The organism is Croceibacterium salegens, assembly GCF_009827435.1.
Taxonomy (GTDB): Bacteria; Pseudomonadota; Alphaproteobacteria; order Sphingomonadales; family Sphingomonadaceae; genus Croceibacterium_B; species Croceibacterium_B salegens.
Window position 1 is genome coordinate 8,424 of record NZ_WTYM01000063.1, and the last position, 51,290, is coordinate 59,713.

The following is a 51,290-nucleotide window of genomic DNA, read 5'->3' on the forward strand; positions in this document are numbered from 1 at the left end:
CCGTTGTCATGGACGACGTGGACCGCGCGGCCCGTTCGGCGGATGGCAGCATCGATCCGAACATCGAGAGTCGTCGCGGCGTCTGAAGCCAAGACGCCATCCAGCATCGATGCGATCGCTTCGGAGTCGAGGCTGCCCCACTAGCCGGCGATGCTATCCAAGTCGACTTCACCAACGAGAGTGAACTCGTGGTTTGGCCAGACGGCGCAATTGATGAAATCCAATACCTGTTCAACGGCGAACCGGGCAAAGACAGAAGTTGGACCTTCAAGCACCGTTGATGACCGCAATTGGGTCGGTTAGCGGAATGGCAGGTTTTGAGCGGAAAGGCGTGGAAGCGGACCAATTGTCCTTATTGTCCCTCTTGTCCTCGGGGCAGCGCGTGCATAATACTCCTTGCCGCGCTGATCTGAAGTGGCGCGCGAGTGCGCCCAAACTGGCCGCAGATTGGCATTCCGAAGAGTGCTTTTTCAATCCACATGAAGGGACGTTTGGGGGAGCGTCTTTCTCGCATCGAGAAAAATCTCCATCATTTCAATATATTGCCTTGACTAGTTGGCTCCCCGAGTAGGATTCGAACCTACGGCCATTCGATTAACAGTCGAATGCTCTACCGCTGAGCTATCGGGGAGCAGCCCATAGGGCAGGGGTGCGCCTATATGAGCGCGATTCTGGATTGGCAAGCCCGTCCGGAGCAATTGTCGACGAAGCCCGGAATCAGGCGACGAATTGTTCGCTGACGATGCGCTCGTCGAGGCTGTGACCGGGGTCGAAGAGCAGCGTGAGCTCCTGCTCCCGCGCGATCTTCAGGCGCACTTCGGCGATATCGCGCACTTCCTTCTGGTCGGCCACCGCGGCGACTGGGCGCTTGTCGGGTTCGAGCACGCGGAACACCACGTCGGACTTGTCGGGCAGGATCGCCCCACGCCAGCGGCGCGGGCGGAACGGGCTGATCGGGGTCAGCGCCAGCAGGTTCGAGCCGAGCGGCAGGATCGGGCCGTTGGCGGAAAGGTTGTAGGCAGTCGACCCGGCGGGCGTCGCCAGCAGCACGCCGTCGCAGGCGAGTTCGGGGATGCGCGTCTTGCCGCTCACCTCGACCTCGATCTTTGCCGTCTGGCGAGTTTCGCGCAGCAGCGAGACTTCGTTGATCGCATTGTGCTCGTGCCGCGCGCCGTCCTGGGTGATCGCCGTCATGTGCAGCGGGGTGACCGAGAGGCGCCTAGCCTTGGCCAGCTTGTCGGCCAGGTTGGTGTTCTGGCGATAGCGATTCATCAGGAAGCCGACGGTGCCGAGGTTGATGCCGTAGGCCGGGACAACCCGTCCCTCGTCGAGCATCTGGTGGAGGATCTGCAGCATGAAGCCGTCGCCGCCGAGCACGACGACCGCATCGGCTTCGCCCAGCGGTGCCCAGTCGAACGTGTCGGCGAGATGTCGCGCCGCCTCCTGCGCCGGTTCGGCAGGCGAAGCGACCATCGCCAGGCGCGCAAATTCGTTCTTCTCGCCCATTGGCGGCCTGCTCCTTGCTTCCCGGTGGTGCTTACCTATGGGCGGGCGTCCCGATTTGCAACGCGCGCGCGAGCGAGGCAGACTTGGGCGGCGCAATCGGCAAGGACGGGAGGATGACAGCCCTGGCACAGATTTCCGATCGCCGCATGCGTGTCGACCGCCGCACGAAAGGCGGGCGTCACGTCGAAGAGATCGAGACCGCCCTCAAGGAGGGGCGCGTAGGGATACTCTTCCAACCGCAGTTCTCTTGTGCAGACGGCAGCCTTGTCGGGGCCGAGGCGCTGTCGCGCTGGCACCACCCGCAACTCGGCCAGATCGGCATCGATTCGCTGTTCGACAGCGCCATGCGTGCCGGGCAGGCGGCACGGCTGACGCGGCACATCGCCGAACGCGCGCTGGCCATGGCGGCGGGCTGGCCGGACAACCTGCGCCTGTCGCTCAACATCACGGCGATGGATCTCGCCGAAGAGGATTTCTCCGCAACGATCCTCGCGGCTGTGAAGAGTGCCGGCTTCGATCCGACCCGGCTCATGCTCGAAATCACCGAGCAGGCGCTTGTCTCGGACATCGACCTTGGCGCGCAGCGGCTCGCCGTGCTGGCCGATGCGGGAATCCGTATCGCGCTCGACGATTTCGGCGCGGGCTTCTGCAACTTCCGCTACCTCAAGCGCCTCCCGCTCCATGCCATCAAACTCGACCGCAGCATGATCGAGGGCGTGACCGAGGACCAGCGGGACCTCGCGGTGCTGCGCGGCATCGTCGCGCTCGCCGATGCCCTTGGCCTGTCGGTTACCGCGGAGGGTGTAGAGACCGAAGCGCAGCGCTTCATTGCAGCCCGCGAAGGATGCAGCGTGTGGCAGGGCTTTCTTGGTTCCGGACCCATGCCTTCAAGCGAGTTCGCGAGGTTGGCCGGCGCCTGAGCCGGCATCCGCGCATTACGCCGGACTGGGTCGCGCCGGTCCTTCTTCGAGCCGCGCCAGGCGTTCTTCCACGGTTCCGAGCAGGGCCTGCATGCTTTCCTTCTCGTGCGCGCGCTTGCGCGACGTCCTCAGCGCTTCGGCGAGAGGCTCGGTGACGAGGGCAAAGCTCTCGATCTCTTGCGAGTTGTAGCGGTTCTGGTCGCTTCGCGGCCCGGCCAGCAGCCATCCCACCGGCCCGTCCTCGTCTTCAAGCGGCAGCGCGATCGGGAAGCTCCCGTCGGTTTCGGGATGCTGGCCGGCTGCCGCCAGCGCGTCGGGATCGGCTATATCTCGCGAGGCCAGCACCACCTGTCCGCGCGGGGTGTCGACGAGGATGGCAGCCGAACCGCAGTGCGTCGCCGAGGCAATCGACGACAGGGCTCGCTGGCCGATCTCCTCGGGAGCTTCGGACGTGCGCCAGACCGCGAGCCGGTCGACCAGCTTGCGTGCCTGGTTGAGCTCGCGGTCCAGTCGCCGGGTGGCCCATTTCTGCGCCAGCGCCTGCGTCGGGGCAAAGATTCCGGCGGCGAGCAATGCCCCGGCGGCGGTGCCGAGCAGTTCGCTGTCGTCGCCGAATGCTTCCTCGACCAGCGTCTTCACCATATCCATTCCGAGCGCCCAGAGGACGCCGACGGCAAGCGTGATCGCCGCGGCAATTGCGGAGCGGCTGATGACGCGGTCGGCTTCCCACAAGCGGAAGCGGATAAGCGAAACCAGCAATCCTGCGGCGATGGCGATGTACCCAAAGTTGAACAACAGGACCAAGCCCATCCCGTAGAACGGGTAATTCGGATCGACCGGCGAAAGCAGCGGAAAGGTGATGTAGACCGTCGCGAGGAACGCGAGGCCGGTGGCGAAGCCGTAGGCCGCCCACTTGATCTGCTGCCGTTCGAGCCCGCCCTTGTATTGGCGGTAGCGATAGATTTGCGACAGCAGCAGCACGCCGGGCAGGACGTAGCCGATCACCGCTGACAGTAACTCGGGCACCTCGCGGATCGCCTGCGGTATCGCCAGCAGCGGGACCACAATGAGCAACCAGCGCATGAACTTCGGTACGAACCGGCCGTCCGGGAAGGTGGCGATGCCGAGAATCAGCATCGTCCAGGCAACTGCCGAAATCGCTTCGAGTGGACGGCCGAGGCCGCTGGCGACCCACAGTTGCAGCGGTGGATCGATCACTCCGGCGTAAAGCAGGAAGCTGAAGGAGAACAGCAGCGCCACCGGATCGCGCGGACGGCGCATGTACAAAAGGACGCCGCTGGCAATGAGCGTCAGGCAGGTCAGTAGCGACGTCGTGAGCCGCACGGCGAAGCGCGTGCCGCGGCTCACCGGCGAAGCCTTGTCGAGCGAGGCGCGGTAGGAATCGGATGTGGGTATCACGAGGTCCTGCCGCACGCCGTCGGGGCTCTCGACGCTAAGCGATACCGGCATGCCCACCGGGCGCCGCAAGCGTTCCGACAGCGTCCAGAAGCGCGTCTCGTGCGCGATGGGCTGGCCATCGATCGCGATGATGTAGGATTGCGGCGCCACTTCGGCGGAAAGCCCCTCGGCATCCGTCATCGACTGCACGGAGACTGTCCCGTCCTGTTCGAGCCGTGTCGTCAGGCCGGCGCGGGCGAAGGGCACGTCGTAGTAAAAGGCATCGCGAAATGCGAAGGCGGAACCGGCGATCGTCCAGAGTATGGCGAAGGTGAGGGCTAGGAACCAAACGGGGCGCAGCCATCTGTTCCAGCGGTCACTGACGGCTGGCAGGCGTCCAGGCAGGAATTGCGACCCCGCCTCCTTGGTCATGCCTCAAGTTATATTGCGATTATTCTCGACCGCATAATGTTTTATAGTTGCTGTTCCGCAGCCGCTGGCGATGCTTTCGATTCGGCGCGCGAGCGGTGAACCAGCATGCGATGGCCGGCCCCGGGCCGCCGCCGAATGCATTTCGTCGGGTTTAAGTTCCACTTCGCAGATTGGATTACACCCGTCGTCAAACTGAGCTTTGACTGGGAGCCGTAATAGGCTTGTCTGCCATAGGGACGCTGCAACTGGTGCTCACTTGGGGAGGTGCAGTCGAATGAAGGATACGATAGCCATCATCGGTTCTCCCGCCGGTGAGGCAATCTCCGACCCCGGTCCCTCGCTCGAACAAGGGGCCTTCATCATCCTTTGTCTCGGGTTCGCCAAGGATGGCGATCCGCAGAGTATTGCCGCTCTGAAGCAGGAATTCTGCGATTGCCCGCTGGTCTTCCGCTATGTCGAAGCCAGCGGGGCGTTCGATCTCGTGCTCGAGGTCGCTGCCATAAATGCCTCTTCGTACTATCGCTGGCTTCTCTCGATCACGAGGCCCTATCCCGGACTGATCGTGAAAGAGGAAACCTCGTTCAGCGACGAGCCGCTCCGCGACCTCTCGCCGGACGTGGTGGTGTGGGTGCCCGAAGGGCAGGGCAAAGTGGGACTGCGGCGAAACGCGATCGACCGCATCGTGGCCGAGGGCGATTACGTCCGCATCCATGCCGAAGGCGATAGCTGGCAGGTGCACGCCACGCTGCAATCCTATTCCGACCTCTTGGGCGAACACGGCTTTGCCCGGGTCCACCGTTCGAAGCTCGTTCGCGTCGGGGCGATCCGCCGACTCAAGCGGATAGAACGCCGCTGGTTCGTCGAACTGTGCGATGGAAGCCGTGAACGGGTCGCTCGCGACCGGGTCGCAGCCCTCAAGGCCGCCCTGGAGACCAATTCGCCGAACGAGGATTCCGCTTCATCGTTCCGATAGTCGTCGACGGAGCGACATCTGCCGCTCGGCGAAACAAACATGCGCCCAAATTCTATTGAGGTAACTTTCTATCCTGCAAGGCACACTGGAGGACTGAAAAGTGCTCAAGCGAAATTTCCTGACCGCCCTCGTGCCGGTCATTGCCGCGACGATATCCGCACCCACGCTGGCCGGTGAATCCCTCACCGTCGTCGAGAAAAGCAGGAAGGCCGAGGTTCGCGCCGTGGTCATGGTTCCGACGGCGGAATTCGATCTGCAGACCCGCGCCGGCGAGAAGGCCCTGATGAATCGCGTTCGCGATGCTGCGGATACCGCCTGCGACAGCGCCCTGGGCGTGGCGGCTCATCCCAACGACAAGTTCAACTGCTGGGCCGCAGCGATGCGCGATGCGACAGGACAAGTCGACGACCTCGTCGAGCGCACGCGTCTCGCAGCGGCCGGCAACGCGCCGATCCTGGCAAGCAATATCTCGGTGCGCATCGCGCGCTGACCTGAGTTCGGGCCTTTTTTTCACGGCCCGGTCCCGGCCGGTCCCCTCGCTTCGGGAGAGGGGACCGGCTTTTTCGTTCAGGCGGCCTGGGTGACCTTCTTGCCCGCGCGCTTGACGATCCCGCTCAAGCCCTTGGTCAACTGGAACAGGCCGTTGAGGCGGCTCTGCGGGTCGCCCCACGCGCGGTTGATGACAAGCTTCATGTCGGGGCGCAGCTTGGCAGTGCCCTGCAGCCGATCGACGTAAGCCAGCAGGCCCACGGGATCGGGGAAGTCGTCCTTGTAGAAGCTCACAAGCGTGCCGCGCGCGCCGACGTCGATCTTGGCGATGTTGGCGGCGATGGCCTGGTGCTTGATTTCGATGAGCTTCACGAGGTTGGCGGTAGCGGCCGGGAGCGGGCCGAAGCGGTCGATCATCTCGGCGGCGAGGCCTTCGAGTTCGCCCGGCTCGGCATCGTTGAGGCGGCGATAGAGCGCCATGCGCACGGCGAGGTCGGGGACGTAGTCCTCGGGGATCATGATCGGCGCATCGACGGTGATCTGCGGTGACAGGCCGCTGCGATCCTCGGCCAGCCCCATGTCGCCGGCCTTGGCGGCGAGAATCGCGTCCTCGAGCATCGACTGGTACAGCTCGAATCCGACCTCGCGGATATGGCCCGACTGCTCGTCGCCGAGCAGGTTGCCCGCCCCGCGAATGTCGAGGTCGTGGCTGGCGAGCTGGAAGCCCGCGCCGAGGCTGTCGAGGTCGCCGAGCACCTTGAGGCGCTTCTCCGCCACTTCGGAAAGCTGCCGGTCGGCAGGGGTGGTCAGGTAGGCGTAGGCGCGCAGCTTGGCCCGTCCGACACGTCCGCGCAGCTGGTAGAGCTGGGCGAGGCCGAAGCGCTCGGCGCGGTGGATGATGATGGTGTTGGCGCTGGGAAGGTCGAGCCCGCTCTCGACGATGGTGGTCGAAAGCAGCACTTCGTACTTCTTCTCGTAGAACGCGCTCATCCGCTGCTCGATCTCGCCCGCGCCCATCTGGCCGTGTGCGGAGATGAAGCGGATTTCGGGCACGTTCTCGTGCAGCCAGTCCTCGACTTTGGCCATGTCGGCGATGCGCGGGACGACAATGAAGCTCTGCCCGCCGCGGTGGTGTTCGCGCAGCAGGGCCTCGCGCATCACCATATCGTCCCATTCCATCACGTAGGTGCGAACCGCAAGGCGGTCCACGGGCGGGGTCTGGATGGTCGAGAGTTCGCGCAGGCCGCTCATCGCCATCTGCAAAGTACGCGGGATCGGCGTGGCGGTGAGTGTGAGGACGTGGACGTCGGCGCGAAGCTGCTTGAGCTTTTCCTTGTGGTTGACGCCGAAGCGCTGCTCCTCGTCGACGATGACGAGGCCGAGGCGCTTGAACTCGGTCGATTTGGACAGGATAGCGTGAGTGCCGATGACGACGTCCATCGTCCCGTCGGCCAGCGCCTCGCGCGTGGACTTCATCTCGGCGGCGGGGACGAGGCGGCTGAGGCGCCCGACGCGCAGCGGGAAGCCGCCGAAGCGCTCGGTGAAGTTCTGGTAGTGCTGGCGCGCGAGCAGGGTGGTCGGGGCAACGACCGCGACCTGCTGCCCGCTCATCGCCGCGACGAAGGCGGCGCGCAGGGCAACCTCGGTCTTGCCGAACCCGACGTCGCCGCAGACGAGGCGGTCCATCGGCCTGCCTTCGCCGAGATCCTTGAGCACGTCGTCGATGGCGCGGTCCTGGTCGTCGGTTTCCTCCCACGGGAAGCGGTCGACGAACTGGTTGTAGCTGGCCTCTTCGGGCTCGATGACAGTGGCCTTGCGCAAGGCGCGGGCGGCGGCGGTCCTGAGAAGCTCGGCGGCAATGGCGCGGATCCGCTCCTTGAGCCGGGCCTTGCGCTTCTGCCAGCCTTCGCCGCCGAGCCGGTCGAGCGGGACGGCCTCCTCGGACGAGCCGTAGCGGCTGAGCACCTCGAGGTTCTCGACCGGGATGTAGAGCTTGTCGCCCCCTGCGTACTCCACCATCACGCAATCGTGCTGGCTCTGCCCGACTGCGATCGGTTCGAGCCCGAGGTACTTGCCGATGCCGTGCTCCATGTGAACCACGAGGTCGCCGCGGTTCAGCGCCTGCAGTTCGGCGAGGAAGGCGTCGGCGTCCTTGCGTTTCCGCCGCCGCCGAACGAGACGGTCGCCGAGCAAGTCCTGTTCCGTGAACAGATCGAGCGCTTCATTCGCAAATCCGGTGTCCAGCGGCAGGACCATCGCCACCGGGCCCCTGGCGCCGAGGCCGAGTGCCTCCTGCCAGGTATCGGCCAGCGCGACCTTTGCCCCGGCTTCCTCGAGGATCGAGACGATGCGGCTGCGCGAACCCTTCGAATAGGCGGCGAACAGCGGCTTGCGGCCCGCCTTTGCGACGGCGTCGAGGTGCTTTGCGGCGGCCTGGTAGACGTTCTCCCCTCGCGAGCGCTCGGGTGTGAAATCACGCGCCGACCTGAAGTAGAAGTCGATCGCCCCGGCGCTGTCCGGCTGGGCGAAGATATCGGCCTTGTGCACCGGCCACGCAGCCATCGCGCGGTCGAATTCGTCGTGCGACAGGTAGAGTGCGTCCTCGGCGAGAGGGCGGTAGCTTCCCGCTGCCTGCCCACCGGATTCGCTGCGCTGGCGGTGGTAGTCGGAGATGTCGCCGAACCGCTCCTCGGCCGCGCCCATCGCCGCGCTGTCGACGACGACGATGTCGCCTTGGGCAAGGTGGTCGAACAGCGTCGCCAGCTTCTCCTCGAACAGCGGCAACCAGTGCTCCATCCCGGCGAGGCGGCGTCCGTCGCTGACGGCCTGGTAGAGCGGGTCCTGCGTCGCCGTGGCCCCGAACAGTTCGCGGTAGCGGGTGCGGAACCGCTTTATGCTTTCCTCGCCAAGCAGGGCCTCGCTCGCCGGCAGCAGCAGGTGGCTGTCGATCACCTCGGTCGTGCGCTGGGTGTCGGGATCGAACAGGCGCAGGCTTTCCAGCTCGTCGCCGAAGAAGTCGAGCCGCAGGCCCGCTTCGAGCCCCGAAGGGTGGATGTCGAAGATCGAGCCTCGCACGGCGAATTCGCCACTGTCGATGACCGTGTCGGTGCGGGTGTAGCCCTGCCGCTGCAGCAGAGCGGCGAGGCTCTCATGCCCGATGCTGACGCCGGGCTTCAACTCACGGACGGACTCGCGCACGCGGAACGGCGTGAGCACACGCTGGGTCAGCGCATTGACCGTGGTGACAAGCAGCTGCTTGCCGCGCTCGCCGGCCTGAAGTCGGTGCAGCGCCGAGAGCCGCCGCGCCGAGACCGTCAATGCCGGGCTTGCGCGGTCGTAGGGCAGGCAGTCCCACGCCGGGAACTCGAGCACCTCAAGCTCGGGAGCGAACCAGCGAGCAGCATCGGCCACCGCCTGCATCGCCGCCTCGTCGGGCGCGACGAAGACCGCGCGTCCGGTCGATGCGCGAGCGAGGTCGGCCATGACCAGCGGCTGAGCACCCCGCGCCAACGATGCTAGAGTCAGCGGGGAACGTGCGGAGAGGATACGCGAAATGTCAGGCATTTACTCGCCGGTCTTGCAAACGGGGCACGCACGAAAACCCGCCGACGCAGTCTGGAAGGGCGGCGCCGGCGAGCCTTTTGCAGCTGCGCCATGGAGGTCTCGGCGCAATTTGCAAAGTCTATATGGAGACGAAATCCAGCTTTTTGAGGGCTGTTAGCTGCTCGCCGTCGTATTTTGACGGTGCATCGGCCGAACCCATTGCCCAGGCGAGAATCTTTACGTCGTCCTCTTCGAGCAGGTGCTCGAACCAGGTCAATTCGGCCTCGCCCCATTCGGCGTGGTAGCGGTCGTAGAAACCGCCGATAGTGAAGTCGGCTTCGCGCGTTCCGCGATGCCAGGCGCGAAATTTGGCGCGGGCGAGGCGGGTCCTGAATTCGTCGGCCATGCCAGCCGGATAGTCTTCGTCGCCCTGCGCGGCAATGCGGTCATCGCTTTCGAACTGTGCCGGCTGGTAGCTCAGGCGACGGGATCGGTTCGGCAGGAAGCGTTCCCGCACCTGCATCTTGGCGCGCCAGGCCAGTTCCCTGAGCCAATAGCGTTCCTGCAAATCGGCTATCTGGTCGTCCTTCTGTTGCCTGCGGCCTCGCTCATAGAAGAACATCCCGGCGAAGAGCAGGACAAGGAGGACGAAGATCGGCCAGATACCGAGCAATGGGGCGAGGTTCTCAATGTGCATCAGCACCCCCAACAGGAGTTTCCGGTCCCCTCCCACGTGGCGAACCGGGAAGCGTTGAGGATTGCCACTTTATGGTCAATTCCTCGAAGATGGTGTGCATTATTTTTGGCGATTCGGGTAAGTCGCGCGCCCCATACTTTATCGAAATGATACACAAGTCTAAGCCAGCCGGATGCGACCTGACCGGCTCAACCCGCTGTTTGCAGAGACCGAAAGCCTCGAAGGCGTCGGGCCAAAGCTCAGGAAGCCGCTCGACAAGCTCGGCCTGACGCGGGTTCGCGACGTTCTGTACCACCTGCCGGAACGCTTCGTGACGCGTCATGCGGTCGAGGATCTCGACCAGGCAGGCGAGGGCGAGCAGATCGTCATCGCGTTGACCCCGGTCGAACATCGCGCCTCGCGCAACAATCGTGGGCCCTATCGGGTGCTGGCGCAGGACGCGAAGGGCAACGTCTGTGCGCTGACCTACTTCGGGCGTTCCAGCTACACCGCGAAGAAGACCCTTCCGATAGGGGAGAAGCGCTGGATCGCCGGGCGGCTCGACCGCTACGGCGACATGCTGCAGATCGTCCATCCCGACCACGTTGCGGAAACCAGCGCGGGGCTCACCGGCAAGCTGGTCGAGCCGGTCTATCGCCTCGCCGAAGGGTTGACCCAGCCCAAGGTCGCAGGGCTGGCGGCGCAGGCGCTGGCCCGCGCCCCCGAGATGCCCGAATGGATCGACCCCGGCGTGTTCGACACGCAGGGCTGGCCCGGCTGGCGCGACGCACTGGTGCTGGCGCACCGGGGCGAACACGCGGGCGCCCGCGACCGGCTGGCCTACGACGAACTGCTCGCCAATGCGCTTGCGCTGTTGTTGGTGCGGGCGGACAACCGCCGCCGCAGGGGCCAGCCGCTGCAGGGCGACGGACGGCGGCGCCGCAAGCTCGACCTGCCGTTCCCGCTGACCGGGGCGCAGAAGCGCTCGATTTCCGAAATCGAGGGGGACCTTGCCCAGGAAGCGCCGATGCTGCGGCTGCTGCAGGGCGATGTCGGCTCGGGCAAGACTGTGGTCGCGCTCGAAGCGATGCTGGTCGCAGTCGAGGCCGGGGCGCAGGCAGCCTTGCTGGCGCCGACCGAGATCCTCGCCCGCCAGCACTTCGAGACATTGCGCCGCATGGCCAAGCCGACCGGCGTCGAAATCGCGCTGCTGACCGGGCGCGACAAGGGCAGGGCGCGCGAATCCATTTTGATGGGGCTGCTCGACGGCAGCATCGACATCGTCGTCGGCACCCATGCGATCTTCCAGGACGCGGTGAGCTACCGGAATCTCGGGCTGGTGGTGATCGACGAGCAGCACCGTTTCGGCGTCTCGCAGCGGTTGCAGCTGGCGCAGAAGGGCCGCCGCGCGCCGCACACGCTGGCGATGACCGCCACCCCGATCCCGCGCACGCTGACACTGGCGCAATACGGCGAGATGGACGTCAGTCGCCTCGACGAGATGCCGCCGGGACGGCAGGCAATCGATACCGTCGTCGTCTCGCAGGAGCGGCTGCCAGAGGTCGTCGACCGGTTGGCAAAGCAGCTCGATGCCGGAGCGCAGGCCTATTGGGTCTGCCCCATGGTTCGCGACAACGAGACCGACGACATCGCCGCCGCCGAGGCGCGCTATACCGCGCTGAAAGCACGCTTCGGAGATGACGTGGTGATGGTCCACGGCCAGCTCAGACCCGAGCTGAAGGATGCTGCGATGGAGCGCTTCGCCGATGGCGAGGCGAAGCTGCTCGTCGCCACCACGGTGATCGAGGTTGGCGTGGATGTCCCCAACGCCACGCTGATGGTCATCGAACAGGCCGAGCGCTTCGGGCTCGCCCAGTTGCACCAGTTGCGCGGCCGCGTGGGGCGGGGAGACAAGAAGAGCGTGTGCCTGCTGCTGCGCGGCGATGCCCTGAGCGAGACCGGCAAGCAGCGCCTCGCCCTGATGCGAGAAACTCAGGACGGCTTCCGCCTCGCCGAGGAAGACCTGCAACTTCGCGGCGGCGGCGAACTGCTCGGCACCCGGCAGAGCGGTGAGGAAGGCTTTCGCGTTGCCGACCTCGAACAAACCCAGCGCATGGCGCAGATGGCACAGGACGACGCCCGCCTCCTGCTCGAACGAGATGGCGGGCTGACCGGTGAACGCGGCGAGGCGGCGCGACTCCTGCTCTACCTGTTCGAGCGCGACTGGGGCGTGCAACTGCTCAGAGGCGGTTAGCGACAGCTCCCGGGCGCCCGTCTGCCCCCGCGCGATTAGGGTAAATGCCGATTACTTGCGCCGGAGACTGCGCCGATAATCATCTGGTCGAGAAGGAGCGACACAGCAGGAACGCTCTGCCCGGACCAGCCGTCAAGAACTGCCCGTCCCGGCTTTGCGAACCTTCCAAACTCCTTCGGCAGGATGCGTCCGCTCCTCGCACGAAGGCGACCATGACCAGATGGAACGGAGGTATGCAGATGCTTAACAGACGAACAGCCATGCAAGCCAAGAGGCTTCTTCTCCTCCCAGCCCTCGCGCTGGGACTCTCCCTGTCGACACCGGCGCAGGCGGATGTGAAGCAGATCGACGGCAATCTCTGGGTGAAGTCGAGCACCGCGGAGAAGCAGGCCTACCTGATCGGCCTATCGAACACCCTCTCGGTCTACAACGAGGTCCAGCGCCGCAAGGGCGCGGTCGATGAATCGTCGCCGCTGACCAGGTACCTGCGAGCCACCGACGCCACCACGATCAGGTCCATCCAGGATGTCCTCGACCGTTGGTACAAGGACAATCCCTCACGGATGAATACGCCAGTCCTGGGCGTCATCTGGATGGGCCTCGTCCAGCGTAGTCGCTAAACTAACGAAGGGAACCATGACCATGAGAAATCACAAGAAGATATTCCTCTCCTGTGCTCTCCTGCTCGCCCTTGCGGCTTGTGCGGAAACCAAGGGAGCGGTCGTCGGAGCAGGCATCGGCGCAGTTGCCGGGGATGCCGGCAAGGGGGCCGCGGTCGGCGCATCGGTCGGCGCCGTCGTCGACATCATCGACTAGCCGCAGAGGCCCGGGAAGACGTCCGCCGCGCATTGAGTGCGCGGCGGACACTTCCGTAGCCATGTGAGTGTGGCGCCCGTCTCGCTCAGGATTCACCCTTAGCGCAAGACTATCCAGAAGCGTGCGAATCCGCGCGATACGGCAGGCGCTGTCCCTGGCGCTTGCGACGTGCCAAGGGATACACGCGACAGGAGGAGGCCGCGAATGGGTGAACTGACGGGCAAGCGGGCGATCGTGACCGGGGGAACGCGCGGCATCGGCTTCGCCACGGTCGTCGAGCTGTCTCGGGCCGGGGCTGACGTCCATTTCACTGGCACCTCGGAAGCGAACGTCGCTGCCGCCGCGGCCCGGCTCGACGGTGTTGCCGCCACCGGCCACGCTTTCGACGTGCGCGATTTGGTCGCCATGGAAGGCCTGCTCGCCGGAGGATGCGACGTCCTCGTCAACAACGCGGCCGTCGCGGAGCCGATGCAGCGCCTGCACGAAGCCGATGCGAATGCCTTGCGGACGATGTTCGAGATCAACTTGCTCGCGGCGGTCGAATGGGCCCGCCATGCTGCAATGCTTATGGCCGGAAGCGGCGGCGGCACGATCGTCAGCATCAGTTCGGGCGCGGCGCGTTTCGCAGTGCCCAACATGGTGCCCTACTGCATTTCCAAGGCAGGGATCTCGATGGCTAGCCGCGGCCTCCACGTCGAACTGGCCGACAAGGGCGTGCGCGTGTTCTGCTTCGAACCCGGCATCGTCGATACCGACATGCAGACCTCGGCGCGCGAGAGCCGCCTGTTCGAGGAAATCCTCCCCACCGACCGCTCGCTTCTCGCCCGCCCCGAAGCGCCCGCGCGCGCGATCCGCTGGCTCTGCTCGCACGGCGCGGAGGATTTCGCCGGGCGCGACCTGAGCATCGGGGAAGAGGATTTCCAGCGGGCGATGGAGGCGGAACCCCTGGCCGATTGAATCGGACGCAGGGCAATCCTTGCCGCACGCTGGGCGAGGGCCTATCTGACCGGACAAACTCAACTTGTCCGATATTGGGAGTTCCGATGTCTACCACCATGCCGACCGCCGCCGATCTTTCCGGCGAGATCAAGCGCGTCTTCGCCCTGCAGCAGGAACACCAGTGGGACGTGAAGGCGAGCAGCGCCGCCGAGCGCAAGGCCAAGCTGCAGAAGCTCAAGGCCGCCGTCGAGGCGCATGCCGACGACATCGTCGCGGCGGTGCAGGCCGACACCCGCAAGCCCGAAGGCGAGATTCGCGTCACCGAGGTGATGAACGTGGTCAACAATATCCAGCTCAACATCGACAGCGTCGAGGAGTGGATGAAGCCGACAATGGTCACCCCGACCAACAATCCCAACGACAAGGCGATGATCGTCCACGAAGCGCGCGGCGTGTGCCTGGTGCTTGGCCCGTGGAACTTCCCGCTCGGCCTGACCTTCGGCCCGCTCGCCGCCGCGGTCGCCGCCGGCAACTGCTGCATTCTCAAGCTGACCGACCTGTGCCCGTCGACAGCGAGCATCGCCAAGACCATCGTCGAGGAAGTGTTCGAGGAGAACGAGGCGGCGGTGTTCGAAGGCGATGTCAGCGTTGCCGAGGCGCTGCTCGACCTGCCGTTCAGCCATATCTTCTTCACCGGCAGCACCCGGGTCGGCAAGATCGTGATGGCCGCGGCGGCCAAGAACCTCGCCAGCGTCACGCTCGAGCTCGGCGGCAAGTCGCCGGTGATCATCGACGAGGGCGCCAACGTCGAGGCGATCGGCGCCGCGCTCGCCGGGGCCAAACAGTTCAACGGCGGACAGGCCTGCATCTGTCCCGATTATGTGTTCGTGAAGGAGTCCGAGAAGGGCCGCCTGGTCGAAGCCTTCAAGTCCAACGTGCAGAAGAACCTCTACGACGAGAACGGCGCGATCAGGAAGGAAGCCATCGCGCAGGTCGTCAACGAGGGCAACTTCAAGCGCGTGAAGGGTCTCTTCGACGATGCCGTCGAAAAGGGCGCGACCGTGGCGGTAGGCGGGACCTTCGAGGAAGACAGCCTGACCGTCCACCCGACCATGCTGACCGACGTCACCCCGCAGATGACCATCCTGCAGGAAGAGATCTTCGCCCCGCTGCTGCCGGTCATGACCTACGACAGCATCGACCAGGCGATCGGCTACATCGAAGCGCGCGACAAGCCGCTGGCGCTTTATGTGTTCAGCCCCGACGAGGAGAATGTCGACAAGGTGCTCAAGCGCACATCGTCGGGCGGCGTGACCGTGAACGGCGTGTTCTCGCACTACCTCGAAAACCGCCTGCCGTTCGGCGGCGTCAACGCCAGCGGGATCGGCAGCTACCACGGCTACTTCGGGTTCAAGGCCTTCAGCCACGAACGCGCGGTCTACGTGCACCAGTAGGACCTGCCGGGGCGGAGGCAGTTTATACTGTCATTCCGCCCCCGCATCCGTAAGGTTCTCCCCGGGCAACGTGGGGGACACATGAAAAAGCAGATAGTTGCGCTGGCCGCATGCGGCATGTGGGCCGGCGCCGCCATGGCGCAAGAGCCGTTCGATCTCGGTGCGGCCCTGCTGCCGCCTCCCGCCGCGCCCGGGCCGCGGGTACAGCCCTTCGTCAAGCAACCCGCGGGCAAGATCGCCATCATCCATGTCAGGGTGATCGACGGCACCGGTGGACCGGCACAAAGCGATATGACCGTCCTGCTCGACGGCGGGAAGATCGCGGCGGTCCAGCCTGCGAGTTCAGCGCTCCCGGCAGGCTACGCGACCATCGACGGCACCGGTCACAGCCTCATTCCCGGCATTGTCGGGATGCACGACCACCAGTTCCGCATGGTCCTGCCCAACCTCTCGGAAGAGGGCTACGACCAGCCGAAGCTCACCGACGAGATGATCTTCTCCACCCCGCGGCTGTCTCTGGCGGCGGGGGTGACGACGCTGCGCACGACCGGCGCGCTCGAAGCCTATGTCGACCTGAATATGAAGCAGGCGATCGACGCGGGCGAATTGCCCGGGCCGCACATGGATATCACGGGGCCGTACCTTCAGGGTGCGCATTCGCAGGCATTCCCGATGCACCATCTCTCCGGACCCGACGAAGCTCGGCGGCTGGTCGACTACTGGGCCGGCGTCGGCATGACCTCGTTCAAGGCGCACAAGGACATCCCGCTGGCCGACCTCAAGGCAGGCGTCGAAGAAGCGCACAAGCTGGGCCGAAAGTTCGCCGCCCACCTTTGCGCCGTGACCTATCCCGATGCCATCGCAGCCGGGATCGACAGCATCGAGCACGGCTTCTGGTACAACACGCAGTTGCAAGCGGACAAAGTGCCGGATGTCTGCCCGCGCACGAACGGCGAAGAGACCCTGCTGGCGATGGAGCCGGGCGGCGAAGACGCGAAAGCGCTGATCAAGCTGCTCATCGACAACAGGGTGGCCATGACATCGACGCTTGCCCTGTTCGAGCTGGCCTACGCTCCCGAATACCGTCTTCGCACTCCCCGGCAGGTGGCGGTGATGAGCCCGGAAGTGCGCGAGGAATACCTCTTGCAGCTCTATGGGCGGCAGATCGAGGATCCGGCCGTGACGGCTCACAGCAATGCCATGTGGCAGCGTGAGCTCGCGCTGGAGAAGGAATTCTTCGACGCCGGCGGCCTGCTCATGGCCGGCCCCGACCCGACCGGCTGGGGCGACGTCATCGCCGGGTTCGGCGACCAGCGGGCGATCGAGTTGCTCGTGCAGGCCGGGCTCACCCCGGTGCAGGCCATCAAGGTCGGCACGCTCAACGGTGCCACCTACCTCGGCGTTGACGATCGCATCGGCTCGATCGCCGCCGGCAAGAATGCCGACTTGGTGCTGGTCTCGGGTGACCCGTCGAGCCGGATCGAGGACATCGAGAACGTGGTGACAGTGTTCAAGGACGGCGTCGGTTACGATCCCGAAAAGCTGCTCGCCACGGTGCAGGGCGCCTACGGCCGATATTGAAGCGGGGATTGGCCTCGGCTTTTTCATTGCAGGGCAATGTTCCGCCCCGTAGACGCAGCCGCATCCGATAAGCCGAAGAGGCCTCCGCTTGATCCTTTCCCCCTTCGAATGGACCATCGCCAAGCGCTACATGCTGCCCGGCCGTGGTGAGGCGTTCATTGCGCTGGTCGCCGGCATTTCGCTCGCCGCGGTCATGCTCGGTGTCGCCGCTCTGGTCATCGTGATGAGCGTGATGAACGGCTTCCGCGCGGAGCTGCTCGACAAGATCGTCGGGCTCAACGGTCACGCGATTATCCAGGGCTACGACAACCGGCTCGATGGCTGGCAGGATGTCCTAAAGGAAGCGCGCGAGACGCCCGGCGTTGTCCGCGCCAGCCCGCTGATCGAAGTGCCGCTGCTGGCCACATTCAACGGCCGCGCCGAAGCCGTTATCGTTCGCGGTAACACGCAGGCAGACATCAACCGGATCGCGCCGCAAGTCCTGCAGGGCGACCTTGCCTCGCTCAAGGTCGGCGAACAGAACGTCGCCATCGGATCGCGGCTGGCGATGAACCTCGGCCTGCGGCTAGGCGACACGATCACGATCATCAACCCTCAGGGGCGTTCCACACCCTTCGGCACCGTCCCGAGACAGGTCGGCTACACCGTCACCGCGATCTTCGAAATCGGCGTCTACGACTACGACAAGGCCTTCGTCGTCATGCCGATCGCCAACGCCCAGACGCTGATGCTGTGGGGCGATTCCATCCAGATGATCGAGGTGAAGACCGACGATCCCGACACCGTGCGCGAGACGCTCACTCCGCTGGCGAGAAAGGTCCAGGGCCGGGCGGTGATCAACGACTGGAAGTCGATCAATTCGAGCCTGTTCGAGGCGCTGGAGATCGAGCGCACGGCGATGTTCTTCGTGCTCTCGATCATCGTGCTGGTGGCGGTGTTCAACATCCTCTCCAGCCTGATCATGCTGGTCCGCTCGAAGATGCGCGACATCGCCATCATGCGCACCATGGGGGCGACGCGGAAGTCGCTGCTCAAGATCTTCATCACCGTCGGTTTCACCATCGGTGCCGTCGGTACTTTCGCCGGTCTGGTGCTCGGCGCACTCGTGCTAATCTTCCGCCAGCCGATCCTGCGCGGGATAGAGATCGTCACCGGCGTCAACCTGTGGGACCCCTCGATCCGCTTCCTAACCACCTTGCCGGCTAAGACCGATCCCAAGGAAGTTACCGCCATCGTCGTGCTGGCGCTGGTCCTGAGCTTCCTCGCCACGATCTACCCGGCGCGCAAGGCGGCAAGCACCGATCCGGTGCAGGTGCTTCGCTATGAGTAATCCAGTCGTTCGACTCACCAACCTGACCCGTAGCTTCGAGCAGGGCGGGGCGCGGATCGACGTGCTGCGCGGGATCGACATGGTCATCGCGCCCGGCGAGATCGTCGCGCTGCTCGGCCCGTCGGGTTCGGGCAAGTCGACCATGCTTCAGGCGGTCGGCCTGCTCGAAGGCGGGTTCGGCGGTACCATCGAGATCGTCGGCACCGACGCGACCAAGCTCTCGAGCACGGAGCGCACGACCCTGCGCCGCAACCATCTCGGCTTCGTCTACCAGTTTCATCACCTGCTGCAGGATTTCAACGCGACCGAGAACGTCGTCCTCCCGCAACTGGTGGCCGGGAAGGATCGTGAGGTCGCGGTCGCGCGGGCCGAGGAACTGCTCGGCGCGCTCGGTCTCGGCGAACGGCTCACCCACCGGCCGAGCCAGCTTTCGGGCGGCGAGCAGCAGCGCGTCGCGGTGGCCCGCGCCCTTGCGAACAAGCCCAAGCTGGTGCTGGCCGACGAGCCGACCGGCAACCTCGATGAGCATACCGCGGACAAAGTGCTCGACCAGTTCCTTCAACTGGTGCGCGGCGCCGGAAGCGCGGCGCTGGTCGCCACGCACAACGAGCGGCTGGCCTTGAAGATGGACCGCATCGTCCGCCTCCACGAGGGCGTTCTCGAATAGCGCGAAGCAGCCGGTCGGACGGAAATGCCGTTTCGTCCCACCGGCACATTGACTCGGCGCCAGTGTTGGCGAGGCTGTCCGGTAAAGGGGGACTTCGCCATGCTCTCGATCGCCGCAGCCCTGCTTTTCGCCCAGGCCGCCAGCGCCACCCCGGCTCCCGCGCCGCCACCGCCGTGCGCCGGGCCCGAGTTCGGGGCGCTCGATTTCTGGGTCGGCGACTGGGACGTCTATCCCGCGGCCAATCCGCAGAAGCTGGTGGCGCACAGCAGGATCGAGAAGCTCTACGGCGGCTGCGCGATCCGCGAGAACTGGATGCCGCTGAGCAATCCCGGTGGCGGGAGCCTGTCGGGCTACGACCCTTCGACCAAGCGCTGGCACCAGACGTGGATCGGCTCCGGCGGCGGGGTGGTCCAGTTCGAAGGCGGCCCGGTCGAAGGCGGGCTCAGACTGACCGGCTGGTGGGCTGCCTCGGGCCCGAACGGCGAGGACGGGCTGACCCGCATGACCTACTTGAAACTCGGCGGCGGCGCGGTGCGCCAGCACGGCGAGTTCTCGGGCGATGACGGCGCGACCTGGGTGACGACGTTCGACTTCACCTACCGCCCGCACGTGCCGGGCTGAACGCGGCGATTGGGCGGGGCATAATCGCGGCCGTCGCCCTTTCGAATCAGGCCCTGCCGCCCTAGCTTCCCTGGCATGCCCTATTCGCCCTTCGTCCCCCTGCGCGTGCTGTCGAGCTACTCGATGCTCGAAGGGGCGATCGATCCCAAGGCGATTGCGCGGCTGGCCAAGTCGCGCGGGTTTCCAGCCATCGCCATTGCCGACCGCAACGGCCTTTACGGCGCGCCCTATTTCGCCGGCGCGGCGATCGGCGAGGGCATCCAGCCCATCGTCGGCGCGCTGCTCGGCGTGGCTCGGGAAGCGGGCGGGGCGATCGACTACCTGCCGCTCTACGCGCAGGACGAGGCTGGATGGAACAACCTGTGCCACCTCGTCAGCAGCGCCCACCTCGACCGGCCGCTGGAACTCGAACCGCACGTCGCGCTGGATGACCTCGAAGGACACACCGACGGGCTGATCGCGCTGACCGGGGCGGCCGAAGGCGCGCTGACCCGGCTGCTCGCCGACGGTAGGGAAGACGCGGCGCGGAAGATGGCCGCACGGCTCGCCACACTTTTCCCGGGGCGGCTCTATGTCGAGCTCGCGCGGCGCGGCAACGCGGCGGAAACGGCAGCGGAGGACGGGCTGGTCGAGCTGGCCTACGCGATGGACCTGCCGCTCGTCGCCACCAACCCCTCCAATTTCGGCGAGCCGCACATGCACGCCGCGCACGACGCCATGCTGTGCATTGCCAATTCGACCCACCTCGACAGCGCCGAGCGGCCGCGCTCGAACCCCGAGGCGTGGGTCAAGTCGGCCGAGATGATGGCCGAGACCTTCGACGACCTGCCCGAAGCGGTGCGCAATACGCTGGTCGTCGCCCAGCGCTGCGCCTTCGCTCCGCCCAAGCGCAAGCCGATCCTGCCGAGCCTCGCCGGCGACCTCGAAGGCGAGGCCAGGATGCTCGCCGAGGACGCCCGCAAGGGCCTCGCCGCGCGGCTCGAGAAGTACGGCGAGATGTCCGAGGAGGACCTCAAGGTCTATTCCGACCGGCTCGAATTCGAGATCGACGTCATCGTGGGGATGGGCTTTCCCGGTTACTTCCTGATCGTCGCCGACTTCATCAAGTGGGCCAAGTCGCAGGGCATCCCGGTGGGCCCGGGGCGCGGCTCGGGCGCGGGCTCGCTAGTCGCATGGTCGCTGACGATCACCGACCTCGACCCGATCAGGCTGGGCCTGCTGTTCGAACGCTTCCTCAACCCCGAACGCGTCTCGATGCCGGACTTCGATATCGACTTCTGCGAAACCCGCCGCGGCGAGGTGATCCGCTACGTGCAGGCGAAGTACGGCGACGACCACGTCGCGCAGATCATCACCTTCGGCAAGCTCAAGGCCCGCGCCGTGCTGCGCGATACCGGCCGCATCCTGCAGATGAGCTACGGCCACGTCGACCGTCTCTGCAAGATGGTGCCCAACCACCCGACCGACCCGTGGACGCTGCCCCGCGCGCTCAATGGCGTGAGCGAGTTCAAGCGCGAGTACGACAACGACGACGAGGTTCACCGCCTAATCGACCTGGCGATGCAGCTCGAAGGCTTTCCCCGCAACAGCTCGACCCACGCCGCCGGCGTGGTGATCGGCGACCGTCCGCTGGCGCAGCTCGTCCCGCTCTACCGCGATCCGCGCTCGGACATGCCGGTGACGCAGTTCGACATGAAGACGGTCGAGGATACCGGGCTGGTCAAGTTCGACTTCCTCGGCCTCAAGACCCTGTCGGTGCTGCGCAAGGCGGTCGACCTGCTCGCCCGGCGCGGCGTGGCGATCGATCTCGACACGCTCGAGTGGGACGACCCCAAGGTCTACGACCTGCTCAAGCGCGGCGACACGGTCGGGGTGTTCCAGCTGGAATCCGAGGGCATGCGCCGCACGCTCAGCGCGGTGAAGCCGACCAACTTCGGCGACATCATCGCGCTCGTCTCGCTCTATCGGCCGGGCCCGATGGACAACATCCCGCTGTTCGGCAAGCGCAAGAACGGCGAGGCGGCGATCGAGTACCCGCACCCCAAGCTGGAAGGCATCCTCGCCGAGACCTACGGCATCTTCGTCTACCAGGAACAGGTCATGCAGGCCGCGCAGATCCTCGCCGGCTACTCGCTCGGCGACGCCGACCTGCTGCGCCGTGCCATGGGCAAGAAGGTTCAGTCGGAAATGGACGCCCAGCGCCAGCGCTTCGTCGACGGCTGCAAGGAAGTCTCGGGCATCGACGCGCGCAAGGCCAACGAGCTGTTCGACTTGATCGACAAGTTCGCCGGCTACGGCTTCAACAAGTCGCACGCCGCCGCCTACGCGCTGCTCAGCTACCAGACCGCCTGGCTCAAGACGCATTACCCGGAAGAATTCTACGCCGCATCGATGTGCTTCGACATGCACCAGTCGGACAAGCTGGCGGTGTTCGTCGACGACCTGCGACGCAACGGCAAGGTCCTGCTCGGCCCCGACATCAACAAGTCCGAAGCCGAGTTCACCGTCGAGCAGACCGAGACTGGCCACGCCGTGCGCTACGGCCTCGCCGGCATCAAGAACGTCGGCGAGAAGGCGATGGACGCGGTGGTCGAGGAGCGCGGCAAGGCCGGGCCGTTCGAAAGCCTCGAGGACGTGTTCCGCCGCATGCCGCCGGGCGCGATGAACCGCCGACAGCTCGAAGGGCTGGGCAGCGCCGGGGCCTTCGACAGCCTCGAACCCAACCGCCACATGATCCTCGAGAACGCCGAGCTTCTGCTGGGCGTCGCCGACGCGGCTATGCGCGAGCGCGAGAGCGGCCAGCACGGGCTGTTCGGCGGCGAGGACCATGCGGAACCTTCGCTGCGGCTCGCTCCGGCCGAGCCGTGGACGCGATCGGAGCAGATGGCCGCCGAGCGCGAGAACTTCGGCTTCTATTTCGCAGCCCACCCGGTCGAGCAGTTCCGCAGCGTGGCGATCGCCAACGGCGCGCGGACCTTCGCCAGCCTGATGGAAGCCGGTGTGCCCGGTGGCGGGCGCATGCCTGGTGTGATGGCGGCGATGGTCGAAGGTGTGAGCAAGGGCCGCACCCGTCGCGGCGGCGAGTTCGTGCGCGCCGACTTCTCCGACAATTCGGGTCAGTTCAGCGCCGCCTGCTTCGAGGAAAGCCTGGTCGACAGCTTCCAGCGCTGGGCGGCGGAGGGCACCTGCGTGCTGCTCAACGTCGAACTCGACGCGCCGAGTCCCGACGAGCCGCCGCGCGTGACCGTGCGCGGCGCGCGCCCGCTGTCCGAAGCGCGGGCCGATGCGCGCATGTTGCTGACGCTCGACGTGCTCACCGCCGAGGCGTTGACCCAACTGCGCATGGCTCTGAGCGATGGCGCGGAAGGGCGCGGTGAAGTCCTCGCCCGGCTGCACATCGGCGAGCCGCAGGAGCCGCTGGTCCGCCTCGGCCGCGACTTCGAGCTCGACGGCGAACTGGTCGATCGGCTCGCGCTTGTCGACGGCCTTGAAAACGTCTCGCTGACCCCGCGCAAGGGCGCCGCGAACCTGCGGCTGGTCGCGTAACCTCTTCCCCTAGGAACCCGTTAACCTCGATGGTGCATGTTTTGCATCATGTGGGACCTGCTCAAATCGATCGTCCTCGGTGCAGCGCTGTCGTTCATCGTCAGCCTGTTCATCGGCTCGGGCGGAGGAACCGGCGGCATCCTCAACGTGCGCCACTTCCACATCGAAGGCGTCGGCTTCTACTGGTCGTGGATGCTCTTCGTGGTCGGCACGGGCCTCAGCTTCGGCATCTCGGCGCTGATGCGCTGACCAACGGGCATTGACCTCGCCCCGGCGGAGTCCGAAGCTCGGCTTCGGAGGAGCCGGAATGACCTACGTTCGCAATGCCTGGTACGTCGCCGCCTGGGAGCAGGACCTCCCTGCGGACGCGCCGGCCGCGATGTCCATCCTAGGCGAGCCGATCGTGCTCTGGCGCGCGGGTGAAAAGCTGGTTGCGATGGAGGACCGCTGCGTCCACCGCCACGCGCCGCTCTCGCTGGGGCGCTGCGAGGGCGCCAGCCTGCGCTGCATGTACCACGGGTTGCGCTTCGACGCCGACGGCCGTTGCGTCGAGATACCGGGGCAGGAGCTGATCCCGCCGACCGCGCGGGTGAAGACCTATCCGGCTCTGGCGAAGCATTCGTGGGTTTGGGTGTGGATGGGCGATCCGGCGCTGGCCGATGAGGCGCTGGTCCCGCCGGCGGTCGGATACGACGATCCCGACTACATCCTCGGGCACGGGTTCCTCGATTACGAGGCCGAAGCGCGGCTGATCAACGACAACCTGCTCGACTTCAGCCACCTCAGCTACGTCCACGCGCAGAGCTTCGGCACCGGGCCGGAATTCGCCGGCAGCCTGCCCAGGATCACGCCCCTGCCGCGCGGCATCCGGTACGAGCGCTGGCTGGAGGGCACCTTTGGTGCGGCGATGAGGAAGTCGGATGTGCCGCTCGATTCGTGGCAGACCTACGATTTCCTCATCCCCGGCGTGCTCCTGATGTGGAGTGCAAACTATCCGCCGGGCACAGCGAAGGCGCTGGGCCATTCGCCACCGGAAAAGCTCGACGCGATCGCCGGGCTCAACTTCACCAGCCAGGCGGTGACCCCGACCGGCGAGGGTACGGCGCGCTACTTCTTCAGCTGGGGCCCGCACTGCAAGTACGGCGACGAGGCGATGCGCGACGGCATGATGGCGCTCGCCGACCGGGCCTTCGGCGAGGACAAGACGATGATCGAGGCGCAGCAGAAGGTCATCGCCCGCGATCCGGAGCGGCCGGTGATGCCGACCGCTCACGACAAGGGCGTGACGCTGTTCAACCGGCTGGTCCAGCGTCTCGCCGCCGAGGAGGCAGAGGCCCGGGCCGCGGCGGCCTGACTACTTGAAAAGTCTCGGCGCGAAGTCGGTGAGGTAGCGCCGCCAGTTGATCCACGTGTGACCCCCGGGGCTCTCGTTGTAGACGTGCTTGATGCCGTACTTGTCGAGCATCCCCCGCGTCGGGGCGACGGTTCCGTAAAGGAAGTCGTCCTTGCCCATGGCGTAGTAGACCAGCTTCATCGCCCCCGCGCCCTGCTTCAGCGCGGCATCGTTGGCGGTCTCGTACTGGGTGACCTGGTCCATGTCGTTGTTCATGCCGAGGCCCATCGAGAAGATGCCGATGTAGTGGAACAGCTCGGGGTGGGGCAGGCCGAAATTGATGGTATGCGCGCCTCCCATCGACAGGCCGGCCATGGCGCGGTGATCGGCATCCGCCAGCGTGCGGTAATTGCTGTCGACGTAGGGGATCAGCACCTTGATCAGGTCGTCGCCGAAATCGGAGTTGGCGAGCATGTTGGCGCCGGGCCGGTCGGGGGTATGGCCGGCCGGCATGACGATGATCATCGGCTGCGCCTTTCCGGCGGCGATGAGGTTGTCGAGGATGTTCTGGGTATGGCCGACGCTGGTCCAGCTGTCGTCCGAATCCCCCGCGCCATGGACGAGGTAGAGCACCGGGTAGGACTTGCCGTCCTTCATGTAGCCCGGCGGGGTGTAGACGTGCGCCCGGCGCTTCACGCCGAGCGGTTCCGACCAGTATTCGAGCTCGCTGACGACGCCGTGCGGGATGTTCGCCTGCCACGCCTGGAAATCGCCCGCCGCGCCGGGGACCTCGAAGGTCGAGTTGGTGCCGAAGCGCTCTTCCGAATAGGTGGTGCCCTGCGGGTTTGGGGTCTTCACCCCGTCCACCGTGAAGGCGAAGCGGTAGTTGTCGGCCGGAACGGGGATGGCGGTGGTCGCGGTTCACAGGCCGGTATCGTCCTTGCTCATCACCAGCCCGCGAACCGAGCCCGGCGCGAAGCCCATCGGGATCGCCTCGTCGATGTCGTTGCTGGTGACCTTCACCTCGCTGGCGTGCGGGGCGCAGATGCGGAAGGTGACGCGGCTGTCGGGCAGCACTTCGACCGTCTTGTAGGTCGGCGCCGGGGCGAACATCCCCTGCGGCTCGCACGACTTGGCGGCGTCGGCCTGCTGGGCCTGGGCTGCGAACGGAACAACGGCGAACGCGGCACACAGGCCGAGCGAGCGAAGGCGCATCTGTTATTTTCTCCCAAAACTAACGGGCGTTACGATAGACGTGGTTCCGTCTTGGTCAAGGTATCCGCACCGCGGGCCCGTAGTCCTGCCCACGGTAATCGTAGTCCCGCCCGAACTCGAACGGCAGCACGTCCGAGGGAACCCACCAACCGTGGACCTGCATGTGCAGGCGGAAGGGCAGCTTGACCCGCGCCACCGGGCCATCGGCGAGGTGGTGGGCGTCGGCGATGACCAGTTCGCTCGTCAGTTCGGCGTAGTCGTTGGCGACGCCGACCAGCCAGCCGTCGCCTTCCGGAGCGCTGGCGCTGCGGGGCACGAACTGCGCCTCGAACAACTCGTGCGTCGGCCCGGCGCTGAACCGGTCGATGCCGCCGCCGTGGTGGTCGAAGCGGTACCAGGCGTTCCAGTTGTCCTGCATCGGCACGCGGGTGCGGCTGTTTTCGAAGGCGAAGCCGGGGTCGTGGAGCAGGTTGAAGCTCCAGCGGAAGTCCCGCGTCAGGAAGCGGTCGTCCATCCGGGTGAAGCTGGTCGGAGTCACGCCTTCGAACAGGATCTCCTCCTCCCAGGTGTCGGAGGACGAAACGAGGTCGAAGGTCCAGCGACGGATGGTGTTCTTGCGCGCATCAAAATCGAAGCTGCCGCCGTCGAGGTTGGGGAACTGCGGGTTGAAGTTGCCGCGCGCGCAGGGCGCGTCGAGGATGACCTTGTCGCCCACGGTGCGCGCGTTGGTGGTGTGGACCATCATCGCGCGGTCGGGCGGTCCCCGGAACCAGCGCATGTCCTTCGCCTCGCCGTCGCGCGGCATGATGCCGACGTAAGCGGGGACGCTGGGGTCGTAGGCCCAGTGGTTCTGCCCGGCCTCGAGCCGCTCGCGGCTCGTCACCATGCCGGTGGTCGGCAGCACCACGTGCTCCTCGGTGATCGCCCAGTCGTGCATCATCGAGACGACCGGAGCCTTGACCCAGACCGTGCGTTCGAGCGTGCCATCGGGCTTGAAGAAGTGGATCGCGAGGTCGTCCGACAGGTCGCCGCGCGCCTCGTAGCTGAAGGCCAGCATCTCGCCGGTCTGCGGGTCGATCTTGGGGTGCGCGGTAAAGCTTTCCGCGGTCATCCGCCCGCCGAAGTCGTACTCCTCGAAAGTCTCCAGCGTGTGCGGGTCCATCCGCATCGGCGGGCTCGATTCCTTGAGCGCGAGCAGGTTCCCGCCGAACACGATCGGGGTGGTGTTGGCGGTGTTCATCGACAGGTCGTCCGCCGCCAGGTCGTTGGTCGATCGGTTGCGATAGGCCCCGAACAGCGCGCGCCGCGCCTTGCGTTCGGCGACATAGCGGGGGGTGCGGACGTAGCGGGTGCGGAAGTCGCAGCGCCTGCCGCGGATGCGGAACATGTCGATCGCCCCGTCGGCGTTATAGGGGATGTCGAGCGGATGGCGCGGCGGATAGCGGCGGTCGATGGCGGCGCGGTAGAAGGTGCCGTCGATCCCCTCGGGGATCTCGCCCTCGACCTCGCAATCGTGCAGGTCGGCCTCGAACCGCGTCGGGGTCCAGAAGCCGCTGGCGAAGGGGTCTCCGCTGAAATCGAAGCTCATCGCATGGCTCCTCTCCGGTGGTCAGGTTAGCGCGCGCTAGAGCAAGCGCAACTGCCCGCCCGCTTCGGGCCGGATGAACTGGCTGGCGTCGAGCTCGAACCGCGCCTTGCCGATCCCGGCGCGCTTGCAGGCGAGGTTGAAGCGGGCGCGGAACAGGTCGGCCCAGACCCCGCTCGGCTTCATGCGGGTGAAGAAGTCCGGGTCGTTGTCGCGACCGCCGCGGATAGAGCGGACGATGTTCATGACCTTGTCCCCGCGCTCGGGGAAATGGACCGCGAGCCATTCGCGGAACAGCGGGGCGACCTCGTGCGGCAGGCGCAGCGGGATCCACCCGGCGCTGGCCACGCCGATCTCGCCCGCCCTGGCGACGATGCCCTCCATGAACTCGTCGGTGATCGCCGGGATGATCGGCGAGACCGAGCAGTGGTTGGGAATGCCCGCCTCGACCAGCCGGGCGAGGGCGGCGATGCGCTTGGCCGGGGCGGCGGCGCGCGGTTCGAGCTTGCCCGAGAGCTTGGGGTCGAGCGTTGTGACCGAGATCGCCACCGCGACGAGGTTGTGCTTCGCCAGTTCGGTGAGCAGGTCGAGGTCCTGCAAGACCCGGTCGGACTTGGTGGTGATCGTCACCGGATGCCGCGTCTCGAGGCACACTTCGAGCACCTGCCGGGTGATGCGGTAGCGGCCCTCTATCGGCTGGTAGGGATCGGTGTTGGTCCCCATCGCGATCCACTTCGGCTGGTAGCGCGGCCGGGCGAAGGTCTCGCGCAGCAGCTTCGCCGCATCGGGCTTGGCGAACAGCCTGGTCTCGAAGTCGAGCCCGGGCGAGAGGTCGTGGTAGGCGTGGGTCGGGCGGGCATAGCAGTAGACACAGCCGTGCTCGCAGCCGCGATAGGCATTGATCGAGCGGTCGAAGCCGACGTCGGGCGACTGGTTGAAGGTGACGATGGTCTTGGGATGCTCCTCGACCACCGTGGTGCGCAACTTCGGCGGCTCACCGTCGAGCGTGGCGACGAAATCCTTCCAGTCGCCGTCGGCCTCGCGTTCCGCCAGCCCGAAGCGCTGCGGTACCGCGCCCGATTGGGCGCCGCGGCCATTCACCGCCGGCTCCTTGCGCTGTTCCATAGATGGAACATAGCATGAACATAAGCGAGTCGCCACTACCACTTAGGCACCCCGGGAAGCGAAGCTGTCCAAAGGACACCTGTCAGGGGCAGTGCTTCCTTTTTCGTTCGCGTCGTGCCGGGAAGAACAAGCCCTGCCCCGGAACAAGTCCGGGGTGACAAAAGAGGGCGGGGCCGATCAATGCTCCAGCAAGTAGACCGGCACCGCCGCGACGACGATCGCCAGCGCCTGCATGGCGAGGATCGCCACCGCCCGCCGCGGATGCCGCGGCAGCCAGCGGAAGGCGAACCAGCCCATGACCGGCAGTTGCAGCACCATCAGCAATTGCCAGAGCCGCGCCGTGGCGCTCTCGTCGGGCCGCGGGACGCCGTTCTCGACAACCATGTAGGGCGCGTGCGGACCGGTCGCGAGATAGACCAGCAGCAGCGAAAGCGCCGTGCCCGACATCAGCAGCGGGATCCACGCGCTCCAGGCGCGATAGGGGGTGGCGGGATTGCTCGTCATGTCCGTACTCCTCTCGGGGAGCCCGACCGTGGACGGCACCGCGCGGCAAGTCATGAGCGCCACCTGAGCAATCGGTGAGGCGGCTGTTGCGGCATCAATCCGGCATGGGCGCAGGGCCGTTCACCCGCCCACCGCCAGCGCGGCAGCTGACATATCTGACAGAGTCCTGGAGGAAAACTCCACCCCTTCCGCATCAACCTCGCAGTCGAGGTGGCAGCGATTGGACCTGCCGGTTCTTTCGGACCGGCAGAGCACTACCTTACAAGTATTACTGTGAACTTCCGCAATTGGGTCGCAAGCAGCCATTCCGCTCACGACCCGAATAGCAAAAGTTACCGCGTCAGCTTCTTGTACGCCAACCTCGTCGGCCGGTCCGCTGCATCGCCAAGCCTGCGCCGCTTGTCCTCTTCATAGGACTCGAAGTTCCCTTCGAACCACTCGACGTGGCTGTTGCCTTCGAACGCCAGGATGTGCGTCGCGAGGCGGTCGAGGAAGAAGCGGTCGTGGCTGATGACCACGGCGCAGCCGGCGAAGTTCTCGATCGCGTCTTCAAGCGCGCCCAGGGTTTCGACGTCGAGGTCGTTGGTCGGTTCGTCGAGCAGCAGGACGTTGCCGCCCTGCTTGAGCATCTTGGCCATGTGCACGCGGTTGCGCTCACCGCCCGATAGCTTGCCGACGTTCTTCTGCTGGTCCGCGCCCTTGAAGTTGAACGCCCCGACATAGGCGCGGGTGCTGGTGTCGTTGCCGTTGACCTTCATGTAGTCGAGCCCGTCGGAGATTTCCTCCCAGACGTTGTTCTTCGGGTTCAGGTGGTCGCGGCTCTGGTCAACGTAGCCGAGACGCACCGTCTCGCCGATCGAGATCGAGCCCGAATCCGGCTCTTCCTGCCCGGTGATGATCTTGAACAGCGTCGATTTGCCCGCGCCGTTGGGCCCGATCACGCCGACGATGCCGCCGGGCGGAAGGATGAAGCTGAGGTCCTCGAACAACAGCTTGTCGCCATAGGCCTTGGTGAGGTTCTTTGCCTCGATGACCTTGCCGCCGAGCCGCTCGGGCACCTGGATGACGATCTGCGCCTTGCCCGGCTTGCGGTCCTTCTGCGCCTCCTGCAGTTCCTCGAACTTGCGGATACGCGCCTTGGACTTGGTCTGCCGCGCGCTCGGCGTCTGGCGGATCCATTCGAGTTCGCGGCTGAGCGCCTTCTGGCGGCCACTTTCCTCGCGCTCTTCCTGGCCGAGGCGCTTGGCCTTCTTCTCGAGGTAGGTCGAGTAGTTGCCCTCGTAGGGGTAGTACGAGCCGCGGTCGAGTTCGAGGATCCAGCCGACGACGTTGTCGAGGAAGTAGCGGTCGTGGGTGATCATCAGCACCGCGCCGGCATATTCCTTGAGGTGGTTTTCGAGCCACTCGACGCTCTCTGCATCGAGGTGGTTGGTCGGCTCGTCGAGCAGCAGGATCGAGGGCTTCTGGATCAGCAGCCGGGTCAGCGCCACGCGACGCTTTTCGCCGCCCGACAGCGTCTCGACGCCGATGTCGCCGGGCGGGCAGCGCAGGGCTTCCATGGCGATCTCGAGCTGATTGTCGAGCGTCCAGCCGTCGACCGCGTCGATCTTGGTCTGCAGCTCGGCCATCTCGTCGCCGAGTTTCTCGAAGTCGGCGTCCGGCTCGGCCATCTCGGCGGCGATGGCGTTGTAGCGGTCGACGAGGTCGGCGGTCTCGCGCGCGCCTTCCTTGACGTTTTCTAGCACGGTCTTGGTCGGGTCGAGTTCGGGTTCCTGCTCGAGGTAGCCGACGGTGATGTTCTCGCCCGCCCAGGCTTCGCCGGTGAAATCAGTGTCGATCCCGGCCATGATCTTGATCAGCGTCGACTTGCCCGCGCCGTTGGGACCGACGATGCCGATCTTGGCGCCCTGGTAGAACTGCAGGTTGATGTTGCTGAGCACCGGCTTCTGCGCGCCGGGGAAGGTCTTCGTCATGCTCTTCATGACGTATGCGTACTGGGCGGCCATTGTCGTCCTTGGAATCTCGGGTTTTCGGAGTTGGCGCGCAGATAGGCTTTGCGGGGCGAGGGAGCAAGCGCCCACTCAGCCGCGCGACTAGACCGGCACCGCCACCGTCTTGCCGCGGAATACCGATTGCCAGCTCTCGAGTTCGGCGATCACCGCCTCGTCTGTGGCGCGGGCGAGGTCGGCGACCTGGCCGTAGTCGAGCCGCTCGACCGGCCCGGCGAGGAGCTTTTCGGCGCGGTCGGCGATCGCTTCCAGCTTGCCCGCCGTAGCTTCCGAAATTTCGCCGAAGCGTTGGAAGTCGCCGAAATAGCGGATGCCCGCGAGCCCGGCACCAAAGGTCGGCAGGGCGACTCCGAGCAGGGTGAAGACCTTGGAGGATTTCTCCACGAGGTGGGCATCGACCAGCCCGAAGGACTGTCCGGTGCGCAGCGTGAGGAAAATCGCAACCGAGCCGATGGCAAGCTGGAACAGCCGGTTGGCGAGGTGGTCGAGGCGGTGGTGTACTCCGGAGAGACGGGCGGCCTTGCCGTTGTGATATGCGGCCTGGCTGCGCGCATGTTCGAGCAGCGGCCCGGCGAGGTATTCGCGCAGGTATTCGCGGGTCATCGTCATGTGCGGCAGGCCGACTTCGCGCAGGGACTGGCGCACGAACACTTCCGGCCAGCTCGCCCGTTGGTCCTCAGGCCAACGGCCAGCGGGCCGCGCCACGCCGAGCAGTAGCAGGAGCGAGGCGTGGCGGAGGTACTCCGCCACGCGACGTGTCTCGAACCACCGCGTATGCAGGTGCCGGCGCTGGCCGTATCCGATGATCAGCAGGATCGAGCCGAGGAGCAGGAACTCGAATAGAGCAAAGTGCCATTTTTCCACGGGCGGTCCGAACGGCATGTAGGAAATGCCGCCGACGATGGCGAAGGCGGACAGCAGGAAGCTGATTGTCATGCCGCCTCGGTAGGCGTCGGACAAGCGGTCGCCGATGCCGTCGGCCCAGGCGAAGCGGCGCAGGATGCGCGTGCTGATCCTCTGGGCCATGGCCGGATCGGCGCCAGGCAGGTCCCGCGCCGCGGCCATGACACCGGCGCCGGTGCCCCCGGGGATCTCGTCGGGCGTTTCGTAGGTCTGCTTGAGACTGCGCAGCCGCCGGCTCCAGCTTGCCTCTCCGAACAGGGCCTCGACCCGGCGATAGGCGTGAGCGAAGCGCGTCGACCCGGCGTACCAGCGCTCGTTACCGAGCGGCCCGAAGTGCCCGATGCCCGGCAGGGCGAAAATATCGCGAACGAAGCCGCGCATGATCGCGGCGCGCTCTACTTCGCCGAGCACGGCGCCTCGCGCCGCGAGATCCTCGGGCATCCGCAGCATGCGCCAGCCGTCTGGCTCGGACACGTCGATCCATAGTACCGGCACCCCAAGATCGAGCGCGACGAGGATTGTGTGCCCGGTTCCACCTTCGAGCGCGGTACTGGCACCGTCCCACACTGCCACAATCAGGTCGGACTGCTCGATCATCACGCGCCCGGCGAGCCCGACGCGGCGCGAGCTCTCGCCGACGAAGGCGCGCCGCGCAACGTGATCGTCAGGCCGTTCGAGCGTCGTCAGGAACAGCTCGGCAATCAGCTCGTCGGCATCGGCCAGGCCGAAGATCCGCGCCCTGTCGCTAAGCTCTCGGATCTTGCGCGAATGTTCCCGGGTCCTGGTCTGTTCGCCTTCGCCGCCTTCAAGCAGGTCGCGCGCCTCCGCCACCGATGCAGGACTAGAATTGATCGCCCGGTTCAGGCGGCGCCCGTAGGGCAGTGAGGCGACCAGTTCGTAACCGTGTTCGAGCGCCTTGAGCGAGATGTCGGAATCTGTGCCGTCCGCGAGCAGGCTGTGCAGCCTGACCGGGGCAAAGCGAGCCTCGGGCTCCTCCGCGGAGATTTCGTCCAGCGCGGCGTCTATCTGGCAGAGGACGCTCTCGATCGTCGCATCGACCCGTTCGCGAACCTTTCCGAAAGTCTCGTGACCGGCGCGATGTCCGGTGACGCCAAGCGAAAGCCGCAACTGCGGCATTTCGATGTGCGTCGCCTCCGGCCCGTCCATTGCGCTTGGTTGCCGGATAGCGGGCGGGGCCGCAAGGGTGGGTTTGCTATACAAATCCTGCGGGCGGCCCTTCGCTAGCGCTCGGGAGTCTCGATGCAAAACCGTCCCCCGGACGGTTTTGTCCAATCGAGACTGGTCGGGGAGACAGGATTCGAACCTGCGACCCTCTGCTCCCAAATTAGAAGGCCGTCGTCTTGGCGAGCTCGCGTCTACGCTCAGATTTGGTTGGGTCTATTTTCCCTTTGTTCCCTTTTTTTTTCACAGTTACCCATGCTATCGTGATTGCTGAAATAGGAATTAGCAATCACATGGCGACGGGGAAGATCACGAAGCAACTGTGTCGCCTGGGCCAACCCTGTGTGTTAGCGTCGCTGGCATCGCCGCCGATGGCGATCGAGCCTGTAGGCCTGCCGTGCGCCCGGGGTCAATTGCCTTTACCTTGAATGGGAGAGATGCGGATTTGAGCGGCGAGGCTTGCGGGCGCCGCCCGGGAACCGCATGGAACCGGCGATGAGCGACACCGATGCCCTCGAGGCCGAACGCCTGCGCTTGCGGCTGACCAGCCTCTACCTCGCAGGAAACGTTGCGACACATCCCGCTGTGGCGTTCGAGGCGGTGGCCGCATGGCTGCGCGAGCACGGCGACCGGGGCGAGGGAGACGACCTTCGGCCGGGCCAGCAACCCGACGTCTACGGCACGGGACCGCTGGTCGAGGATTTCGAGGCCGAGGTCGCCGCGCTGTTCGGCATGGAGGCGGCGCGGTTCATGCCCTCGGGCTCCATGGCCCAGCCCATCGCGCTGCGCATTTGGAGCGATCGCGCCGGAATCCCGGTGACCGCGTTCCAGGCCACCTCGCACCTCGAACTGCACGAGCAGCACGGATACCGGGATTTGCACGGCCTGACCGCGCACATTCTCGGCGACCCGGGCCGCCCTACCCTCGCCGCCGACGTCGAGGCACTGATTGGTCCCGGCGGTGCGGCGGAAGAGAGCAACCTCGCCAGCCTGCTGGTCGAACTCCCGGCGCGCGAGATCGGCGGCCAACTGCCTTCGTGGGACGATCTGGTCGAACTCAGTACGCTATGCCGCGAAAAGGACATCCGCCTGCACTGCGACGGCGCACGCGTGTGGCAGGCGGCGCCCGCCTACGGCCGCTCTCTCGCCGAAGTCGCCGCGCTGTTCGATACGATGTATGTCTCGTTCTACAAGGACGTCGGCGCGCTGCCGGGGGCAATGCTGCTCGGGCCGCGCGATGTCATCGACGAAGCGGCCGTGTGGCAGCGCCGCCAGGGCGGCACGCTCTACACAGCGATGGCCAATGTGGTCTCCGCCCGCATCAACCTCGCCGCCTGCCTCGAACGGATGCCGCGACTGGTCGAGCGGGCCCGCGAGGTCGCTGCGCTGTTCACCAGCCACGACCGCGCCCGTGTCCTGCCCGACCCGCCGCAGTCCAGCATGTTCCACCTGACTCTCGAGGGCGACGTCGAGGAAATGCTGCTGGCCCCGGCCTAGCCGCCGGCACCAGCTTGCGCCGCGTCGATTTCCGCGCCCAGCGGGTCCTTGACCGCCTTGGCGGTGCCGTCCGTCGCGAAGTCCATGATCTCGTCGCCGGCGGTCGAATAGGCAGGCCATGTCGGCAGCTCGCCGCCGTTGGGATCGCCGCTCTTCGCGAAGTTGACGAGGTAGGTGCTGATCGCCTTGCCCATCGCGTTGTCGCGCGCGGTCGTCGCATCTCCGTACTTGATCGCCTGGGTATCGAAGAAGAATGGGATGTCGCTGGCGTGCTGCGCGCCGTTGCCGGGGTCGAGCGTCTCGGCGACGTAGGAGAAGCGGTACTCGTAGACCGGCACGCCCTGCCGGGAGATTGCCGCTGACAGGCTGCGCGCACCGCCGATCATCGAGCCGGTCTTGCCGCCGATATCGTCGCTCGTCGCGCCGATCATCATCGGCACATGATCGAATTTGCCGTCGGCGTAGGCCTTGGCGACATCGACCGCGATCTTGCCGTCGGCAAACGGGCTGGCGAAGGTCCGCGGCGCACCAAGCGGTGCGAACAATGCGGCAAGGTTGAGCCCGTCGGTCACATCGTCGGCGCTGAGCGCGCGCAGCTTCCCAAGCGCGTCGGGATCGTCTTCGGCAATGCCCTTGGCCTTGGCGAAGTCGACGCCGATCTTTTCGGCACCGGCGAGGTTGTTGCCGCCCATCCCCTGCCCGTCGCCGCCCGACATGACCACCGCCTTGGCGAACAGGCCCTTGGCCAGTGGCGAAGTCACAAGGAAATGCACCGACATCCCGCCGGCGGATTCGCCGACGATGGTCACGTTGTCCGGGTCGCCCCCAAAGACGGCGATGTTGTCCTTGACCCACTTCAGCGCGGCGATCTGGTCGAGGTAGCCATAGTTGCCGAGCAGCCCGCCGTCAGGGTCGGCGGCGGTCAGTTGCGGGTGCGCGAAGGTGCCGAAGCGGCCGACGCGGTAATTGGCGCTGACCACCATCACGCCCTGCTTCGCCAGGTTGGCACCCGTGTAGGTCGGCGGCGAAGACCCGCCGTTCACGAAGCCGCCGCCGTAGATCCAGAAGATAACCGGCAGCTTGCCGGTCGCCCCCTCGGGCTTCCAGACGTTGGCATAGAGGCAGTCCTCGGCGGGCGGGGTGCCGAGCGGCGCAGCGTCGCTGGGGAACGGCAGCTGCATGCAGTCGGAGCCGTATTCGGTCGCCTGGCGTATGCCGTCCCAGCTCTTGGCAGGTTGCGGGGCGCGCCAGCGCAGGTCGCCGACCGGCGGGGCCGCGAAGGGGATGCCCTTCCAGCTCAGCACGCCGCCCTCCAGCGACCCGGCGACAATGCCCTCGGTGGTGGCGACCTCCGTCGGGGACTGCGAGGCATTGCAGGCCGCCAGGGCCAATGTGGCGGCAACGGCCAGCCATCGTCTTGCGGGCATGGGGTATTCTCCTCTCGATCGCGGCGAGCATGGCTTTCGTACCACAGACGTCAAGGCCGACCGCAATTCGCGCTTGCCTGTACGGGGGGATGAATGACACACACCCGGCACTTCGCTGGCGTTTCAGGAGAGAGCGCATGGCCCTTCAGGTTATCGGTGCCGGTCTTGGCCGCACGGGCACCTTGTCGCTCAAGCTTGCGCTCGAGCACATCGGCTTCGACAAGTGCTACCACATGAGCGAGATGATCGGGCAGATGCGCGCGCACCTGCCGCTGTGGGTCGAGAGCGCCAAGGGCAACCCGCAGTGGGACACGATCTTCGAGGGCTACCTCTCCTCGACCGATTACCCGGGCTGCATGTTCTGGCGCGAGCTGGCGGCACAGTACCCAGAGGCCAAGATCATCCTCACCACCCGCGATCCTGAGCGGTGGTTCGAGTCCGTCACGGAGACGGTGATGTCGCCGCAGCACCGCGCGCGCTTCGAGAGCAACCCGATGATGGCCGAATTCTTCCGCCTGACGGTGTTCGACGACGAACTCGAAGAACGGCTCGGCAAGCGCGAACCGATGGTCGAATACTTCAACAAGTGGAACCAGGCGGTGATCGACGAGGTCCCCGCCGAACGACTGTTAGTCTACAAGGCGGGTGATGGGTGGGAACCGCTGTGCGACTTCCTCGGCGTGTCCGTTCCGCCCGAACCCTACCCGCGCGTCAACAGCCGCGAGGAAATGACCGAGCGAACCGGGCAGATCGACCAGACCAAGGGACCGCCGCCGCCCGAGTTCATGGAACAGATGGTGCAGGAGTATCTTGCCGAGCTGAAGGCGAAGGCCTTTCCCGCCAGCGCATAGCAGCGTGAAGAGCGCCCAGACCGGCGCTCACCGTTTGACCCTGTCTCGCGGGTCCGATAGCTTCGCAGGCGATGGGAGCGACGCGCCTCGGGACTGGTTCCCGGGGCGCGAAGCGAAAGAAAGCGCGGCATGCACTTCGCCACCTCCCTGGCCGTCTCCCTGACGACGTTCTGCCTCGTGCTTGCCGCCCCCGCCAGCGCACAAAGCGACAAGGCCGCCGAGGATCCGACCAAGATCGCCACGAAGGTCGGCGTTTCCTATGCGGACGAACTGTCCGTCTCGGGCTCCGTCGCCGTCGGCCCCAAGCTCAAGTTCAACGCCCGCATTTCGCAGTCCGGGGCATGGTCGGCGGGTGCATCGTACCTGCTGCCGGTGGCCATCCTGACCTTCGCCGCGGGCCGCACCGAGTTCGATTCAGGGATTACGCAAACCCGCTACTCGCTCGGCGGGTTCATGCCGCTGAGTCAATTCGGCCTGAAGACCGGCAAGCTGCAGGTCTTCGTTCCCTTCGGCTACACCTACACCAGCGGCAAGCAGACGCAGACCGACACCGACTACGAGGACAGCGCGGACGGCGTCCCCGTCTCGATCAACAGCAACAGCGCCTACGTCGGCCTGTCCATGATGCGCCCGCTGACCGACAGGATCACCCTTACCGGCGGAGGCAATGTGACCAAGGGCACCAACGATTACTCGGGATACTCGCTCGCCGTGGGAGCTTCCTACCACCTGACGAAAAGGGACACCGCCAGGCTCACCGTCAGCCATGTCGACAACAGTTTCGGTTCGAAGCAGAAGATCGGCATCGCCTACCAGCACGAGTTCTGAGCGGGTCGAGGGGCCCGATTCCGCCCTTGCCCACCTTGCGTCATTCCCGCACACCCCGCGCGGTCGCGCTGCATGGGAGAGAATCGCATGGCACTCGAAGTCATCGGCGCGGGGCTCGGCCGCACCGCCACGTTTTCGCTGAAGTTCGCGCTCGAACACCTTGGCTTCGGCCCGTGCCACCATATGTCGGAAGTCTTCGCCGATGCCCGTAACCAGGTCCCGCTGTGGATCGCCGCCGGCAAGGGCAACCCCGACTGGGACACCATCCTCGCGAACTTCCGCTCGACCAGCGACTACCCGGCCTGCAGCCACTGGCGCGCGCTGTCCGAATACTATCCCGAAGCCAAGGTGGTGCTGACGACCCGCAGCGCCGATTCCTGGTTCGAATCGGTCAGCGAAACGATCTTCGCCCCGCGCATGCAGGCATCACTCAAGGGCTCTCCCGGCGAGGAGCTGATGATGCTCAACGTGATGGGCGTGTTCGGCGACAGGATCACCGACCGCGCTTTCATGACCGACTGGTATGAGAAGCGGAACGAGGAGATCATCGCCGCGCTGCCGGCCGAGCGCCTGCTGGTGTTCCACCCCAAGGAAGGCTGGGAGCCGCTAGCCACCTTCCTCGGCGTGGAGGTTCCGTCCGTGCCCTTCCCGCGCGTCAACAGCCGCGACGAGCTCGGCGCCGCCAACGACGAGCAGGGTGGCCTGCCGCCCGATCCCGAAACCATGGAAAAGTTCGCCCGCGCCTACATCGACCAGCTCAAGGCCAAGGCGTTCGGAGGCTAGCTGGCGAACAGGTCCATCTGCGCCACGGGCGCGAAGCTGCGGCGGTGAAGCGGGCTCGGGCCGTGCCGATGAAGCGCTTCAATGTGCTCCTTCGAACCGTAGCCCTTGTTCCGTTCCCAGCCGTAATGCGGATGTTTGCGCGCCGCATCTTTCATGATCCGGTCGCGATATTCCTTGGCGAGGATGCTCGCCGCGCCGATTGCGGGTTCGATGCCGTCGCCGCCGACGATGGCGCGGGCCGGCCAGCGCCATTCCGGCGTGCGCCCGTTCGGGGTGAGGTTGCCGTCGATCAGCGCCTGGTGGCATTCCGCGCCGAGGGCTTCGCACAGGCGCTGCATCGCCAGCGACATCGCCAGCATCGTCGCGCCGAAGATGTTGAGGCGGTCGATGTCCTCCACGTCGGCCACGGCGATGCCGAAGGCGCAGCGGCGGCGGATCACCGCCTCCAGCTCGGCCCGGCGCGGGGCGCTCAGCTTCTTGGAATCGTCGAGACCGGACGGGCGCGGCTTGCACAGGACGACTGCCGCTGCAACAACCGGCCCGGCCAGCGGCCCGCGCCCTGCTTCGTCGACCCCGGCGATCAGCGCGTCGCCGAACTGGGTGCAGAAATCGTCTGAAGGCGTTCCGGAGAGCATGACCATGAAATTCCCGACTTCGATCCTATCGCTTCCCGCCCTCGTCCTCGCAAGCTGCGCCATGGCCGCGAGTGGGGATAGCGCCGCCGGAACCTTCGCGATCGAACCGGCGGGCAGCTTCGACGAGCCGTGGGCGCTGGCCTTTGCGCCGGGCACCCAGGTGGTCTTCATCACCGAGAAGGGCGGGACGATGAAATTCGTCGACCTGCCGAGCGGCAAGGTCGGGACGGTGACCGGCTTGCCCAAGGTGGCTTACGGCGGACAGGGCGGGCTCGGCGACGTCGCGTTCCTCCCCTCCGAGGCTGCCTCGACGCTGGGCCGGCGCACGATCTACCTCACCTGGGCCGGCGATGCGGGCGACGACAAGCTCGCCGCCATGATGGGCAAGGGCACGCTGGTCTGCGATACGGCCGATGCTTGCCGCATCGAAGGACTGACCGAAATCTGGCGGCAGGACCCGGCGATCCGCAGCCCGGGGCATTTCAGCCACAAGATCGCTTTCTCGCCCGACGGCAAGTACCTGTTCCTCTCGAGCGGCGAGCGGATGCAGGGCGCGCCGGCACAGGATCTCGGCACCAACCTCGGCAAGGTGCTGCGCCTCAACCACGACGGCACCCCGGCCGATGGCAACCCGTTTGCCGAGCGCGGCGGGGTGAGCCGGCAGATCTGGTCCTATGGCCATCGCAACCTGCTCGGCCTGAAGTTCGACCTCGACGGGCAGCTGTGGGACCTTGAACACGGCCCGCGAGGCGGGGACGAGATCAACATGGTCGAGCCGGGCGCGAATTACGGCTGGCCCGTTCGCTCGAACGGCAGCGACTACAACGGCGACGACATTCCCGATCACACCGCCGACGACGGCTTCTCCAAGCCCGCGATCTGGTGGACGCCGGTGATCGCGCCCGGCGACTTCCTGTTCTATTCGGGCAAGCTGTGGCCCGAGTGGCGCAACCAGGCGCTGATCGCCAACCTCGGCACGCAGAGCCTCGTCCGCGTCGGCTTCGAAGGCGGCAAGGGGACGGAACTGCAGCGCACCGACTTCGGCAAGCGCCTGCGCGACATCGCCGAAGCTCCCGACGGCTCGCTCTACGTCATCGAGGACGGCGAAGGCGGGCGACTGCTGCACCTGACCCCGGCAAAGTAGCGGATTGCCAGCAGGGGTCCCGGCCCTTATCGGCGCGCCCCTCATGTCCGTTACGACTCGCACCCTGATCCCGCTCGAAGCGGTCGAACCGGCGATGATCGAGCAGGTGCTCGACCGCGCCTTCGGCACCGACCGCCACGGGCGCACGGCCTACACGATCCGCGAGGGGACCGACTGGCTCCCGGCGCTTAGTTTCGCCGCGCTCGACGAGGACGGGATGCTGGCGGGCACGATCCAGGCCTGGCCGGTCGCGCTGACCGACCCGCAGGGCCGCGCCCACCCGATGATCATGGTCGGCCCGGTCGCGGTGCTGCCCGAGCTGCACGACACCGGCTACGGACGGATGCTGATGGCCGCGCAGTCCAGCGCGCTCGACCCCGAGGCGCCGCTGCCGCAAGTGCTGATCGGCGATGAGCCCTACTACGCCAAGTTCGGCTTCGTCGAAGCGCCGCGCGGCTGGCACTGCCCCGGCCCGTGGGACCCGGCGCGGCTGCTGGTGCGCGGGGCCGAACCGGCGATCCTTCCCCAAGAGGGCATGCTCGGGCCCTGGCGCGCCTGAAGTTCCTCCCCGGGACGGGGAGGTGGCAGGCGCGAAGCGGCTGACGGTGGGGACTCTCGACCCAGAACGGCCGTGCCTGTGGCCAATCCCCTCCACCGCACTGCGTGCGGTCCCCCTCCCCGTGCCGGGGAGGATTTACCTGCCTTGTCCCATCTGCCATCCCCGCCTCGATGCCCTACGAACCGCCGCCAGACCTTGCCGCGCTATCGCTGATCGAGATCGCCGAGGCGGTCGCGGCGCGCAGGCTGCCGCCGGTCGAGAAGTGGGATCCGCCCGAGACCGCCGACAGCCACATGCGCATCGCCGCCGACGGGACCTGGTTCCACGAAGGCCGCCCGATCGGCCGACCGGCGATGGTGCGGGCCTTCTCCACGCTGCTCATGCGCGACAAGGACGGTCAGCACTGGCTGGTCACGCCCGAATGCAAGCAGTCGATCGAGGTCGAGGACGCGGCGTTCGTGGCAGTCGATGTGAAGGCCGAGGGCGGTGCGCTCGCCTTCCGGCTCAACACCGACGACATGATCGTCGCCGGGCCGGACAACCCCTTGCGCGCCGAGGGCGATCCCGATGTCCCGGCGCTCTACCTCGCGGTGCGGCGCGGGTGCGAGGCGCGGCTCAACCGCTCGACCTACCTCCAGCTTGTCGACATCGCGCTGGCCTCGGGCGGCAACCTCAGCGTGACGAGCCAGGGCGCGACCTTCCCATTGGTGCCTGCATGAGCCTCCTGTTTGAGCGCCTCTCGCGCCTGTTCCACGAAAGCAGCCATGTCGGCCCGATCGGGTTGCGCGACGACAGCGCCTTCGCCCCGCCCGAGCTGCGCCCGGCCGCAGTCCTGATCGCGGTTACCGACCGCCCCGAACCCGGCGTCCTCCTGACCCACCGCCCCGACACCATGCCGAGCCACCCGGGACAGGTCGCCTTCCCCGGCGGCAAGCTCGAGCTTGGCGAGGACGCCATCGCCGCCGCCCTGCGCGAGGCGCACGAGGAACTGGCGATCCCGCCGCAGAAGGTGCGGGTGATCGGAGAGGCCGACAGCTTCGTCACCGGATCGGGCTTTTCGCTCACCCCGGTGCTCGGCATGGTCCCGCCCGATCTGCCGCTGGCGCCCGACCCGCGCGAGGTGGCCGACTGGTTTGAGGCGCCGCTGCGCTTCGTGCTCGACCAGGCCAACCACGTGCGCAAGCTGGGGATGTTCCGCGGGCACGAACGGCCCTACACCGAGATCGACTGGCAAGGGCACCGGATCTGGGGGATCACCGCGGGCATTCTGACCAACCTTTCGCACCGCCTCGCCTGGCAGGACCTCGTCGATGGCTGAGCTCAAGGCCGACTGGATGGCGCGCGAGGACCTCGCGGCGCTGGTCGCGGCGCTGGGACCTGGCACCATGCGCTGGGTCGGCGGCGCGGTGCGCGACACGCTGCTGGGCCATGCGGTGAAAGACATCGACGCGGCGACTCCGCTCGAACCGGCAGAGGTTGTCACCCGGCTCGATGCGGCGAAGATCCGCTCGGTGCCGACCGGCATCGACCACGGCACGATAACCGCGATCCTCGACGGCGGACCGGTCGAGATCACCACGCTGCGCCACGACGTCTCGACCGACGGACGCCGCGCAACGGTGAAGTTCGCCAGCGAGTGGAAGGACGACGCCGCGCGGCGCGATTTCACCATTAACGCGCTTTATGCCGACCCGGTGACCGGCGAGGTGTTCGACTACTTCGGCGGAATGGCCGACCTGCAAACGGGCCGCGTACGCTTCATCGGCGATGCCCGCGAGCGCATCCGCGAGGACCACCTGCGGGTGCTGCGCTATTACCGCTTCCAGGCCCGCTTCGGCGCCGATCTCGACCCCGAGGCCGAGGCGGCCTGCATCGAGCTTGCCCCGATGCTCAAGGGCCTGAGCCGCGAGCGCGTCGGCTGGGAACTGCAGAACCTGCTCGAAATCGCCGACCCGGTGGCGACGGTGCGGCGGATGTACGACACCGGCGTGCTCGGCGTGGTGCTGCCCGAAGTTGCGGACGAGGGGATCGCCGCGTTCGTCGCCCTGGTCGGCGCCGAGCACGAGGCCGGGCTGCCGCCCTCGCCGCTGCGCCGCCTCGCCGCGCTGCTGCCGGCGGACGAGAAGGCCGCGAGCCAGGTCGCGTCGCGCCTGCGGCTCTCGACCGCCAACAAGAAGCGCCTCACCATCGCCGCGCGGCGCAACGGCGCGCCGGGCGACCCGCACGTGCTGGCCTATCGCCTCGGCCGCGAGGCGGCGATCGACCGGCTGTTGCTCGCCGGAGAAGACCCCTCCCCGCTGAGCGGCTGGGACATTCCCGAACTGCCGCTGAAGGGCGGCGAGATCGTCGCGCGCGGGATTGCCGCCGGGCCGGAAGTCGCCCGCGTGCTGCAAGCGGTCGAGGAACGCTGGATCGCCGAGGGCTTCCCCGCGCGGGAGCGAGTCAAGGCCCTGCTCGACGCGGAACTCGCCGGTCGTAAGGCAAACTGAACGCCCGCTTCATCCGGGCTTCACCTAACTTTAGTTAGAAAAGGACTTGCCAACCCGGTCTCCAGCCGGAAAGGTACGGCAGTCCGCCCCGCGGGCACCTTGCGGTCATCGGCCTTGTCCGGTGAGAGCGCTTAGGCCCGGCGGGTCGCTGCTCCCCACCGCACCCATATTCATCGGCCGCCTGCGCGCGATGTCGCGTGCGACAGGCCGTTTTAGACAACCCTAGAGGGGGAAATACATTGAACCTGACCAAGACCATTTTTGCCGCCGCCCTGATCACCTTCCCCGCCGTTGCCAGCGCGCAGGACGTGGGCGCGACCGTGATGGGGAATGACGAAGCCGCCGTCGGTACCGTCGTTTCGAACGACGGCACCAACGTGGTGATCGACACCGGCAAGCACAAAGTGCCGCTGGCCGCCGCGAGTTTCGCCAACAACGACGGAGTCTACTCGGTCAACATCTCTAAGGGCGAACTCGATGCGATGATGGACAAGGCTGCCGCCGAAGCCGCTGCAAAGGTGCAGGCCGCGCTGGTGGTCGGGGCCCCGGTCGTCACCGCCGACGCCAAGGCGCTCGGCACGGTCGACCAGATCGACGGCACCAATGTGGTCATCAAGGGCGAGGACGATTTCATCGTCACCCTGCCCTCGGAAATGTTCGCCGTGAACCAGGACGGCGCGCTGATGGCGCTCGCCAACCTGGCCGACATCCAGCGCGCGGTCGAAGCTGCCGGCGGCTAAGCCAGCCCGGCCCAACCCGAGGAACGAGGGGGCGTCCGGAGCGATCCGGGCGCCCCTTTTCCTTTGGCTCACGGCCCTAGAGTTCGGGCACCGTCTCGACCTCGGCAACCTGCTTGCCGGGCTTGCCCTTGACGCGCTCCCATCCTGCGACCTCGTAACCCTGTTGTGACAGGCACTCGGCTTCCGCCTTCTTGATACGCGACTCCTTCTTGCCACGCTCGATGCGCGAGATGCCCCAGACGAGGCCGACGACCGGGACGGCCACGACCGCCGCCGCGCCGACCGCGGCCGACGCGCCCCAAGCTGCACCACCGGCCGTCGCACTGCCGACCGCAGCCGTTCCCGCCCCTGCCGCGACCTTGGTGGCATAGCGCTTGCCGCCGAGCGGAGCGGCGGCGATGCGGCAATCGGCCAGGACCTGTTCGTAAGTCGCGCCGTCGGCAGGCGCCGCGGCGAGTTGCGGCGTGAAAGCGCGCGGCGTGGTGGAACAGCCGGAGACCAGCACGCTGGTCAGGGCGAAAGCGATCAGTGTTTGCTTGTGCATTGTCAGTCTCCCGGTTGGGCCACCGCATGTGCGGTGGTTCGGGAGCTAGGCTGCGAGGGATGACTCGATCAGTTGCAGCGGCACACGCAACGGTTGCGCACCTGGAATCCTGAGGTCGGTTCAGCCCTCGAGCTGGCCCGGCGGGGTCATGCCGCGCAGCAGGCGGCTGACGGCCGAGACCGTCAGGAACAAGTCGCCCCCGGCCGCTGCCGCAGTGGGCCCGGTGTCGCGGAACAGGTGGCTGCGCACTTCCTCGCTGATATCGGCTTCGTCCTCGAAGGGATCGTTGAGGCCCATTTCCGAGCAGATGCGTTCGTCTTCGCGCGGGTCGCCGGTCAGGTCCCCCACGCGTTCGAGCAGGATCGGCATCGCCGTCGGAGTTCTCGCGGCGTCGAGCGCGGCGTGCAGGACGAGCCCGTCGAGCCGCGTCACCTTGGGCAGCGAGACCCCCTTGAAGATCAGGAACAGCGGGGTGAACCCGACCATCGCATCGAGCATGGCGAACAGATTGCCTTCGAGCGGCAGCGCCCAGCCCTTGAAGGTGAGTCCCGCCCCGCCCATCGTCACTTCGAGCAGCCCGAAGCCGCCCTTCCGGATCATGCCGTAGTCGTGGAACACCCGGTCGGGCATGACCAGCGAGGGCCTGACCGTGCGCCAGAACCCCTCGTAGGCCGCGCCGCGCCGCTCGGTCTCGATCCGCGCCTCGACCACGCAGTTGAGGATGCCGCCACCCACCGCCGTGGGCGGCTCGACCGAACGGTGGGCGAGCGCCGGATCGACGCCGACGAGGTCCGAGAACGTGTCGATGTCGCGCTGCCAGTCGTGCATCGAAAAGCCCGGCACCCGCTCGGCGACGAGTTCGGTGATGCGGGCGAGGTTGTGCTCGGTCGGCTTGACCGTGCCCGCGGCCCAGCGGCCGACCAGCGACTTGTCGACCTGCAGCAGCGAAGCCGCACGCGCCTTGCTGATGCCCAGCGCGAGGAGGGCGATGCGAAACAGGACTGAAAAAGCCGGAGCTTCGCCCATCACCGCGATATCATCCGGTTCCGCCGGTCCTGCAATCGAAATCTGCCGGGCCCGGGAACGGCAATCATTGCGATTCTGGGCGAAGCCATGGTGGCCAATTGCCCATGTTCGAAATCGGCGCATACTCACCGGGCGGAGATCACAGGCTGGATGAAGACATGGCTGGACTCAGAGGACGCCGGAAGGCGCTTATCGGCATTGTCGCAGCGGCGTCGGCGGGACTGCTCTCCAGCAGCGTTTCGGCCGTGACCCTGACCGACCTCAGCGCCGAGCAGTTCGCGTCCACTTATGGCGAATATGCTCCGAATGGCGACTGCTCGCGCGGCGCCATGGTCAGCCTCTACCGGTCAGGGCTCACCTTTCACGTTGGCGGGGTCGACCGGCACGAAGCCGCGTTCGAATATGCGACGACGTTTTTCGGTCCCGACTACGAGGGCATCGCGTTCGTGCTGTTCCCCTTCCCGATCAGCGCTGACGAACCGGGGCACGTCCTGATGTACGTCAATGCTGAAGAGGTGCCCGGCCAGCTCATGTTCGAGGAGAACCTCGGTCCGGGCGAAAGCTTCACGCCGTTCGAAGCCGAGCTGGTTCGCTCGTCTCCGCTCATGTTGTGCAAGAGCGACTAGGCGCAGGGCAGCTTCAGAACCGGTTGTCCTTGGGGAAACCCGTCGGCGGCAGGCGGCCCGCGGCTCCGCGCGCGACCTTCCACAGGTGGATCTCGCTCTCGGTGCGGGTCCGGCCGGTTTCGCCGCCCATCGTCCATGACAGGCCGTCTTCGAGCCTGAAGGTCGTCGCGTCGCTCAGGCCGCCGTCGCGGTAGCGCTGCAGGGTCACGCCCTGCCCGCGCGCCATCACGGGCATTTCCTCGAGATTGAAGACCACCAGCTTGCGGTTGTCGCCGACCACCGCGACGTGGTCGTGTGCCGCGTCGATCGGGCGGGCGACGACGAGCTTGGCCTTGTCCTTGAGGTTGACCACCTGCCGGCCCTTGCGGGTTTCGGCGAGCAGCTCGTCGGTCACCGCCGCGAAGCCCTTGCCGGTCGTCGCCGCGAGCAGGAGCTGCAGTTCCGGCTTGTGCACGATCAGGCTGACCACCTGCGCCTCGGCGTCGATGTCGAGCGTGTTGCGGATAGGTTCGCCAAAGCCGCGCGCGCCGGGCAGCTTGTCCGCCCCGACGGTGAAGAATCGCCCGTCGTCGGCGGCGATCAGGAGCTTGTCCGTGGTCTGGCAGTGGACCGCGAAGGCCGGTCCGTCGCCTTCCTTGTACTTGAAGTCGCCGCAGCCGTCCGCGCCCATGTCGACGTGGCCCCTGGCGGCGCGGATCCAGCCCTTCTGCGAGAGGACCACGGTGACCGGTTCCTTCTCGATCATTGCGTCCATGCTGAACTCGACCGTCGTGGCCGCCTCGGCGATCCGCGTGCGGCGCGCGCCGAGCGCGGTATCCTCGTCGTAGTCCTTGCGCAGCGCATTGAGGTCGCGCTTGAGCCGCGTGCGCTGGCGCGCCGGGCTGTCGAGCAGAGCCTCCAATTCGGCGCGCTCTGCCAGCAGCTCGTCCTTCTCCTGCCGCAGCTGCATTTCCTCGAGCTTGCGCAGGCTGCGCAGCCGCATGTTGAGGATCGCCTCGGCCTGCCGGTCGGTCAGGCCGAATTCGGCCATCATCACCGGCTTGGGCTCGTCCTCGGTACGGATGATCTCGATCACCCGGTCGAGGTTGAGGAAGGCGATGATGTAGCCTTCGACCAGTTCGAGACGGTCGGCGATCTTCGCCAGCCGGTGGCGGCTGCAGCGCTGCAGGATGTCGATCTGGTGCAGCAACCAGTTTTCGAGCAGTTCCTTAAGCCCCATGACCATGGGTGTGCGCGTGGCGTCGAGCACGTTGAGGTTGAGCCCGAAGCGCGTTTCGAGGTCGGTCAGCTTGTAGAGCGATTCCTTGAGCAGCTCGGGGTCGACGTTGCGGCTCTTTGGCACGAGCACGATGCGCACCTGCTCGTCGCTCTCGTCGCGAACGTCTTCGAGGATCGGCACCTTCCGGTCGGCGATCGCCTGGGCGATCTGCTCGATCAGCTTGCCCTTGGGCACCTGGTACGGGATCTCCGAGATGACGAGTTGGTACTGCCCGCCGCCGAGCCGCTCGATCCCCGCTTCGCGGTCGGCCTCGTCCTTGGCCTCGGCGGCGAAGAACCGCCCGCGCACGCGGAAGCTGCCGCGCCCCGTTTCATAGGCGTTGCTGATCGCCTCGGCGCTGTCGACGATCAGGCCGCCGGTGGCGAAGTCCGGCCCCTGCATGAGCTCCATCAGGCGGCTGTGCTCGACATGCGGGTTGTCGATCAGTTCGAGCGTCGCGTCGATCACTTCGGCGACGTTGTGGCTGGGGATGCTGGTCGCCATGCCCACCGCGATGCCGCTCGCCCCGTTGGCCAGCAGGTTCGGGAACAGCCCGGGGAAGAGCGAGGGCTCTTCCTCCTCGTTGTTGTAGGTCGGGACGAAGTCGACGGTGCCTTCGTCGAGCCCGTCCATCAGCTGCATCGCGGTCTTCGTCAGGCGGCATTCGGTGTAGCGTTCGGCGGCGGCGTTATCGCCGTCGATGTTGCCGAAATTGCCCTGCCCCTCGACCAGCGGATAGCGCAGCGTGAAGGGCTGCGCGAGGCGCACCATGGCGTCGTAGAGCGCGAGGTTGCCGTGCGGGTGGTACTTGCCCATCACGTCGCCGACCACGCGGCTCGACTTCTTGAACGCGCTGTCGGACGACAGGCGCAACCCGCGCATGCCCCACAGGATGCGGCGGTGGACCGGCTTCAGCCCGTCGCGCAGGTCGGGCAGCGAACGGGCGGTGATCGTCGAGAGCGCATAGACGAGGTACCGCTCCGACAAGGCGCTGTCGAACGGGGCGTCGACGATGGCGTCGAAAGGGTCTTTCTCGTCGTCGATAGTGGCAACCATGGGCTTGGCCGTAGCAGCGGCTGCGGGCCGGCGTAATCGGATTCCTGCGGCAATCCACACTCGCTGCTGCCTGCGTGGCCAACTTGGCGCAACTGGCGCTGCTTCGCCGCATCGTTGACATGTTATACTATATCATCCTATTGAAGCGACGTTAGCTTTCGGGGAGAGAAGCATGACGTCGAGAAACATGTGCGTCGCCGCCGCTGCACTTGCCATTACCGGTTGCGGAGGATCGGCATACAAGGCCGCCACCGCAGACCGGTCCGCACCTCAGGCCCAATTCGGCTTCAGGGAGGCGCTGGAAACTTCTTCGATCTTACCGGACCTGCCCGCCCCGCCAGAAGAAAGGGTCGCGAGCGCGGAATATATGGTGGATGAGCCCGATCCCGATGTCCGCCCGCCGATGCCGGCGGGAATGCCGCAGATCGCCTACCGCTACGATTACGGGTTTCGGGTCGATCCCGAGAAGCTCGTCGCGGTCGAACAGCAGCATTCGGACCTCTGCACAAAGCGAGGGGCGCAAGTTTGCCGCCTGATATCCATGGAGCACTTCGGTGCGACCGGAGACTACGCCCGGGGTGAGTTGCGCATGGAAGTCCGCGCCGACCTTGTGCAGGAGTTCGGCAAAGCGCTTTCCAGATCCGCCGAATCCGCGGGAGGTGAGCTCTTCTCGTCATCGGTGAGCGGAGAAGACCTCTCCAAGGATATCGTCGATACGGAAGCGCGGCTTCGCGCCCGCACGCTGCTGCGCGATCGGCTGATGGAAGTGCTCCGCAGTCGCAAGGGAAGCGTCGCCGACCTGATCAAGGCAGAGCGCGGCGTGACGGACGTGAACGAAGAAATCGACCAGGCACAAAGCTGGCTCGCCGAGATGAAGGGACGTGTCGCCTTCAGCAAGATCACCGTCGATTACAGTTCGGCCTCGCCCAGTGGCGGAGGCTTCTGGGAACCGATCCGCTGGGCGTTCGGATCCATGGGCACGACGCTCGGGCGGACGATTGCAACACTCCTGCTGTTCGTGACTGCCCTGTTGCCCTGGCTGCTGCTCCTCGCCGCACTGGTCTGGGCATGGCGCAGGAGCGGCTTGCGCCTGTGGCCGCTCCGCCGGAAGCGACCTGCAAGCTTCGCCGAAGGGAACGGGCAAGTCGACGCCGCTGGCTAGGATCTCGACCGAAAAACTTGCCGGTTGGCGAATTGTTTTCAGTCCCTCTTGAATTATGGCCAAAATGAGGCACCATTGCGGCGACATTGGGGCAGCAATCGTGCTCGACGCCCCAATTCGGGTAAAGGAGCGTGCGATGAAGAAGGCATTCCTTTTGGCCTGCGCTGGTACCTTGGCGCTGGCGGCGTGCAGCGAGGCGGGCGACGAAAGCGCTGTGAGCTATGAGTCCGCCGAGGAAAGCGCCGCCGCCGACGCCGCATACGAGGCCGATAGTGCCCCAGCCACGCAGGTAGCCAGCGGTTCGGAATTACCCTCGGCCCAAGCGGAGATCCCCGTCTCGATCCCGCAAATGGCCTATGTCTTCAATTACGGCTTCCGCCTGCCGGGCGACGGCATCGCCGCGCTGCAGCAGAAGCACGCCGACCTGTGCGAGGCGCAGGGACCGTACACCTGCCGCATCCTGTCGCTGCGCCAATCGGGCGACGAAGGCGACTATGCCTCGGGCTCGCTGACCCTGGCTGTCGCCTCCGACAAGGCGCGCGGGTTCGGCGAGAAGCTCGCCGCCTCGGTCAAGGATGCCGGCGGCGAGCAGGTTTCCTCGACCATCGACGGCGAGGACCTGTCGAAGAACATCGTCGACACCGAGGCCCGGCTGCGCGTCCGCACCGTGCTGCGCGACCGGCTGCTCGAGGTACTCAGGACCCGCAACGGCAAGGTGTCCGAACTGGTCGAGGCCGAACGCAGCGTGGCGCGGGTCAACGAGGAGATCGACCAGGCGCGTAGCTGGCTCGAAGAGATGCGCGGCCGGGTGGCGTTCAGCCGGGTGGAGATTTCCTACCAGTCGTCAGCTCCCGCGGCGGGCGCCTTCCTCGAACCGATCCGCGGCGCGGTCGGCTCGCTCGGCGGCATCTTCGGCATGCTCGTCGCCGTGCTGATCGTGCTGGCCGCGCTCGGCGTCCCGCTGGTGCTCGGTGCGTTGGGCGTCAGGTGCCTGCGCGGCTACCTTGGTCGCTGGCGGGGACTGGAGGGTGAAACTGCCTGAGCATGATAGCTGGACGTCCGCAAATGGGTGGAAAGCGGACGTTAGACGAACACGCTTATCTCGCCCCCACCAAGAGCGATTACCCACATTCCTCCAAGGTCAGGAGGTAGGTCTATCTGCCACCCCTCGTATCCTGCCGAGTTATTGAATGCATCTAGTCTTAGATTGCCTTCGAACATAACGGTGAGGTCACCGGTTTCGTCGTCAATTGTGATGCCGATTATGGGTTTCCCGGCCAGCAGCCGGTTAGCTTCAACCTCTCCGTCCACCGGAGAAGGCAAGCCGAACTTCTGACCGTCATCCTCATCCGCGAATGCAATCCGCCCTTGGGCAACAATTCGCCATGGAACCCCAAGTGAAACAACCCCGCCGCCATCAATGTTGCCAGCCCAGTCCCCCTCCCGGCGCTCGATCATCACGCACCTGCCGAGAAGGTTTTGTTCAAGCCGCTGTATCAACTCGTCCATGGGGCTTTTTTGCATGCGCCTCAAACGTCCGCAATTGGGGTCGTTAGCGGCTGGTCCGTTCTTGGCGCTCTGCCAGCTCGCCGTTCAGGTCACGAACTGGGTGGAAAGCGGACAGCCAACGGTGAATTTTGTCTCCCACCAATATGGAGAGGAAC

General features: G+C 66.2%; 45 protein-coding genes and 1 tRNA gene. 28 read left to right on the top strand and 18 right to left on the bottom strand.

What is annotated here, in order from left to right; genetic code table 11:
* Positions 1-556 precede the first annotated feature (556 nt).
* Both GRI89_RS17520 and GRI89_RS17525 read right to left on the bottom strand, forming a co-directional pair.
* Positions 557-631 (bottom strand) — tRNA-Asn (locus GRI89_RS17520).
* Positions 632-717: 86 nt separating this feature from the next.
* Positions 718-1,506, bottom strand: coding sequence for an NAD kinase (locus tag GRI89_RS17525; protein WP_159798350.1), 789 nt, complete (start codon positions 1,504-1,506; stop codon positions 718-720).
* 113 nt (positions 1,507-1,619) lie between these two features.
* Between GRI89_RS17525 and GRI89_RS17530 the strand changes: the two genes are divergently transcribed.
* Positions 1,620-2,426, top strand: coding sequence for an EAL domain-containing protein (locus tag GRI89_RS17530; protein WP_159798352.1), 807 nt, complete (start codon positions 1,620-1,622; stop codon positions 2,424-2,426).
* Positions 2,427-2,441: 15 nt separating this feature from the next.
* On the opposite strand, the gene GRI89_RS17535 is transcribed toward GRI89_RS17530, so the two are convergent.
* Positions 2,442-4,256, bottom strand: a complete 1,815-nt coding sequence (locus GRI89_RS17535; protein WP_159798354.1) for a PDZ domain-containing protein — start codon at positions 4,254-4,256, stop codon at positions 2,442-2,444.
* Positions 4,257-4,530: 274 nt separating this feature from the next.
* Here GRI89_RS17535 and GRI89_RS17540 point away from each other — a divergent pair, with 274 nt between their 5' ends.
* Complete coding sequence (locus GRI89_RS17540) at positions 4,531-5,229, top strand: LytTR family DNA-binding domain-containing protein (protein WP_159798356.1); 699 nt, start codon at positions 4,531-4,533, stop codon at positions 5,227-5,229.
* Between the two features lie 100 nt (positions 5,230-5,329).
* A complete protein-coding gene (locus tag GRI89_RS17545) occupies positions 5,330-5,719 on the top strand; it encodes a UrcA family protein (RefSeq protein ID WP_159798358.1) in 390 nt (129 codons plus the stop codon).
* A 77-nt stretch (positions 5,720-5,796) separates the two neighbouring features.
* Here the strand turns inward: GRI89_RS17545 and mfd are convergent, their stop codons facing one another.
* Together mfd and GRI89_RS17555 are read right to left on the bottom strand one after the other, a co-directional pair.
* On the bottom strand, positions 5,797-9,282 hold the full coding sequence (gene mfd, locus GRI89_RS17550) for a transcription-repair coupling factor (RefSeq protein ID WP_159798360.1): 3,486 nt from the start codon (positions 9,280-9,282) through the stop codon (positions 5,797-5,799).
* Positions 9,283-9,400: 118 nt separating this feature from the next.
* Positions 9,401-9,667: an FAD assembly factor SdhE gene (locus GRI89_RS17555; protein ID WP_159798434.1), complete on the bottom strand. Its 267-nt coding sequence runs from the start codon at positions 9,665-9,667 to the stop codon at positions 9,401-9,403.
* A gap of 463 nt (positions 9,668-10,130) precedes the next feature.
* Here GRI89_RS17555 and recG point away from each other — a divergent pair, with 463 nt between their 5' ends.
* From recG to GRI89_RS17610, 12 genes are all read left to right on the top strand, one after another.
* Entirely contained in the window at positions 10,131-12,191 is a 2,061-nt protein-coding gene (gene recG / locus GRI89_RS17560; RefSeq protein ID WP_159798362.1) for an ATP-dependent DNA helicase RecG, read from the top strand.
* Between the two features lie 260 nt (positions 12,192-12,451).
* Positions 12,452-12,811 carry a hypothetical protein gene (locus GRI89_RS17565; RefSeq protein WP_159798364.1) on the top strand — a complete coding sequence of 120 codons (360 nt, stop codon included), beginning with the start codon at positions 12,452-12,454 and terminating at the stop codon, positions 12,809-12,811.
* A gap of 22 nt (positions 12,812-12,833) precedes the next feature.
* A complete protein-coding gene (locus GRI89_RS17865) occupies positions 12,834-13,007 on the top strand; it encodes a hypothetical protein (protein ID WP_201290975.1) in 174 nt (57 codons plus the stop codon).
* A gap of 204 nt (positions 13,008-13,211) precedes the next feature.
* Positions 13,212-13,964, top strand: a complete 753-nt coding sequence (locus tag GRI89_RS17570) for an SDR family NAD(P)-dependent oxidoreductase (RefSeq protein ID WP_159798366.1) — start codon at positions 13,212-13,214, stop codon at positions 13,962-13,964.
* 86 nt (positions 13,965-14,050) lie between these two features.
* The gene (locus GRI89_RS17575; protein ID WP_159798368.1) at positions 14,051-15,400 is read left to right on the top strand and encodes an aldehyde dehydrogenase family protein; all 1,350 of its coding nucleotides are present in this window, start codon (positions 14,051-14,053) and stop codon (positions 15,398-15,400) included.
* Positions 15,401-15,481: 81 nt separating this feature from the next.
* A complete protein-coding gene (locus GRI89_RS17580; protein WP_235913555.1) occupies positions 15,482-16,981 on the top strand; it encodes an amidohydrolase family protein in 1,500 nt (499 codons plus the stop codon).
* Positions 16,982-17,069: 88 nt separating this feature from the next.
* Entirely contained in the window at positions 17,070-18,311 is a 1,242-nt protein-coding gene (locus GRI89_RS17585; RefSeq protein ID WP_159798370.1) for a lipoprotein-releasing ABC transporter permease subunit, read from the top strand.
* Entirely contained in the window at positions 18,304-18,978 is a 675-nt protein-coding gene (locus GRI89_RS17590; protein ID WP_159798372.1) for an ABC transporter ATP-binding protein, read from the top strand. The genes GRI89_RS17585 and GRI89_RS17590 overlap by 8 nt, the downstream gene beginning before the upstream one ends.
* Before the next feature lie 99 nt (positions 18,979-19,077).
* Complete coding sequence (locus GRI89_RS17595; RefSeq protein ID WP_159798375.1) at positions 19,078-19,599, top strand: hypothetical protein; 522 nt, start codon at positions 19,078-19,080, stop codon at positions 19,597-19,599.
* 75 nt (positions 19,600-19,674) lie between these two features.
* Positions 19,675-23,145, top strand: coding sequence for a DNA polymerase III subunit alpha (dnaE, locus tag GRI89_RS17600; RefSeq protein WP_159798377.1), 3,471 nt, complete (start codon positions 19,675-19,677; stop codon positions 23,143-23,145).
* A gap of 48 nt (positions 23,146-23,193) precedes the next feature.
* A complete protein-coding gene (locus GRI89_RS17605) occupies positions 23,194-23,394 on the top strand; it encodes a hypothetical protein (RefSeq protein ID WP_159798379.1) in 201 nt (66 codons plus the stop codon).
* Positions 23,395-23,452: 58 nt separating this feature from the next.
* Complete coding sequence (locus GRI89_RS17610; protein WP_159798381.1) at positions 23,453-24,499, top strand: aromatic ring-hydroxylating dioxygenase subunit alpha; 1,047 nt, start codon at positions 23,453-23,455, stop codon at positions 24,497-24,499.
* Here GRI89_RS17610 and GRI89_RS18135 read toward each other — a convergent pair whose 3' ends face one another.
* The 7 genes from GRI89_RS18135 to GRI89_RS17640 all read right to left on the bottom strand — a co-directional run bounded on the left by GRI89_RS18135 (position 24,500) and on the right by GRI89_RS17640 (position 32,986).
* Positions 24,500-25,336 (bottom strand): alpha/beta hydrolase, encoded by an 837-nt coding sequence (locus tag GRI89_RS18135; protein ID WP_328598330.1) that lies wholly within the window; start codon positions 25,334-25,336, stop codon positions 24,500-24,502.
* Positions 25,337-25,399: 63 nt separating this feature from the next.
* Positions 25,400-25,693: a hypothetical protein gene (locus tag GRI89_RS18140; RefSeq protein WP_235913557.1), complete on the bottom strand. Its 294-nt coding sequence runs from the start codon at positions 25,691-25,693 to the stop codon at positions 25,400-25,402.
* A gap of 55 nt (positions 25,694-25,748) precedes the next feature.
* Complete coding sequence (locus GRI89_RS17620; RefSeq protein ID WP_159798383.1) at positions 25,749-27,281, bottom strand: carotenoid oxygenase family protein; 1,533 nt, start codon at positions 27,279-27,281, stop codon at positions 25,749-25,751.
* 36 nt (positions 27,282-27,317) lie between these two features.
* Positions 27,318-28,403 (bottom strand): PA0069 family radical SAM protein, encoded by a 1,086-nt coding sequence (locus tag GRI89_RS17625; RefSeq protein WP_159798385.1) that lies wholly within the window; start codon positions 28,401-28,403, stop codon positions 27,318-27,320.
* 177 nt (positions 28,404-28,580) lie between these two features.
* Entirely contained in the window at positions 28,581-28,907 is a 327-nt protein-coding gene (locus GRI89_RS17630) for a hypothetical protein (RefSeq protein WP_159798387.1), read from the bottom strand.
* Between the two features lie 332 nt (positions 28,908-29,239).
* Positions 29,240-30,913, bottom strand: a complete 1,674-nt coding sequence (gene ettA, locus GRI89_RS17635; protein ID WP_159798389.1) for an energy-dependent translational throttle protein EttA — start codon at positions 30,911-30,913, stop codon at positions 29,240-29,242.
* Between the two features lie 87 nt (positions 30,914-31,000).
* Positions 31,001-32,986 carry a hypothetical protein gene (locus tag GRI89_RS17640; RefSeq protein ID WP_159798391.1) on the bottom strand — a complete coding sequence of 662 codons (1,986 nt, stop codon included), beginning with the start codon at positions 32,984-32,986 and terminating at the stop codon, positions 31,001-31,003.
* A 510-nt stretch (positions 32,987-33,496) separates the two neighbouring features.
* Between GRI89_RS17640 and GRI89_RS17645 the strand changes: the two genes are divergently transcribed.
* Positions 33,497-34,498 carry a threonine aldolase family protein gene (locus tag GRI89_RS17645; protein ID WP_159798393.1) on the top strand — a complete coding sequence of 334 codons (1,002 nt, stop codon included), beginning with the start codon at positions 33,497-33,499 and terminating at the stop codon, positions 34,496-34,498.
* Here GRI89_RS17645 and GRI89_RS17650 read toward each other — a convergent pair.
* Positions 34,495-35,925 carry a carboxylesterase/lipase family protein gene (locus GRI89_RS17650; protein ID WP_159798395.1) on the bottom strand — a complete coding sequence of 477 codons (1,431 nt, stop codon included), beginning with the start codon at positions 35,923-35,925 and terminating at the stop codon, positions 34,495-34,497. The two genes, GRI89_RS17645 and GRI89_RS17650, sit on opposite strands and share 4 nt — an antisense overlap.
* Positions 35,926-36,062: 137 nt before the next feature.
* Here GRI89_RS17650 and GRI89_RS17655 point away from each other — a divergent pair, with 137 nt between their 5' ends.
* The 3 genes from GRI89_RS17655 (at position 36,063) to GRI89_RS17665 (ending at position 38,387) form a co-directional block, all read left to right on the top strand.
* Complete coding sequence (locus GRI89_RS17655; protein ID WP_159798397.1) at positions 36,063-36,776, top strand: sulfotransferase family protein; 714 nt, start codon at positions 36,063-36,065, stop codon at positions 36,774-36,776.
* 129 nt (positions 36,777-36,905) lie between these two features.
* Entirely contained in the window at positions 36,906-37,604 is a 699-nt protein-coding gene (locus tag GRI89_RS17660; protein WP_159798399.1) for a porin family protein, read from the top strand.
* Between the two features lie 87 nt (positions 37,605-37,691).
* Positions 37,692-38,387 carry a sulfotransferase family protein gene (locus GRI89_RS17665; protein WP_159798401.1) on the top strand — a complete coding sequence of 232 codons (696 nt, stop codon included), beginning with the start codon at positions 37,692-37,694 and terminating at the stop codon, positions 38,385-38,387.
* On the opposite strand, the gene GRI89_RS17670 is transcribed toward GRI89_RS17665, so the two are convergent.
* Positions 38,384-39,022: a ribonuclease HII gene (locus tag GRI89_RS17670; protein ID WP_159798439.1), complete on the bottom strand. Its 639-nt coding sequence runs from the start codon at positions 39,020-39,022 to the stop codon at positions 38,384-38,386. The genes GRI89_RS17665 and GRI89_RS17670 overlap by 4 nt on opposite strands.
* On the opposite strand from GRI89_RS17670, the gene GRI89_RS17675 reads away from it, so the two are divergent.
* From GRI89_RS17675 to GRI89_RS17700, 6 genes are all read left to right on the top strand, one after another.
* Positions 39,021-40,166: a PQQ-dependent sugar dehydrogenase gene (locus GRI89_RS17675; RefSeq protein ID WP_159798403.1), complete on the top strand. Its 1,146-nt coding sequence runs from the start codon at positions 39,021-39,023 to the stop codon at positions 40,164-40,166. The two genes, GRI89_RS17670 and GRI89_RS17675, sit on opposite strands and share 2 nt — an antisense overlap.
* 43 nt (positions 40,167-40,209) lie before the next feature.
* Complete coding sequence (locus tag GRI89_RS17680) at positions 40,210-40,725, top strand: GNAT family N-acetyltransferase (protein WP_159798405.1); 516 nt, start codon at positions 40,210-40,212, stop codon at positions 40,723-40,725.
* A gap of 170 nt (positions 40,726-40,895) precedes the next feature.
* Positions 40,896-41,444 (top strand): DUF1285 domain-containing protein, encoded by a 549-nt coding sequence (locus tag GRI89_RS17685; protein ID WP_159798407.1) that lies wholly within the window; start codon positions 40,896-40,898, stop codon positions 41,442-41,444.
* Entirely contained in the window at positions 41,441-42,043 is a 603-nt protein-coding gene (locus GRI89_RS17690) for a CoA pyrophosphatase (RefSeq protein WP_159798409.1), read from the top strand. Before GRI89_RS17685 ends, GRI89_RS17690 begins: the two co-directional genes overlap by 4 nt.
* Positions 42,036-43,214 (top strand): CCA tRNA nucleotidyltransferase, encoded by a 1,179-nt coding sequence (locus GRI89_RS17695; RefSeq protein ID WP_159798411.1) that lies wholly within the window; start codon positions 42,036-42,038, stop codon positions 43,212-43,214. Before GRI89_RS17690 ends, GRI89_RS17695 begins: the two co-directional genes overlap by 8 nt.
* Before the next feature lie 239 nt (positions 43,215-43,453).
* Positions 43,454-43,954 (top strand): hypothetical protein, encoded by a 501-nt coding sequence (locus GRI89_RS17700; RefSeq protein ID WP_159798413.1) that lies wholly within the window; start codon positions 43,454-43,456, stop codon positions 43,952-43,954.
* A 76-nt stretch (positions 43,955-44,030) separates the two neighbouring features.
* On the opposite strand, the gene GRI89_RS17705 is transcribed toward GRI89_RS17700, so the two are convergent.
* Together GRI89_RS17705 and GRI89_RS17710 are read right to left on the bottom strand one after the other, a co-directional pair.
* Positions 44,031-44,498, bottom strand: a complete 468-nt coding sequence (locus GRI89_RS17705) for a hypothetical protein (RefSeq protein ID WP_159798415.1) — start codon at positions 44,496-44,498, stop codon at positions 44,031-44,033.
* Between the two features lie 120 nt (positions 44,499-44,618).
* Complete coding sequence (locus GRI89_RS17710; protein ID WP_159798417.1) at positions 44,619-45,524, bottom strand: hypothetical protein; 906 nt, start codon at positions 45,522-45,524, stop codon at positions 44,619-44,621.
* Positions 45,525-45,682: 158 nt separating this feature from the next.
* Between GRI89_RS17710 and GRI89_RS17715 the strand changes: the two genes are divergently transcribed.
* Positions 45,683-46,150 carry a hypothetical protein gene (locus tag GRI89_RS17715; protein ID WP_235913559.1) on the top strand — a complete coding sequence of 156 codons (468 nt, stop codon included), beginning with the start codon at positions 45,683-45,685 and terminating at the stop codon, positions 46,148-46,150.
* A 13-nt stretch (positions 46,151-46,163) separates the two neighbouring features.
* On the opposite strand, the gene parC is transcribed toward GRI89_RS17715, so the two are convergent.
* Positions 46,164-48,464: a DNA topoisomerase IV subunit A gene (gene parC / locus GRI89_RS17720; RefSeq protein WP_159798421.1), complete on the bottom strand. Its 2,301-nt coding sequence runs from the start codon at positions 48,462-48,464 to the stop codon at positions 46,164-46,166.
* A gap of 172 nt (positions 48,465-48,636) precedes the next feature.
* On the opposite strand from parC, the gene GRI89_RS17725 reads away from it, so the two are divergent.
* Entirely contained in the window at positions 48,637-49,626 is a 990-nt protein-coding gene (locus tag GRI89_RS17725; protein WP_159798424.1) for a DUF4349 domain-containing protein, read from the top strand.
* Between the two features lie 136 nt (positions 49,627-49,762).
* Complete coding sequence (locus GRI89_RS17730; RefSeq protein ID WP_159798426.1) at positions 49,763-50,668, top strand: DUF4349 domain-containing protein; 906 nt, start codon at positions 49,763-49,765, stop codon at positions 50,666-50,668.
* Positions 50,669-50,709: 41 nt separating this feature from the next.
* On the opposite strand, the gene GRI89_RS17735 is transcribed toward GRI89_RS17730, so the two are convergent.
* Positions 50,710-51,135, bottom strand: coding sequence for a hypothetical protein (locus GRI89_RS17735; RefSeq protein ID WP_159798428.1), 426 nt, complete (start codon positions 51,133-51,135; stop codon positions 50,710-50,712).
* Positions 51,136-51,290: the final 155 nt, after the last annotated feature.

Coding starts and splice junctions, on each gene's coding strand:
- GRI89_RS17595 (WP_159798375.1), top strand. CDS start 19,078: ATGCTCTCGATCGCCGCAGCCCTGCTTTTCGCCCAGGCCGCCAGCGCC.
- GRI89_RS17570 (WP_159798366.1), top strand. CDS start 13,212: ATGGGTGAACTGACGGGCAAGCGGGCGATCGTGACCGGGGGAACGCGC.
- GRI89_RS17685 (WP_159798407.1), top strand. CDS start 40,896: ATGCCCTACGAACCGCCGCCAGACCTTGCCGCGCTATCGCTGATCGAG.
- GRI89_RS17610 (WP_159798381.1), top strand. CDS start 23,453: ATGACCTACGTTCGCAATGCCTGGTACGTCGCCGCCTGGGAGCAGGAC.
- parC (WP_159798421.1), bottom strand. CDS start 48,464: ATGGTTGCCACTATCGACGACGAGAAAGACCCTTTCGACGCCATCGTC.
- GRI89_RS17670 (WP_159798439.1), bottom strand. CDS start 39,022: ATGCTCTCCGGAACGCCTTCAGACGATTTCTGCACCCAGTTCGGCGAC.
- GRI89_RS17655 (WP_159798397.1), top strand. CDS start 36,063: ATGGCCCTTCAGGTTATCGGTGCCGGTCTTGGCCGCACGGGCACCTTG.
- GRI89_RS17730 (WP_159798426.1), top strand. CDS start 49,763: ATGAAGAAGGCATTCCTTTTGGCCTGCGCTGGTACCTTGGCGCTGGCG.
- GRI89_RS17555 (WP_159798434.1), bottom strand. CDS start 9,667: ATGGCCGACGAATTCAGGACCCGCCTCGCCCGCGCCAAATTTCGCGCC.
- GRI89_RS17680 (WP_159798405.1), top strand. CDS start 40,210: ATGTCCGTTACGACTCGCACCCTGATCCCGCTCGAAGCGGTCGAACCG.
- GRI89_RS17580 (WP_235913555.1), top strand. CDS start 15,482: ATGAAAAAGCAGATAGTTGCGCTGGCCGCATGCGGCATGTGGGCCGGC.
- GRI89_RS18140 (WP_235913557.1), bottom strand. CDS start 25,693: ATGCGCCTTCGCTCGCTCGGCCTGTGTGCCGCGTTCGCCGTTGTTCCG.
- GRI89_RS17660 (WP_159798399.1), top strand. CDS start 36,906: ATGCACTTCGCCACCTCCCTGGCCGTCTCCCTGACGACGTTCTGCCTC.
- ettA (WP_159798389.1), bottom strand. CDS start 30,913: ATGGCCGCCCAGTACGCATACGTCATGAAGAGCATGACGAAGACCTTC.
- GRI89_RS17690 (WP_159798409.1), top strand. CDS start 41,441: ATGAGCCTCCTGTTTGAGCGCCTCTCGCGCCTGTTCCACGAAAGCAGC.
- GRI89_RS17675 (WP_159798403.1), top strand. CDS start 39,021: ATGACCATGAAATTCCCGACTTCGATCCTATCGCTTCCCGCCCTCGTC.
- GRI89_RS17705 (WP_159798415.1), bottom strand. CDS start 44,498: ATGCACAAGCAAACACTGATCGCTTTCGCCCTGACCAGCGTGCTGGTC.
- GRI89_RS17535 (WP_159798354.1), bottom strand. CDS start 4,256: ATGACCAAGGAGGCGGGGTCGCAATTCCTGCCTGGACGCCTGCCAGCC.
- GRI89_RS17620 (WP_159798383.1), bottom strand. CDS start 27,281: ATGAGCTTCGATTTCAGCGGAGACCCCTTCGCCAGCGGCTTCTGGACC.
- GRI89_RS17565 (WP_159798364.1), top strand. CDS start 12,452: ATGCAAGCCAAGAGGCTTCTTCTCCTCCCAGCCCTCGCGCTGGGACTC.
- dnaE (WP_159798377.1), top strand. CDS start 19,675: ATGCCCTATTCGCCCTTCGTCCCCCTGCGCGTGCTGTCGAGCTACTCG.
- GRI89_RS17640 (WP_159798391.1), bottom strand. CDS start 32,986: ATGGACGGGCCGGAGGCGACGCACATCGAAATGCCGCAGTTGCGGCTT.
- GRI89_RS17540 (WP_159798356.1), top strand. CDS start 4,531: ATGAAGGATACGATAGCCATCATCGGTTCTCCCGCCGGTGAGGCAATC.
- GRI89_RS17590 (WP_159798372.1), top strand. CDS start 18,304: ATGAGTAATCCAGTCGTTCGACTCACCAACCTGACCCGTAGCTTCGAG.
- mfd (WP_159798360.1), bottom strand. CDS start 9,282: ATGCCTGACATTTCGCGTATCCTCTCCGCACGTTCCCCGCTGACTCTA.
- GRI89_RS17725 (WP_159798424.1), top strand. CDS start 48,637: ATGACGTCGAGAAACATGTGCGTCGCCGCCGCTGCACTTGCCATTACC.
- GRI89_RS17695 (WP_159798411.1), top strand. CDS start 42,036: ATGGCTGAGCTCAAGGCCGACTGGATGGCGCGCGAGGACCTCGCGGCG.
- GRI89_RS17530 (WP_159798352.1), top strand. CDS start 1,620: ATGACAGCCCTGGCACAGATTTCCGATCGCCGCATGCGTGTCGACCGC.
- GRI89_RS17715 (WP_235913559.1), top strand. CDS start 45,683: ATGGCTGGACTCAGAGGACGCCGGAAGGCGCTTATCGGCATTGTCGCA.
- GRI89_RS17630 (WP_159798387.1), bottom strand. CDS start 28,907: ATGACGAGCAATCCCGCCACCCCCTATCGCGCCTGGAGCGCGTGGATC.
- GRI89_RS17575 (WP_159798368.1), top strand. CDS start 14,051: ATGTCTACCACCATGCCGACCGCCGCCGATCTTTCCGGCGAGATCAAG.
- GRI89_RS17735 (WP_159798428.1), bottom strand. CDS start 51,135: ATGGACGAGTTGATACAGCGGCTTGAACAAAACCTTCTCGGCAGGTGC.
- GRI89_RS17665 (WP_159798401.1), top strand. CDS start 37,692: ATGGCACTCGAAGTCATCGGCGCGGGGCTCGGCCGCACCGCCACGTTT.
- recG (WP_159798362.1), top strand. CDS start 10,131: ATGCGACCTGACCGGCTCAACCCGCTGTTTGCAGAGACCGAAAGCCTC.
- GRI89_RS17645 (WP_159798393.1), top strand. CDS start 33,497: ATGAGCGACACCGATGCCCTCGAGGCCGAACGCCTGCGCTTGCGGCTG.
- GRI89_RS17605 (WP_159798379.1), top strand. CDS start 23,194: ATGTGGGACCTGCTCAAATCGATCGTCCTCGGTGCAGCGCTGTCGTTC.
- GRI89_RS17650 (WP_159798395.1), bottom strand. CDS start 35,925: ATGCCCGCAAGACGATGGCTGGCCGTTGCCGCCACATTGGCCCTGGCG.
- GRI89_RS17625 (WP_159798385.1), bottom strand. CDS start 28,403: ATGGAACAGCGCAAGGAGCCGGCGGTGAATGGCCGCGGCGCCCAATCG.
- GRI89_RS17710 (WP_159798417.1), bottom strand. CDS start 45,524: ATGGGCGAAGCTCCGGCTTTTTCAGTCCTGTTTCGCATCGCCCTCCTC.
- GRI89_RS17865 (WP_201290975.1), top strand. CDS start 12,834: ATGAGAAATCACAAGAAGATATTCCTCTCCTGTGCTCTCCTGCTCGCC.
- GRI89_RS17525 (WP_159798350.1), bottom strand. CDS start 1,506: ATGGGCGAGAAGAACGAATTTGCGCGCCTGGCGATGGTCGCTTCGCCT.